The 56,410-nt window shown below is 60.0% G+C and carries 54 protein-coding genes (1 of these 54 cut by a window edge); 28 read left to right on the top strand and 26 right to left on the bottom strand.

The window, feature by feature from the left end:
• The 4 genes from mltG to gmk form a co-directional block, all read left to right on the top strand.
• On the top strand, positions 1-318 hold the 3' portion of the coding sequence (gene mltG / locus CMN55_RS12290; RefSeq protein ID WP_293950105.1) for an endolytic transglycosylase MltG. It extends 660 nt beyond the left edge of the window; the window shows 318 of its 978 coding nt (coding positions 661-978); the start codon falls outside the window, past its left edge; its stop codon occupies positions 316-318.
• Between the two features lie 86 nt (positions 319-404).
• Complete coding sequence (locus CMN55_RS12285; protein ID WP_293950104.1) at positions 405-1,802, top strand: hypothetical protein; 1,398 nt, start codon at positions 405-407, stop codon at positions 1,800-1,802.
• A gap of 88 nt (positions 1,803-1,890) precedes the next feature.
• Positions 1,891-2,781 carry a YicC/YloC family endoribonuclease gene (locus CMN55_RS12280; protein WP_293950103.1) on the top strand — a complete coding sequence of 297 codons (891 nt, stop codon included), beginning with the start codon at positions 1,891-1,893 and terminating at the stop codon, positions 2,779-2,781.
• A gap of 10 nt (positions 2,782-2,791) precedes the next feature.
• Positions 2,792-3,442 (top strand): guanylate kinase, encoded by a 651-nt coding sequence (gene gmk, locus CMN55_RS12275; protein WP_293950102.1) that lies wholly within the window; start codon positions 2,792-2,794, stop codon positions 3,440-3,442.
• Here gmk and rsmA read toward each other — a convergent pair.
• The 6 genes from rsmA to lptF form a co-directional block, all read right to left on the bottom strand.
• Positions 3,439-4,272, bottom strand: coding sequence for a 16S rRNA (adenine(1518)-N(6)/adenine(1519)-N(6))-dimethyltransferase RsmA (gene rsmA / locus CMN55_RS12270; protein ID WP_293950101.1), 834 nt, complete (start codon positions 4,270-4,272; stop codon positions 3,439-3,441). The two genes, gmk and rsmA, sit on opposite strands and share 4 nt — an antisense overlap.
• Complete coding sequence (pdxA, locus tag CMN55_RS12265; protein WP_293950100.1) at positions 4,265-5,254, bottom strand: 4-hydroxythreonine-4-phosphate dehydrogenase PdxA; 990 nt, start codon at positions 5,252-5,254, stop codon at positions 4,265-4,267. The genes rsmA and pdxA overlap by 8 nt, the downstream gene beginning before the upstream one ends.
• A gap of 21 nt (positions 5,255-5,275) precedes the next feature.
• Positions 5,276-6,544 carry a peptidylprolyl isomerase gene (locus CMN55_RS12260; protein WP_293950099.1) on the bottom strand — a complete coding sequence of 423 codons (1,269 nt, stop codon included), beginning with the start codon at positions 6,542-6,544 and terminating at the stop codon, positions 5,276-5,278.
• Between the two features lie 75 nt (positions 6,545-6,619).
• Positions 6,620-8,812: an LPS-assembly protein LptD gene (locus tag CMN55_RS12255; RefSeq protein WP_293950098.1), complete on the bottom strand. Its 2,193-nt coding sequence runs from the start codon at positions 8,810-8,812 to the stop codon at positions 6,620-6,622.
• A gap of 3 nt (positions 8,813-8,815) precedes the next feature.
• A complete protein-coding gene (gene lptG / locus CMN55_RS12250) occupies positions 8,816-9,913 on the bottom strand; it encodes an LPS export ABC transporter permease LptG (protein WP_293950097.1) in 1,098 nt (365 codons plus the stop codon).
• Positions 9,910-11,043 (bottom strand): LPS export ABC transporter permease LptF, encoded by a 1,134-nt coding sequence (gene lptF, locus CMN55_RS12245; RefSeq protein ID WP_293950096.1) that lies wholly within the window; start codon positions 11,041-11,043, stop codon positions 9,910-9,912. Before lptF ends, lptG begins: the two co-directional genes overlap by 4 nt.
• 142 nt (positions 11,044-11,185) lie before the next feature.
• Between lptF and CMN55_RS12240 the strand changes: the two genes are divergently transcribed.
• The 3 genes from CMN55_RS12240 to CMN55_RS12230 are packed head-to-tail and all read left to right on the top strand — an operon-like array spanning position 11,186 to position 14,550.
• A complete protein-coding gene (locus CMN55_RS12240) occupies positions 11,186-12,694 on the top strand; it encodes a leucyl aminopeptidase (RefSeq protein ID WP_293950095.1) in 1,509 nt (502 codons plus the stop codon).
• 11 nt (positions 12,695-12,705) lie between these two features.
• Positions 12,706-13,164 (top strand): DNA polymerase III subunit chi, encoded by a 459-nt coding sequence (locus CMN55_RS12235; RefSeq protein WP_293950094.1) that lies wholly within the window; start codon positions 12,706-12,708, stop codon positions 13,162-13,164.
• 33 nt (positions 13,165-13,197) lie between these two features.
• Positions 13,198-14,550: an AlbA family DNA-binding domain-containing protein gene (locus CMN55_RS12230; RefSeq protein WP_293950093.1), complete on the top strand. Its 1,353-nt coding sequence runs from the start codon at positions 13,198-13,200 to the stop codon at positions 14,548-14,550.
• Here the strand turns inward: CMN55_RS12230 and CMN55_RS12225 are convergent.
• Positions 14,547-16,445 carry an ABC-F family ATP-binding cassette domain-containing protein gene (locus CMN55_RS12225; RefSeq protein ID WP_293950092.1) on the bottom strand — a complete coding sequence of 633 codons (1,899 nt, stop codon included), beginning with the start codon at positions 16,443-16,445 and terminating at the stop codon, positions 14,547-14,549. The genes CMN55_RS12230 and CMN55_RS12225 overlap by 4 nt on opposite strands.
• A gap of 125 nt (positions 16,446-16,570) precedes the next feature.
• Here CMN55_RS12225 and CMN55_RS12220 point away from each other — a divergent pair, with 125 nt between their 5' ends.
• From CMN55_RS12220 to CMN55_RS12205, 4 genes are all read left to right on the top strand, one after another.
• Complete coding sequence (locus CMN55_RS12220; protein WP_293950091.1) at positions 16,571-16,897, top strand: ArsR/SmtB family transcription factor; 327 nt, start codon at positions 16,571-16,573, stop codon at positions 16,895-16,897.
• The gene (locus CMN55_RS12215; RefSeq protein ID WP_293950090.1) at positions 16,887-17,363 is read left to right on the top strand and encodes an SRPBCC family protein; all 477 of its coding nucleotides are present in this window, start codon (positions 16,887-16,889) and stop codon (positions 17,361-17,363) included. The genes CMN55_RS12220 and CMN55_RS12215 overlap by 11 nt, the downstream gene beginning before the upstream one ends.
• Before the next feature lie 27 nt (positions 17,364-17,390).
• Positions 17,391-17,810, top strand: coding sequence for a GFA family protein (locus CMN55_RS12210; protein ID WP_293950089.1), 420 nt, complete (start codon positions 17,391-17,393; stop codon positions 17,808-17,810).
• 114 nt (positions 17,811-17,924) lie between these two features.
• Positions 17,925-18,767 carry a TauD/TfdA dioxygenase family protein gene (locus tag CMN55_RS12205; protein ID WP_293950088.1) on the top strand — a complete coding sequence of 281 codons (843 nt, stop codon included), beginning with the start codon at positions 17,925-17,927 and terminating at the stop codon, positions 18,765-18,767.
• A gap of 44 nt (positions 18,768-18,811) precedes the next feature.
• On the opposite strand, the gene CMN55_RS12200 is transcribed toward CMN55_RS12205, so the two are convergent.
• The gene (locus CMN55_RS12200; protein WP_293950087.1) at positions 18,812-19,393 is read right to left on the bottom strand and encodes a YdeI/OmpD-associated family protein; all 582 of its coding nucleotides are present in this window, start codon (positions 19,391-19,393) and stop codon (positions 18,812-18,814) included.
• 185 nt (positions 19,394-19,578) lie between these two features.
• Here CMN55_RS12200 and ndk point away from each other — a divergent pair, with 185 nt between their 5' ends.
• A complete protein-coding gene (gene ndk / locus CMN55_RS12195; protein ID WP_293950086.1) occupies positions 19,579-20,001 on the top strand; it encodes a nucleoside-diphosphate kinase in 423 nt (140 codons plus the stop codon).
• A 77-nt stretch (positions 20,002-20,078) separates the two neighbouring features.
• Here ndk and CMN55_RS12190 read toward each other — a convergent pair whose 3' ends face one another.
• From CMN55_RS12190 to CMN55_RS12170, 5 genes are all read right to left on the bottom strand, one after another.
• Positions 20,079-20,525, bottom strand: a complete 447-nt coding sequence (locus CMN55_RS12190) for a bactofilin family protein (protein ID WP_293950085.1) — start codon at positions 20,523-20,525, stop codon at positions 20,079-20,081.
• A 9-nt stretch (positions 20,526-20,534) separates the two neighbouring features.
• The gene (locus tag CMN55_RS12185) at positions 20,535-21,977 is read right to left on the bottom strand and encodes a M23 family metallopeptidase (RefSeq protein ID WP_293950084.1); all 1,443 of its coding nucleotides are present in this window, start codon (positions 21,975-21,977) and stop codon (positions 20,535-20,537) included.
• Between the two features lie 99 nt (positions 21,978-22,076).
• Complete coding sequence (locus CMN55_RS12180) at positions 22,077-22,907, bottom strand: ferritin-like domain-containing protein (protein ID WP_293950083.1); 831 nt, start codon at positions 22,905-22,907, stop codon at positions 22,077-22,079.
• Positions 22,904-23,368 carry a thioredoxin-dependent thiol peroxidase gene (gene bcp / locus CMN55_RS12175; protein ID WP_293950082.1) on the bottom strand — a complete coding sequence of 155 codons (465 nt, stop codon included), beginning with the start codon at positions 23,366-23,368 and terminating at the stop codon, positions 22,904-22,906. Before bcp ends, CMN55_RS12180 begins: the two co-directional genes overlap by 4 nt.
• A gap of 27 nt (positions 23,369-23,395) precedes the next feature.
• Positions 23,396-26,374, bottom strand: coding sequence for a bifunctional [glutamine synthetase] adenylyltransferase/[glutamine synthetase]-adenylyl-L-tyrosine phosphorylase (locus tag CMN55_RS12170; RefSeq protein WP_293950081.1), 2,979 nt, complete (start codon positions 26,372-26,374; stop codon positions 23,396-23,398).
• Positions 26,375-26,474: 100 nt separating this feature from the next.
• On the opposite strand from CMN55_RS12170, the gene CMN55_RS12165 reads away from it, so the two are divergent.
• The gene (locus CMN55_RS12165; RefSeq protein WP_293950080.1) at positions 26,475-29,690 is read left to right on the top strand and encodes a YhdP family protein; all 3,216 of its coding nucleotides are present in this window, start codon (positions 26,475-26,477) and stop codon (positions 29,688-29,690) included.
• 17 nt (positions 29,691-29,707) lie between these two features.
• Here the strand turns inward: CMN55_RS12165 and tyrS are convergent, their stop codons facing one another.
• Complete coding sequence (gene tyrS, locus CMN55_RS12160) at positions 29,708-30,961, bottom strand: tyrosine--tRNA ligase (RefSeq protein WP_293950079.1); 1,254 nt, start codon at positions 30,959-30,961, stop codon at positions 29,708-29,710.
• Between the two features lie 82 nt (positions 30,962-31,043).
• Here tyrS and CMN55_RS12155 point away from each other — a divergent pair, with 82 nt between their 5' ends.
• Positions 31,044-32,183: an anhydro-N-acetylmuramic acid kinase gene (locus CMN55_RS12155; protein ID WP_293950078.1), complete on the top strand. Its 1,140-nt coding sequence runs from the start codon at positions 31,044-31,046 to the stop codon at positions 32,181-32,183.
• Here the strand turns inward: CMN55_RS12155 and CMN55_RS12150 are convergent, their stop codons facing one another.
• Positions 32,184-32,837 carry an alpha/beta hydrolase gene (locus tag CMN55_RS12150; RefSeq protein ID WP_293950077.1) on the bottom strand — a complete coding sequence of 218 codons (654 nt, stop codon included), beginning with the start codon at positions 32,835-32,837 and terminating at the stop codon, positions 32,184-32,186.
• Positions 32,838-33,049: 212 nt separating this feature from the next.
• Between CMN55_RS12150 and epsC the strand changes: the two genes are divergently transcribed.
• The 4 genes from epsC to tenA are packed head-to-tail and all read left to right on the top strand — an operon-like array spanning position 33,050 to position 36,031.
• On the top strand, positions 33,050-33,814 hold the full coding sequence (gene epsC, locus CMN55_RS12145) for a serine O-acetyltransferase EpsC (protein ID WP_293950076.1): 765 nt from the start codon (positions 33,050-33,052) through the stop codon (positions 33,812-33,814).
• Between the two features lie 32 nt (positions 33,815-33,846).
• Positions 33,847-34,989, top strand: coding sequence for a cysteine desulfurase family protein (locus CMN55_RS12140; RefSeq protein ID WP_293950075.1), 1,143 nt, complete (start codon positions 33,847-33,849; stop codon positions 34,987-34,989).
• A 38-nt stretch (positions 34,990-35,027) separates the two neighbouring features.
• The gene (locus CMN55_RS12135; RefSeq protein ID WP_293950074.1) at positions 35,028-35,357 is read left to right on the top strand and encodes a ferredoxin family 2Fe-2S iron-sulfur cluster binding protein; all 330 of its coding nucleotides are present in this window, start codon (positions 35,028-35,030) and stop codon (positions 35,355-35,357) included.
• Entirely contained in the window at positions 35,357-36,031 is a 675-nt protein-coding gene (tenA, locus tag CMN55_RS12130; protein ID WP_293950073.1) for a thiaminase II, read from the top strand. The genes CMN55_RS12135 and tenA overlap by 1 nt, the downstream gene beginning before the upstream one ends.
• 17 nt (positions 36,032-36,048) lie before the next feature.
• Here tenA and CMN55_RS12125 read toward each other — a convergent pair whose 3' ends face one another.
• Positions 36,049-36,855, bottom strand: a complete 807-nt coding sequence (locus tag CMN55_RS12125) for a phosphodiesterase (RefSeq protein ID WP_293950072.1) — start codon at positions 36,853-36,855, stop codon at positions 36,049-36,051.
• Positions 36,849-38,207, bottom strand: coding sequence for an FAD-dependent oxidoreductase (locus CMN55_RS12120; protein ID WP_293950071.1), 1,359 nt, complete (start codon positions 38,205-38,207; stop codon positions 36,849-36,851). The genes CMN55_RS12125 and CMN55_RS12120 overlap by 7 nt, the downstream gene beginning before the upstream one ends.
• A 276-nt stretch (positions 38,208-38,483) precedes the next feature.
• On the opposite strand from CMN55_RS12120, the gene CMN55_RS12115 reads away from it, so the two are divergent.
• Positions 38,484-39,185, top strand: coding sequence for a Crp/Fnr family transcriptional regulator (locus tag CMN55_RS12115; protein ID WP_293950070.1), 702 nt, complete (start codon positions 38,484-38,486; stop codon positions 39,183-39,185).
• A gap of 51 nt (positions 39,186-39,236) precedes the next feature.
• On the opposite strand, the gene modC is transcribed toward CMN55_RS12115, so the two are convergent.
• From modC to metC, 4 genes are read right to left on the bottom strand one after another with little or no spacing between them, the layout of a single operon-like run.
• Positions 39,237-40,310, bottom strand: coding sequence for a molybdenum ABC transporter ATP-binding protein (gene modC, locus CMN55_RS12110; RefSeq protein ID WP_293950069.1), 1,074 nt, complete (start codon positions 40,308-40,310; stop codon positions 39,237-39,239).
• Positions 40,310-41,002, bottom strand: coding sequence for a molybdate ABC transporter permease subunit (modB, locus tag CMN55_RS12105; RefSeq protein ID WP_293950068.1), 693 nt, complete (start codon positions 41,000-41,002; stop codon positions 40,310-40,312). Before modB ends, modC begins: the two co-directional genes overlap by 1 nt.
• 2 nt (positions 41,003-41,004) lie before the next feature.
• On the bottom strand, positions 41,005-41,400 hold the full coding sequence (gene hisI / locus CMN55_RS12100; RefSeq protein ID WP_293950067.1) for a phosphoribosyl-AMP cyclohydrolase: 396 nt from the start codon (positions 41,398-41,400) through the stop codon (positions 41,005-41,007).
• Positions 41,401-41,449: 49 nt separating this feature from the next.
• A complete protein-coding gene (gene metC / locus CMN55_RS12095) occupies positions 41,450-42,628 on the bottom strand; it encodes a cystathionine beta-lyase (protein ID WP_293950066.1) in 1,179 nt (392 codons plus the stop codon).
• A gap of 310 nt (positions 42,629-42,938) precedes the next feature.
• Here metC and CMN55_RS12090 point away from each other — a divergent pair, with 310 nt between their 5' ends.
• The 4 genes from CMN55_RS12090 to CMN55_RS12075 all read left to right on the top strand — a co-directional run bounded on the left by CMN55_RS12090 (position 42,939) and on the right by CMN55_RS12075 (position 47,144).
• A complete protein-coding gene (locus tag CMN55_RS12090; protein ID WP_293950065.1) occupies positions 42,939-43,955 on the top strand; it encodes an amino acid ABC transporter substrate-binding protein in 1,017 nt (338 codons plus the stop codon).
• 105 nt (positions 43,956-44,060) lie between these two features.
• Positions 44,061-45,251, top strand: a complete 1,191-nt coding sequence (locus tag CMN55_RS12085; protein ID WP_293950064.1) for an amino acid ABC transporter permease — start codon at positions 44,061-44,063, stop codon at positions 45,249-45,251.
• 1 nt (position 45,252) lies between these two features.
• A complete protein-coding gene (locus tag CMN55_RS12080) occupies positions 45,253-46,356 on the top strand; it encodes an amino acid ABC transporter permease (RefSeq protein WP_293950063.1) in 1,104 nt (367 codons plus the stop codon).
• A gap of 14 nt (positions 46,357-46,370) precedes the next feature.
• Positions 46,371-47,144 (top strand): amino acid ABC transporter ATP-binding protein, encoded by a 774-nt coding sequence (locus CMN55_RS12075; RefSeq protein WP_293950062.1) that lies wholly within the window; start codon positions 46,371-46,373, stop codon positions 47,142-47,144.
• A gap of 77 nt (positions 47,145-47,221) precedes the next feature.
• Here the strand turns inward: CMN55_RS12075 and CMN55_RS12070 are convergent, their stop codons facing one another.
• The 5 genes from CMN55_RS12070 to CMN55_RS12050 form a co-directional block, all read right to left on the bottom strand.
• Positions 47,222-48,034 carry a hypothetical protein gene (locus CMN55_RS12070; RefSeq protein WP_293950061.1) on the bottom strand — a complete coding sequence of 271 codons (813 nt, stop codon included), beginning with the start codon at positions 48,032-48,034 and terminating at the stop codon, positions 47,222-47,224.
• Between the two features lie 197 nt (positions 48,035-48,231).
• Complete coding sequence (locus CMN55_RS12065) at positions 48,232-48,792, bottom strand: GNAT family N-acetyltransferase (RefSeq protein ID WP_293950060.1); 561 nt, start codon at positions 48,790-48,792, stop codon at positions 48,232-48,234.
• Between the two features lie 7 nt (positions 48,793-48,799).
• The gene (gene sseA / locus CMN55_RS12060; protein WP_366932057.1) at positions 48,800-49,654 is read right to left on the bottom strand and encodes a 3-mercaptopyruvate sulfurtransferase; all 855 of its coding nucleotides are present in this window, start codon (positions 49,652-49,654) and stop codon (positions 48,800-48,802) included.
• A 42-nt stretch (positions 49,655-49,696) separates the two neighbouring features.
• Positions 49,697-50,416 (bottom strand): alanyl-tRNA editing protein, encoded by a 720-nt coding sequence (locus CMN55_RS12055; protein WP_293950058.1) that lies wholly within the window; start codon positions 50,414-50,416, stop codon positions 49,697-49,699.
• A gap of 15 nt (positions 50,417-50,431) precedes the next feature.
• On the bottom strand, positions 50,432-51,442 hold the full coding sequence (locus tag CMN55_RS12050) for a cysteine synthase A (RefSeq protein ID WP_366932056.1): 1,011 nt from the start codon (positions 51,440-51,442) through the stop codon (positions 50,432-50,434).
• Between the two features lie 438 nt (positions 51,443-51,880).
• Here CMN55_RS12050 and CMN55_RS12045 point away from each other — a divergent pair, with 438 nt between their 5' ends.
• The 5 genes from CMN55_RS12045 to CMN55_RS12025 form a co-directional block, all read left to right on the top strand.
• On the top strand, positions 51,881-52,390 hold the full coding sequence (locus CMN55_RS12045) for a hypothetical protein (RefSeq protein WP_293950056.1): 510 nt from the start codon (positions 51,881-51,883) through the stop codon (positions 52,388-52,390).
• Positions 52,391-52,676: 286 nt separating this feature from the next.
• A complete protein-coding gene (locus tag CMN55_RS12040) occupies positions 52,677-53,090 on the top strand; it encodes a terminase small subunit-like protein (protein WP_293950055.1) in 414 nt (137 codons plus the stop codon).
• Positions 53,083-54,423, top strand: a complete 1,341-nt coding sequence (gene terL / locus CMN55_RS12035; RefSeq protein WP_293950054.1) for a phage terminase large subunit — start codon at positions 53,083-53,085, stop codon at positions 54,421-54,423. Before CMN55_RS12040 ends, terL begins: the two co-directional genes overlap by 8 nt.
• A complete protein-coding gene (locus tag CMN55_RS12030) occupies positions 54,420-55,739 on the top strand; it encodes a DUF4055 domain-containing protein (RefSeq protein ID WP_293950053.1) in 1,320 nt (439 codons plus the stop codon). The genes terL and CMN55_RS12030 overlap by 4 nt, the downstream gene beginning before the upstream one ends.
• A gap of 57 nt (positions 55,740-55,796) precedes the next feature.
• The coding region (locus CMN55_RS12025; protein ID WP_293950052.1) for a hypothetical protein at positions 55,797-56,410 on the top strand (614 nt) is incomplete at its 3' end.

The raw sequence follows: 56,410 nt of genomic DNA, 5'->3' as shown, positions 1-56,410 counted from the left end.
CTTCGCATCGGCATGATGTTGCAATCGGATCCGACGGTAATTTATGGCGTGACGCAGGGGCAGGAGGATCTGGGCCGTCTGATCAGCCGCGCGGATCTGAATGCGGCCAATGACTATAACACTTATCAGAGGGCCGGATTGCCGAAAGGGCCGATTGCCAATCCTGGGCTGTTGAGCCTGCGCGCTGTTCTGCAGCCGGAGGACACAGAGTTTCTCTATTTCGTTGCGGATGGCACGGGCGGCCACGCTTTCGCCCGGACGCTGGAAGAGCATAACCGCAATGTTCGCAAATGGCGGCAGCTTAACCAGAAGAAATAATCGGGCTCCGTCGCCGTCCTGACACAAAATCCGCTTGCGGCGCGTCTCTCCCCAAACAAGGGCGATCAGAGGAGCGGGTGGCGCGCATGGTCAGTACGGATACCATTCAACTATTGCTGAAACAGCGGCAGGAGCTGCGCGAAAGCCTGATGGAGTTACGCCGCGACATCGCATCGCTGGACGCCAGCTCGCGCGCGATGGTGGAACGCAGCATCCCGAAACCTGCCTCTGGCCCGGAGGCTTCCGGCGCGACTGTTGCGCCAGCGGCGGCGTCCGCGTCCCCTCCCTCAACCACAGCGACGCCGCCGCCTTTTCCGGCAACCCAGACCGCGCCATCCGGGACGCCGATGCCGGAGAATACTGACGCGCCCTTTCCCCCGCGCCCGGAAACGTCCAAGCCGGAAGCGGCGAACGCCGGTGAGGCGGCGGAGGCATCTGTGGTGGCTACCGCGGTTGACGCAGCACCGGAAAACGCCGCCACGGAGACAGCGGGCGGAGAGGCAACATCGGCGGAGACGGCGACAGAAAGTCCCGCAGAAGCGACTTCCCCCGAAAGTGAAGGGGACACCGAGATCGCGCAGGAAAAGCCCGCCGCCGCGCCCACAACCGTAACAGCGCCCGAGGCCGACCCGCACAGCGGAACGGACGCCGCAGCAGGGCCTGAAGCCGAAGCGAAACAGAAGGATGCTCCCGCTCCGGATATGCCTTCCGCCGCGCCGGTGGTTCCTGCCACCTCCAATGAAACCTCTGACACGGCGCGAAGGGCGCTTCTCGGCAAGGCGTCCCTGCTGGCCGCCTATCTGGCTGAGCATCCGTCGCCGGTGCCGCCGGCCGAGCTGGACGCGCTCGATGCCGCCATCGCCATTTCAGAGAAGGCGACCACCGCATCCGAGCGCGCGGCCTGCCATCAGACCCTGCAGGCGACCTATCGGAAAGTGGCGGGGGTAAGCTTTGCGGCGAGTGGCGTCACCGGCACCACGTTGGAGGACAGCGCCGCGGGCGCGCCGGTTCTATGGACCATTCCCTTTGCCCTGTCAATTTTGATCCTGATCATCTTCCCCGCGCTGCTGCTGTTGCGCACCCTGTCCGCGCAGATGTTCACGGAGGAATTCGCAACGGATGTCATCTGGTCCATCGGGGCAATTGCGGGATTTCTCTGGGGTGCCGTCGGGGCCCTGACGCAGATTGCGCTGAATACCGCGCTTGCCGTCCGCCGCCGCCGTTTCGATGGTGGTATCCGTCAATCCCCCTTCCTCAGGGCGGCCCTCGGCGGGGTGACGGGGGCGCTGGTCTTTCTCGCCCTTGAGGTCTGGCTGCCAATGGAAAGCGCGGCGGCGGAATTCATGCTCGACATGGCGGCCTTTGCGGGCGGGCTTTTCTCGACTTTGTTGTTTGCCGCGCTGCAAGGCCTGATCAGCCTTCTGACGGGGCTGATGGAGCCGAGGGAGCCGAAGCCTGCCGCAGCACAGAGAGCCAAAAAATAACCGTACCCGCGCTTGTCGCGCCGGATGGATAAAGCTATACAAGGCGGTGTTTTATCCATGAACGGACAGCGGGGCTGAGGGGCGGGACGTGAGCATTAACAGCATGACGGGGTTTGCCCGGGCGAGCGGCGCCCATGATGGCGTCAATTGGCTGTGGGAAATGAAAAGCGTCAATGGCCGCGGTCTTGAAATCCGCTGCCGTTTCCCGGCCGGTTTCGACTTTCTGGAAGACCGGCTGCGCAAGCTGGTCAAGTCCCGGTTTGAGCGGGGTTCCGTCAATCTGCATCTGCAATTTGAGAACCGTAGCGCTGCCGCTGCCCATCAGGTCAATGAAGAGTTTCTGCGGGAGTTGATTGCGTTGTCCGGCAAATATGTCGCCGAAGGCACAGTCCAGGCCCCCCGCATGGATGGTTTGTTAGCGCTACGCGGGGTGATCGAGTTCAAAGACGATCCTCTCGCGGGCAAAGACATGGAGGCGCTGGAGGGGGAACTGCTGGCCTCTGCTGATCTGCTGATGACGGAGATGGCGCGTGTTCGGGCGGAGGAAGGGGGGCAGCTTCGCCCCGTGCTGTTGTCCCAGTTGGATGTGGTAGACACCCTGGTGAAGCGTGCGGCCATTCTCGCCGCCGGATGGCCGGAGCGGATCCGCGAGAAAATCCAGAGCCAGATGGCGCTGATCCTGGAGGCGGGCAGCGTGGACGAGGGGCGGCTGGAACAGGAACTCGCCCTGCTGACCACCAAAGCGGATATTGCCGAGGAGCTGGACCGGCTGACCGGTCATATCAAGGCCACCCGTGATATTCTGAATGCCACGGCGCGGGGCAGTGTCGGACGGCGGCTCGATTTCATCTGCCAGGAATTCAACCGCGAGGCCAACACGCTTTGTTCCAAGGCCAATGACAGGGAGCTGACTCAGATCGGCCTCGACCTCAAGGTTGCCATCGACAAGATGCGCGAGCAGGTCCAGAACATCGAGTAAGGGTAAGGATATGCAGATGGAAAGCGGCGGCGAGGTGTTGAAAAGGCGGGGGTTGATGCTGGTGCTGTCCTCACCCTCCGGAGCGGGCAAGACGACCATTTCCCGCGCCCTGTTGCAGGAGGATGACCAACTGGTCATGTCGGTTTCCGCCACCACACGACCCCGTCGCCCCGGTGAGGAACATGGCCGGGATTATTATTTCATCGAGCCGGTGGATTTCAACCTGATGATCAATCGGGACGAACTTCTGGAACATGCCAAGGTGTTCAATCATTATTACGGCACGCCGCGCGCGCCTGTGGAAAAGGCGCTGGAAGGCGGGCAGGATGTTCTGTTTGATATCGACTGGCAGGGCACGCAACAGCTTGCCCACAAGGCGCGCGCCGATCTGGTCAGCGTTTTTATCCTGCCGCCTTCTACTGAGGCGCTGGAGCAGCGGCTGAAGACACGCGCCCAGGACAGCGCCGAGGTGATCGCGGGCCGGATGGCGAAAGCGTCGGAGGAAATCAGTCACTGGAGCGAATATGACTATGTTGTGGTCAATGATGATTTCGACCGCTGCCTGAATGAGGTGAAGGCCATCCTCAATGCCGAACGGGTCCGCCGCACCCGCCGCATCGGGCTGATTGATTTCGTGAGCCGCCTGCGGCAGGGGTATTAGGTCGTTTTATAGGCCCTTGCCAGCGCGCAGAATTCCTCGACTGTGAGTTCCTCGGCGCGGCGGGTCGGATCTATTCCGGCTTTTTCCAGCATTTCCTCCGGTGGCCGCCCGAGCGGTTTGAGGCTCGCCCGCAGCATCTTGCGGCGCTGATTGAAGGCGGCGGCGACAACCTTCTCCAGAATGGCCGGATCAGCAGGGTAACGCGGCTCCACCCGTGGGATCAGGGTAACAACCGTGCTGGTTACCTTGGGCGGCGGGGTGAAGGCCCGCGGCGAGATGTCAAATTCCCGGCGGGTTTCGCATAACCACTGACAGAGAATGCTGAGTCGCCCATAGGCTTTCGTGCGCGGGATGGCCGTTAGGCGGTCGGCGACTTCCTTCTGGAACATCAGGGTGAGGGAGGAGAAACGCTCCCGCCGGTGCAGCCATTTGATGAGCAGCGGCGTCGCTACATTATAGGGCAGGTTGGCAATGATTTTCGCCTTGCCCTCAAAAAAGGTTGTCTCGTCTATTTCAAGGGCATCTTCGTGCAGCACTTCCAACCGGCCGGGAAAGGCGGCGGCGATATCGGCGAGGGCGGGCAGGCAGCGGGTATCCTTCTCGATGACGATAAGCCGGGCAGCGCCCGCGTTCAGGATCGCGCGGGTCAGGCCGCCGGGGCCGGGGCCAATCTCGATCACTGTCTCGCCTTCCAGCTTGCCTGCGCATCGGGCAATGCGGCCTGTCAGGTTGAGATCGAGCAGGAAATTCTGTCCGAGCGACTTGTCGGCATTGAGGCCATATTGCGCAATCACCTCACGCAGCGGCGGCAGGGGTTTCTCTTCAGCCATGATCAGGCGCCCAACTCGTCCGGGCCATCTCCCCGGCGAGGCGCAGGGCGGCAATCAGGCTGGAAGGGTTGGCGATGCCCTTTCCGGCGATATCTTCCGCCGTGCCATGATCGGGAGACGTGCGAATAATGGGCAGGCCGAGCGTGACATTCACCCCGCCGTCGAAATCAATGGTCTTGATCGGGATCAGCGCTTGGTCATGATACATGCAGATGGCCGCGTCATAGCGTTCCCGCGCCGCCGGATGGAACAGGCTGTCAGCCGGGAACGGGCCGGTAATGGCCATGCCGCGCGCCGCAAACTCCGCAATCACTGGGCGAATGATCTCTTCCTCCTCCCGTCCGATTGTCCCGCCTTCCCCGGCGTGGGGGTTGAGCCCGGCAACGGTGATGCGGGGGTTTTTGAGGCCGAAACAGCGCTGCAAATCATGATATGTGGTCTCGATCACATGGCGGAGCAGCGGCTGATTGAGCCGCTGGGGCACTTCGCTGATCGGGATATGTACGGTGGCGGGGACAACTCTCAGCTCCGGGCAGGCGAGCATCATCACCGATTTGCCGGGTCGCCCCGTGAGAGCGGCGAGATATTCGGTGTGACCCGGATGATCGAACCCGGCCTCATAGAGCCGTTTCTTATGGATCGGGTTGGTGACAAGGGCGCTGGCCTCCCCCTTTTTGCAGAGAAAGGCGCCGTGACGGATGGCTGCAACCGTGGCGGCGGCGGGGGACAGCGCCATATCCAGCGGCAGGACGGGCAGGGCGCGGGTGAAAACCTCGCGTGCCGCGGCTGGCGTGTCGATGTCGATGACCGGTACATCAGGAAGCAGGGCTTGGATTTGTGTAATGATTGTCTGCGAGTTGCCGATCAGGAAGAAAGGGTCAAGCCCGTCATCCTGCCGCCGCCGCCAGGCTTTCGCGGTAATCTCGATGCCGATGCCGCCGGGGTCTCCCTGACTGACGGCGAGGAGCGGAACTGCGGTCATGGCGCGGTTGGCTCCCCCCGGTCAGCGGGTTTCGATGGTGGCCGCATTATGGATATCCTGAAGATAGCCACGGGCCCGGTTTTCCGCCCGGCGCAGCATGATTTCACGGCGGATTTCTTCCGGGTCATTGCTGCGCGACTGCGGATCGTTCCGTCCGCAGACAACGAAAATGCGATAGAGGTCGCTGTCCTTATACGGTTCGCTGGCCTCTCCCGGCTGCAGGTCTTTCACCAGCTCGCGAATATGATCGGGCAAATCGCCAAGCCGCAATCGGCCAATCTGTCCGCTGTCGCGGCTGTTCAATTCGGTCAGCAGGGGCGGCAGGTCGCTGCATCCTTCAATGACGTTGCTGACGGTGAGGGCGAGTTTTTCCTGCGTTGCCGCATCGCCATTGCCGGAAGGGGGCGGTACGATGATCTGGGTCAGATCAAGGGCAATATCATCTGGGTTGTTGTCAAGGATGGTGCGGGTCTGCTCCACCATGATGATGAAATAGCCGGAAGCGCCCCGAATGGGGTCGGAGACTTCGCCGGGACGCAGGCGCGACAGCGCGGCGCCGATTTCCGGCTCCACCTCGCTTGCCAGGACCCAGCCGACAACACCGCCGGAGGCCGCGGTCGATCCCTGGCTGATCTGCGCGGCGACGCGCGGAAAGGGCGCGCCGGCGCGGATCTGGCCAATCAGGTTGGCGACGCCATTGCGCACCTGATCCTCATTTGCGGCGTTTTCCACCGGAATATAGATCTCGCTCATCAGATATTCCGTCTTGCCCTTGTTATTTTCCAGACGGGCCTGGACGGCGGCCACCTCCTCGTCAGAGACAATGATACGCGGCAGGATGCGGCCTTCAATCAGCCGGTTCCAGGTGAGGTTGGCCCTGATCTGTGCCATCAGCGTGGCAATATCAATGTTGTTTTCTTCAAGCATGCGGGCAATCTGACCCGGCGCCATATTGTTGTTACGCTCCAGATACTCAATCGCCTTTAGCACTTCTTCATCGCCGACGGTGACATTGAAACGCTCGGCTTCCTGTATTTTCAGCGCGTCATCGATCAGGCGGGCAATGGTCGGATTGACAAGCTGTTTACGCGTCTCCTCGGTATCGGGGAAATCGGACAGTGCAATGGTCAGGGCGATCCGTTGCCGCAGGTCGTATCCGGAAATCACCTGATCATTGACGACGGCGACAATATTTTGGACATTCTGCGCCGTAGCGATGCGCGGGGAAACGACCAGCATCAGCAGGGCAATGGTAAGCAGCGATTTCTTCAGCAGGGAACGCATCAGCATAATACAGTCTTTAACCTAGTGTCGCATTAAGATATGGCAAGAACGCAGCAGGGCAGAGAATAGCCATCTCCGCCCCTAATTGAAAGGCAGCAGTCGGATTTTGACGCTGAAGCGGGTTTCCGGCTCCACATCGCGATCACGGGTGAAGGTTCGCTTGGCCTCCAGCGCAAAGCCGAAACACTCATCGAGATATTCAATGCCGATCCGCCCTTCAATGGAATTGCCGGCATCGACCAGATCACGCCGGTAGCTGCCATAGGTGCTCCAGTATTCTGCAATCTTGACTTTGCCCGCGACATAGATTTCCTCGCGCTTGGACCCGGTCAGGCCGTTGATGTCATTTTGCAGAAAGACATATCCCAGATCGAAGAAGTTATCCATATCTCCGAGTTTCAGGGTCACCTCGTTGCGGGCCAGCTTCAGGGTGTCATGATCGAGGCGTACGCGGTTGACGAATTGCAGATTGTCGGTGGGGCGGATTTCAACCCGCGCCACATAGTCCGAGAATTTATCCTCAAGTCCGGTGCCGTTCTGAAAGCCGGTATTGTCATCCAGATGATAGGTCTGACCAAGCAGCAGCGAGGTATATCCGCCGGACGCGCCGTATAAGCCGAAATTAACGCCATAATTGATGCGGCCGCCTTCCTCCACCAGATCAATCCCGGCATAGCGGTTGGAACCGAACAGATTGGTATCGTCAAATTCGAAGCTGAGGCTATCTTCGTTCGGCGTATCCTCATCGCCATAGACATCGGACCACACCGCTTCGACGATGGGCTCCACCGTCTGGCGGATGCTCCCGGCCTGACGGACGAAAGGATAGCGCCATTTGACAGATGCAGAGGGCACCACACGCCCATAGAAATTATCCTGGTTGGTCGCGCTGGACGGATCGGCCGGATTGGAAAGAATGTCGCGGGCATAGTAAAGATCACCCCGCATGCTGCTGTTGAAGCTGATCACCTGACCATTCGAGGTGGTGTAGGGAATATAGTAGCCCCCTTGCAGCGACATGCGGTTGGTATCCTGACCGCTGGTACGGAAAATGGCGAGCGCGTCGGCGTCGACACTGAACCGGCCGCCGAAGTCATTGGGTTCGCCAACATAGGAATAATTCCACCAGGCTGGAACAATCGGAGTTTCACCGGAAACATCGGCTTCAGTCAGCCCCTGAAAGCTGTAGGCGGAGAGGCGCGACAGGTTGCGGCCACGCTGGCCCTGTAGATAGGCGAAGGAGGTCAGGGTATTTTCGCTGCTGATATCATATTTGCGTAAATAGGTATCATGGGTGGTGCGAAAGACGTTGAAGCCCCAGTCCCAGGCATCATCAATGCGAAAATTGCCTTCGGAGCGGATATGCCCCTGAAATTCCTGCCCACCGGTCGTGTCATTGTTGCGGTCAACCTTGTCCACATAGGTGAGGGAGCCATCAATTTCGAAATCGCCACTCTCGAAGGCCTGCCGGTACTCTGTAGCCATCTGGATATTCTGTTTCGTGGTGATGGTCGGAGTGATCGTCATGTCCTTGTCATCGGAAATGACATAATAATAGGGGATCTGCGCCGCGTACCCGAGTGTCGAGCTGCTGAAGGCGGTCGGCGCGAGAAAACCGCTCTGACGGTCCACGCTGGGATCGGGATGTGAGAAATACGGCGTATAGATAACCGGCACGCCGAAGAATTCCAGAAAGGCGTTGCGGTAGGTGATGGTCTTGTCCACCCGGTCATGGATCACTTTTTCCGCTTTCGCCTGCCAGATCGGCGGACGGTCCGGGTTTTCGCGGCACGCCTCGCAGCTCGTGAACACGGCCTTGGTCATGACGGTCCGGTTTTCATCTTCGCGCACCGCATCATGGGCAGCGAGACGGGAATTGTCGGTGAACAGGATCTTGAGGTCGCGAATGGCACCTGTCTTGAGCTCGTTCTTCAATTCCATATTATCAGCGAAGAGAACGTCGCCCGATGGCTCCAGCAGGACGATATTGCCAAATGCCTTTACCGTGTCGGCGGAAATGTCATAGACGACGCGATCCGCCTTCAGGATGCGTTGCCCCTGCATGATTTCCACATTGCCGCTCGCCTCCACCCGCTGCGCGGCATTGTCATAGACCACCTCGTCGGCGCTCAGCAGCGCTTCCTGATTGACATCGGCAGACGGTGCGGCGGATGCCTCGCCCGTCGTTTGCGCATGGGCGGGGAGGCTGCCAATGGCTGCTGACGCGGCGAGAAGGGCGAGCATGCTGACGCCGGAATTGAGTAACCGCCGCATCAACTAGCCATCCTCCAGATGAAACATCATGGCGAGACCGAACAATGTGATGGCCGCCGCCGGAATAAAGGCCGCCAGAAGCACCGGCAGGTTGCCGGCAAGGCCCAGGGCATAGATGATGTCAGTCATGAAATAAAATACAAAGCCTGTGACAATGCCGCCAAGCACCATCATCACCGTTCGCCCCTGCCGTAGCGAACGCAGCGAGAAAGTGGCCGCGACCAGGACCATGGCCAGCAGCAGGATTGGCCCGGCGATCAGGCTGTAGAAGTACAGCCGGTGACGATCGCCGGAAAAACCGGCCTTTTCAAGGGTGGCGATAAAGCCCGGCAGATCCCAGAAAGACAGGGTCGCCGGAGAGGCGAAGCTTTCCTGGATCTGCAACAGGGTGAGGGACGTCGGCACTTCAAGCCGTTCGCGCCGTTCGGCCGGACGGTTGGGGCCGGTAATGACGACATTCTCCAGATCCCAGTAACCGGGCCGCAGCCGCGCCTTGTCCGCATCAAGACGGCCGGTGAAGATGTCGCCCCTGTCATACTGGAAAATGATCACCTCCGTGAGGTCGATCCCCTGATTGACAACGCCGCGCGCATGGATGACGGACAGCCCGTCCTCATCCACCTGCCGTAGCCACAGATCATTGGTGGAAAGGGTCAGCAGGTTCGACTGACGTTCAAAATATTTCGCTTCCATCCGGTCATTCTCCGCCTGCATGGCCGCCGCGATCGGATTGATTACAGTCAGCACCAGGATGCCGAAGGCGAAGGCGATGGACAGGGCCGGAAACAGGAATTGCCAGATGGAGACGCCAGTTGCGCGGATGACAGCCAGTTCACTCGTTTTGGCGAGACGGAAGAATGTCAACATGGCGCCGAATAGCGCTATAAAGGGCAGCAGTTTTAGCGACAGCGTGGGCAGGCGCAGAAACACCATTTGCAGAAGAATACCGATGGTCATATCGTCACGGTCGCCGCCGCGGCGCAGGGCCTCGATAAAATCGGCGAGAAAGACAATGGTCATCAGCACGCCGAAAATGATGGCGGTATTCTTGAGAAACTGCTTCCCCAGATAGACGGAGAGCGTGTTTGGAAGCTGGATCATTCTGCCCCGCTTCCTGCCGGTGTTGCCCGCAGTAATCGGTTTTGCAGGAAGCGGAAGCCTCCACCGGATGCAATATAGCCGCCCAGGGTGCCCGCGGCGACAGGCAGCAGATATTGCAGCGGAATAATCAGCCCGGGATGATCGGTGATGCGGAACAGCGCCATACCGCCAATCAGCAGCAGCACGCTCGCCGCTGAGGCGGCGAGTGTGCGTTTTGTCCGCCCGCGCCGCGTAAACTCACCGCCCATTACCCCGGCCAGCGCGATCAGGACAAGGGCGGCGGCATACAGCGGCAGTATGATGCGCTGATGCAGTTCGGCCCGCAGCTTTGGCAATTCCTGCTGCGTTCTCTCTCCTGCTTCCGGAAACAGCAATTCGGGCAGATAGCGGTGATCGGCGGAGAGCCAGGGCGGTCCGCTCTCCTTCTGGAACTGTGTGATATCAAGGGTATACTGGTCGAAATACAGCAGGCTCAGCTTGGCGTCTTCCTTGGACACCTCCTGAAGATTGCCAAGGTGCATGACAAAGCGCGGCCCCGCATCGGTTTTCACGAACGCGCCCCGTTCGGCCATATAGGTAACGGGCTTTTCGGGGATCCGTTCGTCATGCACGAGAATGCCGAGCATCTCGCCGGAGGGGGTTTTTTCGCGGATATAGACGGTGACACCGCCCGCCAGATTGTTGAACACCCCCTCGCGCAGGACGACAGTAGCGATATTGTCTTCCCACGAGACGCGCAGCTCCTTGACGGTGCGGCCGCCGAAAGGCGCGAGCAGGAAGTTGAGAATATACAGGACCAGCATCACGATTAGCGCGAAATAAAGCACCGGTTTGGCAAGCGCCCATTTGCTGAGGCCCGCCGCCCACATGACGATCAGTTCACTATCCGTATAGAGCTTGTTGAACGCGAACAGCGTGCCGAAAAATACCCCGAGCAGCAGCGTGTAGCGAAAGATTTCCGGCAGCAGCAGCAGCGACAGATACAGAAAGGTGGTGACCGGCAGACCATTGATCAGCTGTTCGACGAATTTGAGGGATTGCGACAGCCAGATAACCCCCGTCAGGGAAAAGGTAATGAACAGGACGGGAACGGCGAGCTGCCGCATGATGTAACGGTTAACATTCGTCATGCCGGGAGTATAGCCATAGTTTTGCCAGTTGCCAGTCAGGAAAGGACACGCTATGAAAAATATATAAAACGGTTTTTTGATATTGATCAGTCAATACCCTATGTCTCCCTGATTGAGGCGGTAAACACAACAGGAATTTTCCATGAAGTTCGCATTTTCAGAAATCTCTCTCCCCAAGCGCGGCTCCCTCGCGGTGGCCGTTTATGCCGACAATGTCCTTTCCCCCACTGCAAAGGATGTGGACAAGAAGACAAAGGGGGCGCTCAGCCGGGCCATGACGACCAGCCGCTTCAAGGGAAAACCGGGTGATTTTCTTGAAATCATCGCGCCTTCGGGGCTGGAAGTTTCCCGGGTGATCCTGTTTGGTCTGGGGGAGCCGGAGAAGCTGACGCCGCTCGACATGGAAAGTCTGGGCGGATCGCTGGTGAAGAGGCTGAATGCATCGGGCGCGCGCAGCGTCACCGTCATTCTGGACGAGTTGAGCGGGGAGGAATTCAAAGCCAACGAGGCTGCCGCCTCGGTCGCGGCGGGGGCGATGCTCGGCTCCTATCGGTTCCGTAAATACAAAACCAATGTGGAGGAGGCAAGCGAGCCGACGCTGACCCGCATGACGGTTTCCTGCAAGGGCTCCGCCACGGCGAGGAAAGCCTTCGCCGATCTGGAGGCGCTTGTCGAAGGGGTGTTCCTGACCCGCGATCTGGTGAGCGAACCCGCCAATACGCTGTACCCCGAAAGCTTCGCCGCCCGCTGCATGGAGCTGACAGAGCTTGGCGTTGATGTTGAGGTGCTGGACGAAGCGAAGATGCAGCGCCTCGGCATGGGGGCGCTGCTCGGCGTCGGGCAGGGCTCGAAACGCGATAGCCGCCTCGTCATCATGCAGTGGAACGGCGCGACGGGCCGCAAGGCGGGGCGCAAGCCGCTCGCGTTTGTTGGCAAGGGCGTCTGCTTCGATACCGGTGGTATCTCGCTGAAGCCGGCCGGCGGCATGGAGGAAATGAAATGGGACATGGGCGGCGCGGGCACGGTCACCGGCCTGATGAAGGCGCTGGCGGGCCGCAAGGCCAAGATCAATGTCGTCGGCGTTATCGGCCTTGTGGAAAACATGCCCGATGGCAATGCGCAGCGTCCGGGCGATATCGTCACCTCCATGTCCGGCCAGACGATCGAGGTGCTGAATACCGACGCCGAAGGCCGCCTCGTGCTGGCGGACGCGTTGTGGTACACGCAGGACCGTTTCAAGCCGGAATTCATGATTGATCTCGCCACCCTGACGGGCGCCATCATCGTCACCCTCGGCCATGAAAACGCCGGTCTCTTCTCCAATAATGACGAGCTGTCCGATCGCCTGTTCGAGGCCGGCAAGCTGGTGGGAGAGGGGGTCTGGCGCCTGCCCATGTCGAAGGACTATGCCAAGCAGATCAAATCCCCCATCGCCGATTTGCAGAATATCGGCACCGGCGGGCGCGGCGCGGGCTCCATCGTGGCGGCGGAATTCCTCCAGAAATTCGTGAATGATGTGCCTTGGGCGCATCTTGATATCGCGGGCATGGCCTGGTCCAAGGCCGACAAGCCGACAACGCCGAAGGGCGGCACCGGCTATGGCGTGCGGCTGCTGGATCGGCTGATCCGCGATCATTACGAAGGGAAATAGGCGGCGGCGGGGTGCAGGAAGTCGGCTTCTATCACCTGTTGTCGGAACCGCTCGGGCGGGCGCTGCCGCGCCTGCTTGAAAAAATCCGCGAGCGCGGCTTCCGCGTGCTGATCCGTGGCCGAGATGAAGCGCGGTTGGAGGCGCTCGATGACGATCTCTGGAGCTATCGCGACACCTCCTTCCTCGCCCACGGACGGGCGGGCGATGGCCTCACCCTCGATCCGGCGGCGCAGCCGGTCTATCTCACCCTTGATACGGCGGGCAACCCCAACGCCGCCACCCTGCTTGTCCTGATTGACGATGCGGACGCCGCCGATCTCGATAGCTTCGAGCGCTGCGTCTATATGTTCGACGGCAATGACGAGACGGCCTTACAGGCGGCGAGAGGCCGCTGGAAAGCCTTCCGCGAACAGGACACCCCCGTCACCTACTATCAGCAGACGGACACGGGGTGGGATAAGAAGGCGTAGATAGCGTCATGTTTATGTGATACATCTAATAAGATGCCTCAGGAATTTAGTCGAGAACGCCTCGCTGATTTATTAGTCGATCCTAGAGAAGACCTAAATTTAGAGGTCAAGAACTGGTTAGGCTTACAAAACTCGAATAATGACAAAGCAACTTTCGCTAAGGCTGCGATTGCCATCTCAAACCACGGCGGTGGTTTTATAATACTTGGATTGTCGGATGAGAATATGTTGGAGGCAGATGGCCGTCCTCCAACACTTGATGGGTACAACCAAGATTTAATTAACGGCATAATCCAATACTACAGCGATCCTCCTTTTCATTGTGAGGTTCATTTTGTTTCTAATCCGGATGACGCAATTTTTCCGATTGTGGTCATTCCAGGAGGACATAAAGTTCCCATTCGGGCTCGGCGCTCTGGGCCGAACGGTAATATACTGGCGGACAACGCAATCTATATCCGCAAGCCGGGACCACGTAGTGAAATGCCGCAAAGTGCGCAAGACTGGGACGATTTACTTGGTCGTTGTCTTCGGAATCGGCGTGACGAAATGTATGATCAAATAAGAGATCTGATCACGGGTGCTGTCCCGCAGCTTCAGCAGCCGACTGAACCTGATAAACTAGAAGAATGGATTGATAAAAGTTTTGAGCGTTGGAGTGATCTTACTGAACCTCTGCCCGCCAATGTTGGAGCAAGATTCACACACGGTTTTTATCGCATTGCATATAAGATTGAGGGGCAAAACCGGCAGCTTGATACGGCTGAAATTCCTGAGGTGCTAAGGAATAGTGTCGTTCATCACACTGGCTGGCCACCTTTTTGGTATCCTCTCCGTAGGGGCATTGCCCCCTATCTGATCGACGGTGCCGTCGAATGTTGGCTCGGAAGCGATGATGAAGCGCCTATCGAGCAACGTGACGCAGCGCATTCTGATTTCTGGCGTATCCATCCCGAAGGCCTAGCTTTTCTTCTTCGAGGTTTTCAAGAAGACGGTATGGAGGATCAGAGGGCAATCCCAGTTGGTACTGCTTTTGATCTTACCCTCCCAGTTTGGAGAGTTGGTGAAACACTGCTTCATGCGAGTAGTTTAGCTGCCGGCCTCTTTGAGGGACCAACGGCAATCAGATTTGTTGTTACATATGAAGGGTTAGCGGGCAGATCGTTGATTAGTGTTGGTAACCGGCGTAACATTCGCGAGGGAAGAGTCGCGCAACAAAATTCGATTACCCTTACCACTCATATTGACGCACAGGCAATTGATACAAACCTGCCTGAAATTGTACGCCCGTTGCTATCGCCACTATATGCATTATTCGACTTCTTCGAATTACCAATGCAACTTGTCGTAGATGAACTTGCGCGAATGCGCGGAGGCGGGAGTTAAGCCGCGCCTTGCGCCTCCAGTTCCTCACTGAGCGCGAGCCATTTTTCTTCCGTGCGGGCGAGGTCCGCTTTTATCCGTCCGATCTGGTCGGTGAGTTTGGCCTGATGCGCCGGGCCCTTGTCGTAGGTGGCGGGGTCGGCGAGATCGGTTTCGAGCGCGGCCTGCCGGGCGGCGAGGTCCTGCATTTGCCGCTCCAGCCGTTTCAGCTCCTGCTGCTTCGGGGCAAGGGCAGCGCGGGCCGCGGCGCGGGCTTTGCGCGCTTCCTTGCCTGATAGTTTCGGTTGCGCAGGGGCGCTCTCGCTCTCGTTCTTGCGATTATTGTTGCCGCCGCGGGCGCCGTCCAGCACCTCGCGCTTGTAATCCTCGATATCCCCCTCGAAAGCATGGACGCCGCCGTCCTTCACCAGCCAGAGGCGATCAGCCACCAGAGAGACGAGATGCGGGTCATGGCTGATCAGCAGCACCGCGCCTTCATAGGCGTTCAGCCCCTCGATCAGCGCCTCGCGGCTGTCCACATCGAGATGGTTGGTCGGCTCGTCGAGGATGAGGAGATGCGGCTTTTCCTCCGCGATCAGGCAGAAGTTGAGCCGTGCCTTCTCGCCGCCCGAAAGCTGGCTGACGGGCGTGTCGGTCTTCTCGCGCGAAAAACCGAACTGGCCGAGGCGGGCGCGGATTTTCGATTCCTGCCCGTTCTCGACTTTCGCCGCCAGATGCTGATAGGCGGTTTCCTCCGGGTGCATCTCGTCAAGCTGATGCTGCGCGAAGAAGCCGATCTTGAGCTTGCCCGATTTCTGCATCTTCCCGGTTTCGGGTTTGAGCCGGCCGGCGATCAGCTTGGCGAAGGTCGATTTGCCGTTGCCGTTGGAGCCCAGAAGCGCGATGCGGTCATCCATATCGATACGCAAATCGAGATGGCGCAGCACCGGCTTGCCGGGCGTATAGCCGACCGTGCATCCCTCCATCGTGATGATGGGGGAGGAGAGCGGTTCGGGCGCCTGGAACCTCAGGCTCGCCGTATGTTCCTCGACAATGCCGACGACGGGCTGCATCTTCTCCAGCATCTTCACGCGGCTCTGCGCCTGGCGCGCCTTTGACGCCTTGGCGCGGAAACGATCGACGAAGCTTTGCAGATGCTTGCGATGCGCTTCCTGCTTGCGCGCCATCCCGGCGAGAAGCTCCATCTGCTCGCGCCGGGTCTTTTCGAAGAAGGCGTAGTTACCGGTGTATTTGACGAGCTTCATTTGGTCGAGATGGGCAATCTCGGTCACCACATTGTTCAGCAGGTCCTTGTCATGGCTGATGATGATGAGGGTGCGCTGATAGTTGCGGAGGAAACTTTCCAGCCACAGCGTCGCCTCCAGATCGAGATAGTTGCTCGGCTCGTCGAGCAGCAGGAGGTCCGGCTCGGCAAACAGCGTGCCCGCAAGCGCGACACGCGTCCGCCAGCCGCCCGAGAAGGAGGAGCAGGGGCGCTGCTGCGCGTCATGATCGAAACCGAGGCCGGACAGGATTTTCGCGGCCCGCGCCTCCGCCGTGTGCGCGTCGATATCGGCGAGGCGTGTGTGGATTTCGGCGATGCGCATGCCGTCCGTGGCAGTCTCCGCCTCCTGCATCAGGGCGGCCCGCTCGATATCGGCGGCAAGCACCGTCTCCAGCAGGCTTTCCGGCCCGCCCGGCGCTTCCTGCGGCAGGACGCCAAGCCGCGCGCCCTTGCGCAGCTCGATGCTGCCGCCGTCGGCATGCAACTCGCCCGTGATCAGCTTGAACAGCGTCGATTTCCCCGTGCCATTGCGCCCGATCAGGCCAAAACGATGGCCAACCGGCACATGAAGCGAGGCTCCGTCCAGCAGGGTGCGGCCCGCAATGCGGTATGTGAGATCCTTGATTTGCAGCATGGGGCACTCTCTAACAGAAAGCGCGCTTGCCCGAAAGGCGGAAAATGGCGGCTTTGATGATCCGGATATAAATTTATTGACATGCAGGTAAATACCTGCATATTATCCAGCCCAAGGAGTAGCGTATGGACGACGACAAGACATTCAAGGCGCTGGGCGATCCGACACGGCGAAAGATACTGGATCTGCTCTGCGAGAAGAACGGCCAGACCCTGGGCCAGCTATGTGCGCATATGGACATGAAACGCCAGTCCGTGACGCAACATATCGGCCTGCTGGAGGACGCCAATCTTGTCTCGACGGTGAAAAGGGGGCGGGAGAAGTTGCATTTCCTCAACCCGGTGCCGCTCCAGACGATCTACGAACGCTGGATACGAAAATTCGAGCAGCAGCGATTGAGCCTGCTGCATGAGCTGAAAACCGAACTGGAAGGAGATCAAGATGAGCAGTGAAAAGACGACATTCGTGTATGTGACCTATATCCGCGCGACGCAGCAGAAGATATTCGACGCCATCACCCGGCCCGAGATCGCCGCCCGCTACTGGGGGCATGGAAATGTCTCCGACTGGAAGGTCGGCTCCAAATGGGAGCATGTCCGCGATAATGAGGAAAAGAAGGTCAATATCGCCGGGGATGTGATCGAGATCGATCCGCCGAAGCGGCTGGTCATCAGCTGGTCGGACCCGGCGGAATATGACAACCGCGAGGCGCACAGCCGCGTCACCTTCGATCTGGTGCCGTATGAGGATATGGTGCGCCTGACCGTCACCCATGATGAGCTCGAGGCGGGCAGCGGCATGGCGAACGGTATCTCGAGGGGCTGGCCGCTCGTGCTCTCCAGCCTCAAGTCCTATCTGGAGACGGACGAGCCCATGGACGTGTTCGCCAACCCTTGCGCCACTGAAACGGCGGCCTGAGACTGTCAATCTGAAAGGATTTTTATAATGACGGAAAGACGATATTCCGGCGGCTGTGCCTGCGGCGCGGTCCGCTATGAGGCGGACAGCGAACCGGTCTTCGAAAACCATTGCCAGTGCCGGGACTGTCAGCGCCGGAGCGGGACGGGGCATAGCTCCTTTCTAACCTTTCCGGACCGGGCCGTCGTCCGTCTCACCGGCAAGGCGACGGAATGGCGGGTGCTGGGCGACAGCGGGAAGGCGAAGACCCACGGCTTCTGCGCCGCCTGCGGCGTGCCGCTCTATCTCCTGCTCGAGGTCATGCCCGATGTCATTGCTGTGCATGCCGCGAGCCTTGATGATCCGGCGCTGTTCCGCCCGGCTGTGATTACCTATGCCTCGGCGGGGCAGGCCTGGGACAGGATGGATCCGGAGCTTCAGGCATTCGAGACGATCCCGCCCGAGTAAGGCGGTGTCTCCCCTGATGTTCCCTTCATAAGAGCCTCCCCGGCGCAAGAGAATTGTTGGTCAACGGCGCATCTGGTGCTATGACTTTTAAAAACAAAAAGACGGGGAGGTCTCATGATCACGGTTTCGAAAATCGATGCGCCCTGCGGCGCGCGGGTGGAAGGGGTCGATTTGTCGGCCCCCCTCGACAGGCAGGAAGTGGCCGCCATTCGCGCCGCCTGGATGGCGCATCATGTGCTCGTGTTTCCCAACCAGAAGCTGGACAATGACGGGCTGGTCCGGGTTGCCGAATATCTCGGCCCGATCGGCGATGATCCGTTCTTCCGTCCCATCGACGGGCATGAGCGGATTGCGGCGGTGCACCGGCGTGCCGACGAGACCGGGCGGATTTTCGCCGACAACTGGCATTCGGACTGGAGCTTCATGCCGGTGCCGCCGTCCGGCACAATGCTCTATGGCCTGATCATCCCCGAGGAGGGCGGCGATACCTTCTTTTCCAACCAGCATCTCGCGTGGGAGGAAATGCCGGACGAGATGAAGGACCGGTTCAGGGAGCTGACGGCCATCCATTCGGCCAAGGGGGCCTATGCCCGCGACGGCGCCTATTCGGAGAAGAATTTCAAGGGCGCCATGCGCATCGCCGTCTCGGACGAGGCGAACAGGATCGAGCCGCATCCGGTCATCCGCACCCATCCGGAAAACGGCCGGCTCGGCATTTTCGGCGGCGGCTATCTGGTCGATCTCGACGGCATGGACCATGAGAGCGCGAAGGACTTGCTTAAAGAACTGGCCCGCTGGCAGGGGCGGGAGGAATTCATCTATCGCCATAAATGGGAGCCGGACATGCTGGTCCTCTGGGACAACCGCTCCGTCTTGCACAAGGCGACTGGCGGCTATGAGGGGCATGAGCGCCTGTTGCATCGCCTCACCATCGCCGACAATCCGGCCTATTACTGACGGGCGGCGTCGGCGGCAATGGCGCCGGTGGAGAGACGCAGGCCCTAGCGGTCGTGCAGGCCTTTTCCCGCCAGAATGCGGGGCGTGCATTTTTCAATCCGTGAGACCCTCGTTGCCGCCTGCTTCGCACCGGAAAAATGCAGATTGTAGCCGCGCTGTCGCCCGGGCGTGAGCCCTTTAAACGCCGCTCTGAACGCTGCATCGGAGGCGAGCTTTTCCTGTAATTCCGCGGCAAGGACAAGATTGTCCTTCTCCTTGAAGTCAATTGTCGCGCCCGCCTTTTCGAGGGCGATAGCTTCCCCGATATAGCTTTTCAGGGTTGGCGCGGCCGCTTCGATTTCGGCGGTGCCGGTAAATTTGGCCCAGCGCATGGCCTGCGAATTCTCCCCCGGTTTTTGAAGGATGCCCTGCGGATCGGTCATCAGCGCGCCCTTGAAAAAGCCGAGCGCGCTGGCGTCTTTCAGGGCATAGATCATAACAAGATTGCTATTATTATATGTGTAGCTGGGCTTGCCCCATTTTACTGTTTCAACGAGCGGATAGCCATTCAGGATGGCGCGCAGTTTCCGACATTCCTGTTGCCAGCGCCCGGCCGCGTTCAGCAATGCCTCAATCTCTTTATTCATATGCCTTCCCTGTCCGGTCTCTTGGACGCCTTGACAACCGTTTCGGCTCCGCGCTGCGACTGTAACCGCTTTTCGCCGGGGAGACAAATGCGGCAAAATCCATCAAACGCCTTGCCGGGAGGGCGCATCCCCGCTATAAGGCGCGCGAAATAAAATTTTGTCCCCTTCACAATGCGAGTGACACAATGGCCCTTGAACGTACCTTTTCAATCATCAAACCCGATGCAACCCGCCGCAACCTGACCGGCAAGGTTAATGCCATGCTGGAAGAGGCTGGCCTGCGCATCATCGCCCAGAAGCGCATCCGCATGACCCGCGAAAATGCCGAAACCTTCTATGCTGTGCACAAGGAACGCCCGTTCTTCGGCGAATTGGTGGATTTCATGATCTCCGGCCCGGTCGTTGTCCAGGTTCTGGAAGGTGAAAACGCCATTGCGAAGAACCGTGATGTGATGGGCGCGACTAACCCCAAGGATGCGGCCGAGGGCACCATCCGCAAAACCTTCGCCGAAAGCATCGAAGCCAACTCCGTGCATGGCTCCGACAGCCAGGCCAACGCCGCGATCGAGATTGCCTATTTCTTCGCCGGTTCCGAACTCGTCGGCTGATCGACGCAGACCCTTACGCAAAAGGCCCGCAGAAATGCGGGCCTTTTCTTGTGTGTGGCGGGCGGCTGCGCCGTCGTTCAGTGATCGCCGCGCACGGCATCAGTCTTGCCGATAAAGGTGACGGTATCGCGGCCATCGCCTGCGCCACCTTGCGCGCGCGGGGTTTCGCTATGTTTCAGATGGCCGTCAATCTTGGCGCCGGGTTCGATGCTGAGAGAAGCATGGACGATATCGCCGTGGATCACTGCCGTTGAGGTGACGGTAATCTCATCGCCGCGCATGGCGCCGTTCACCTCGCCGCGGATGACCATTTTCCCGGCGCTGATATCGCCATTGATGACGGCCTTTTCGCCAACGATGAGGCTGCCGACCTCAAGATTGCCGGTGACCTGCCCTTCGATCTGGATTTCTCCCGCGGAGACGAGATTACCTTCGATTGTCAGGCTTTCAGCCAGAATGGACGGCATGGCATTAGAGCGGGCGGGTTTCACTTTTTCTTCTTCCTTGCGGTTACCGGAAAACATGGTCGTTCCTCACTTCGCGGATGTCTCGAGTTCGGCTTTTTCGAGCTTCGGCGTCGCTTTGAACGCATATCTCCCTGCCTGGATGAATTTTGCGGGGTCCAGATGTTCACCGTCATACATGATTTCATAATGAACATGGCGGCCGGTGCTTCGACCGGTGGACCCCATTACGCCAATTTTGGTGCGATAGTCGATCTTGTCGCCCTTTTTCACGGTCGCTTTCTTCAGATGCGCATAGCGGGTCTGGAACCCATAGCCGTGATCAATGGTGACCATCACGCCATAGGCGCCATTATGCCCTGCAAAAGTGACAACTCCCGGTGCGGTGGCAATGACCGATGCATTCTTTGGTCCGGCCATGTCCAGCCCCGAATGGAAAGCGGAGCGTTTTGTCATCGGGTCGTGGCGCTTGCCGAAGCTGGAGGTGACATAACCGACATCGACCGGGCGGGCAAGGGGAAGCTGCTGGAGCAGCGTTTGCAGCGATTGCCAGCGGGCGAGGCTCGCCTCCATCTTCTCAGTCTGGGCGTAGAAATCCCGCTCAGTTACCAGCAGCCGTCCCTCGGGCCGTGGCGCCATGAACGGGCCGCCCTGACCGATATTTTCTCCGTCCGCATCCAGCAGCTTGTCCGGATCGAGCCCGGTAAGCAGGATAATCTCGCGCAGCGCCGCGACATTTTCATTGGTCCGGTCGTGGATACGGGCGAGCAGATCCTTATTGTCGCTGGACATACGTGTCATCCGCTGGCGCAGATCCGTCACCTCGGCGGTCAGCAGGCTTTCCCTTTCGATACGGTCGCCGACTTCCTGCTTCAGCGCGGTGTGCTGCCTGCGGCTATCCTCCAGCTCGCGGTAGATATCCTCACGGGTGGAGGCATAGAGATTGACAAGCTGGCGTAAGGTGACGAGTTTCTGTTCGGTCTTGGCGCTGCTGGCGCGGGCTTCGTCGCGCATGCGGGCAGTCTGGAACATCGTCTTGTTGAGCTGCATGACTTCCAGTTCAAGCTGTTCACGCCGCGCCGTTGCCTGATGCAGGCTCTCGCCCAGGGCACGGATCCGGCCTTCCAGCGTTTCTTCGCCGCTGTCGGCGGCAAAATCAAGCGCTTCTGCGGTTTCCTTGCGATTGGCGAGAATTTCTTCAAGCCGGGCATATTGCTGGTCCAACTCGCCCTGTGTCGCGGCAATTGTCGATTGCGCCAGCCTGAAATCGGCCGCCAGCGCGTCATGGCTCGCCTGTAACGACAGGATTTTGGCCTGCGCTTCTGTCATCTGCTGATATTGCAGGGCGCCGCCCACAAGAAAATAGCCGAACATGCCAATGAAACCGGCACCGACCACCAGCCCCATGGCCTGCGCCGACACGGACAGTTTCAGATAGCGCAGCTTTCCGCGCGTGCTGACAATGACCTGGCGCTCTTTAAGGATTTTGTTGATTATGGCATTCAGCCTCATCTGGCCATCCTGATCCGGTTCCGTTGCTTCATTCCAATTGCGGGGAGCGCGAATAATAGACCCGATTTTTTTTCGAACATCAACAGGGGAGAGCGGCCGTTAAAGTTTGCCGTTTTTTGGATTTGGCCCCGGAGCGGGGGCGGCAAGGGGGGCATAATATTCTTCGGGCAGCCCGGCTTCTTCCCGGGCGGCTCTGTTAAACGGGGGTTTTAAAAGGCCTTTGAAGTTTTTTTCCACAAGCTCCTGCCAGCTCATCCGCGGATCAATTGTCTCGCGGGCGCAGATATAGTGGAACCAGCGGCTGCCCGTCGCCACATGAGTAATTTCATCCATTAGGATTCTGTTAAGTATGCGGGCGCTCGTTTCATCGCCGATCTTCGCGAATCGGTCGATCATGGCAGGGGTGACATCCAGGCCCCGCGCTTCCAGCACCATCGGCACCACGGCCAGCCGGGCGGGCAGGTTGTGGCGGGTTGCGAGTGCCGCCTCCCACAGCCCGTCATGGGCCGGAAAATCGCCATAGGCATAGCCGAAATCGGCCATCCGTCCGGCCAGCAGGGTGAAATGCGTTGCTTCCTCCTCCCCGACGCGTACCCAGTCATTATAGAAGGCGCGGGGCAGATCAGCGTCGGTGAAGCGGGCCACCATGTCCCAGGCCAGGTCAATGGCGTTCAGCTCGATATGCTGCACGGCGTGCAGGAGAGCGGCGCGCGCCGCCTCTGACTGGCCGCGGCGGCGCGGCATCTCATTGGGCGGCAGAAGTTCCGGCAATGCGGGACGCGCCGGGCGATCAGGCGGAACGCTGTTGCCAATGGCCATTGCGCCGTTCGACGCCCGCCACAGCGCTGCGGCCTCCCGGCTCAAGTCGGCTTTCCCTGCGGCGTCCGGCTCCATGAGGACAGCAAGGGCAAGAGTGGCGAGGTCCGTCACGAGAGGGCCTGCACGGCCTCCAGCACCGCATCGGCATGGCCCTTGACCTTCACTTTCCGCCAGACATTGCGGATGACGCCCTTGCCGTCAATCAGGAAGGTGGATCGCTCGATCCCCATATATTTGCGGCCGTAATTCATTTTCTCGACCCAGACGCCATAGGCTTCGCACACGCTGCCGTCTTCATCCGCGCCCAGAATGACATGCAGGTCATGCTTTTCCCGGAAGTTGGCGTGTTTTTTCACGCTGTCGCGGGATACGCCGACAACTACCGTACCGGCCTTGTCGAATTCCTTGATTTTGGCAGAAAAATCAATCGCCTCCGTCGTGCAGCCGGGGGTGTTGTCCTTGGGGTAGAAATAAAGAACGACATTCTTGCCTTTAAGGGAGGCGAGGCTGATATCTCCCTCGCCGTCGGTTGGCATGGTGAAGTCCGGGGCCTTGTCTCCAATCTCTGGCATGTGTTTCTCCCTTTCCTATGAATGGCGTCAGTCAGCGCCGAGGTGTTTTTTCAGCAGGGTGTCGATATCGCCCTGCGCATCCTTTAGTTTTTTAGCAAGCGCGGCAAAATTTTCAACCTTTCCCGCGGCGGCGAGAGCATCCTGCAGGGCCGGGGGGATGGTTTCGTCAATGCGGGCGCTGCCGAGGCTGAGTTGCTGCAAACCGCTGATATTGAGGTAGAGGGCGAGAATATCACAGATGCGGTCGGCCTCCTCCGCAGGCAGGATACCTTCCTCTTTCATCACCAGCAGGCTGTCCATGGAATTGGGCAGGAGGATGGCGGGATGCGCTGGCCCGTGTTTCAGCCGCAGATACTGGCAGAGGAATTCCAGATCCATCAGGCCGCCGATGGCATGCTTGATGACGAAGGGATTGTCGGAGCCATGCTCTTTCAGCACCCGGCGGCGCATGTCCAGCGTATCGGTGCGGATTTTCTTGTCATCGCGCGGGGTCTCGTTAATCTCGCGAAGGGCGTCTGCTGTCTGCTTCATCAGCGCGGCATCCCCGGCAACGACGCGGGCGCGGGTGAGGGCAAGATGCTCCCATGTCCAGGCCTCCTCCTGATAATATCTGCGGATGCTGTCCAGCGGCAGGGCGATGGGTCCGGACTTGCCATGCGGGCGCAGGCGCATGTCCACCTCGTAAAGCTGGCCCTCCCCGGTATGCACGCTCAAGGCATTGATGACGCGCTGGCAAAGGCGGGTGAAGAACAGCCCGGCCGCGATCGGCTTCGCGCCGTCCGTGGTCATATCCGGCTCCGGCGTTGTAAAGGTAAACATCAGATCGGCATCGGAGGCCGGCGTCATCTGGCGGCTGCCGAGCTTGCCAAGGGCGATGATGGCGAACTCCGCCCCCGGCACCTTGCCATGGGTCTTTTCCAGCTCCGCCCGCACGCGCGGGAACAGGCTTTGCAGCACCACCTCCGCCACATCGGAAAAGCCGGGCCCGGCGGCGACGGTGGCGCCTTGGCTGCTGCCATGGTCGATATTGTTGAGGATATGCACCCCGAGGCGGAATTTGCGGTCATTGGCCCAGCGACGGGTGTAATCGAGGATATCCTGAAAATCCCGCGCGGTGCCGAGGATCAGGTCAAGATCCTCCCGCAATTCATCGGCGGGGGGCAGGGCGGCGAGAAAATCCGCATCCAGCACGCCATCCAGCAGCATCGGATTTTGCGCCAGCCGTTCGGCCAGGTCCGGCGCGGTGCCCATGATCTTCGCCAGCAGGGTAAGCAGGCTCGGATGCGCCTTGAACAGCGAGAAAAGCTGCACCCCGGCGGGGAGTTTCTGAAGGAACACATCGAAGCGGGTGAAGGCGCTGTCGGGATTGGCGGTGCCGCCGAGTGCCTCCAGTATCTGCGGCATCAGGGCGGTCAGGATCTGTTGCGCCCGCACGGTCCGGGTACAGCGGTAGCGTCCGTGATGCCATTCCCGCACCTTTTGCGAGACGGCCGCCGCATCCTCAAACCCGAGTTCGGTGATCGACTTCAGCGTTTCCGGATCATCCTCCGCGCCGGTGAAGACAAGGCGGCCCGCCTTGCGATCAGGGGTTCCCTCAAAGCGGAAGAGGGCATCGTAATGCCCCTGCACGCATTCCAGCCGCTGCCGCAGGCTGGCGCGAAACGCGTCCGTATCGTCATAGCCGAAAAAGATGCCAAGATGGCGGAACCCCTCCTTATCTTCGGGCAGGAGCTGGGTCTGCTCGTCATGCAGCATTTGCAGGCGATGCTCCAGCGCCCTCAGATAGACGTAGGCATCGGCCAGTTCCTTTTCGACGGTTGCTGAAATCTTGCCCGCCTCGCACAGTTCGCTGAGGGTTCCAAGGGTGGTGGGCTCACGCAAGTTTGGATTACGCCCTCCTTCGATCAACTGCTGGGTCTGGCAGAAAAATTCCACCTCCCGGATGCCGCCGCGGCCGATCTTGATATTGTGCCCCTCCAATGAGATTTTCGCGAACCCCTTGTGCGTATGGATTTGCGACTTGATTGCCTGAATATCTTCGATGGCGGCGAAATCCATGGATTTGCGCCAGATAAAGGGGGTCAGGAAAGTGGTGAAATCCTCTCCCGCAGCCATGTCTCCGGCGATGGGACGGGCCTTGATCATGGCCGCACGTTCCCAGTTCTGACCCTGGCTTTCGTAATAGACATGGGCCGCCGCCACGGAGAGTGCGATTGGGGTTGCGCCGGGATCGGGCCGGAGGCGCAAATCGGTGCGGAAGACATAGCCGTCGCGCGTGCGCTCCTGCATCATGGCGACCAGATTGCGGGCGAGACGGACGAAGAAATCCCCCATGCTGCGCCGCCCGGTATACTCGACTTTTTCCCCGTCAAACAGGATGATCAGGTCAATGTCGGAGGAATAGTTGAGTTCCTTCGCGCCGAGTTTGCCCATGCCGATAACGATGAGGCCGCTGTCGCGGGTCGGGTCTTCGGGGTGGGGCAGGGTAATCTCCCCCTTTTCGGCGGCGGTGTGCAGCAGATGGCGGCAGCAAATCTCCACCGCCGTTCCGGCAAAATCCGACAGCACGGCGGTAATCTGCATCAACGGCCAGTGCTGCCCCATATCGCAAAGTGCGGTCAGCAACGCAATGCGCCGCTTGGCGATGCGGAGCGCCGCCATGACAGCCTCTTTCTCCGCCGGGAGCGGCGTCGCGTCGTCCAGCTCCCGATAGATCCAGCGCAGCGCCGCACCGGCCCCCTCTTCCAGCAGATGACGGAGGAGGTGCGGTTCCGCATTCAGGCAGAGGGAAAGATAGGGGCTGTTGCCGAAAACCCCGGCGAGAGGGCGGAGCCCTACATCGGATGCCTCAAGACGATCAGCGAAAGCCTTGAGCGCGGGGTCCCCCTCTGTCGCTTCCCGCCATCCTTCAAGACCGATGTCGAGCAGGTCCGGATCAGCGGCGGATGGGAAGGCGGCGGCAAAATCGGAGAGGGAATTAATTTTATCGTCGGTAATATCCTGCATTCCTTATCCGGGTTGCATGGTTTACATTGAAATCCCAATTATCGGGACACAGTTACTTAATACAAGACTTAGTTAAAAGCGAATATTTCAATTGGTTAGAGTGATCAGAGCAACCTCCGGGCTTGTCTTCCGCATTCTTATGGGGGCCGTTGTCCTGTTGTTTCTTGCGGGGCTTGTGTTGGCGGCGGCGCTGGCGCGCGGGCCGGTTTCGCTATCCTTTCTGGAACCCTATGTGGTTCAGCTCGTCAACAGCCAGTATCCCGATCTGAATGTCGATTTTCGCAATCTGGAACTGGAATGGAACGGCCGCGACAAGAATCTGATGGTCGCCATTGATGATCTCGATATCCGGGAAAACAACAATCGCGTCGCCTCGATCCCCGATGTTAATCTGGTGTTCAGCGGAGCGGCGATGCTGCGCGGGCGGATCGCCCCGGCGGAGCTTGAATTTACAGGTCTGCGCCTCCGCCTGACCCGCGCCGCTGACGGTCATGTGGAGTTGGGGTATGAAAACCGGCTGTTGCCCGCCGGTGCCGCGCCAGAGGGGGCGGAAGATGCAGGGGAGGCGGCGGAAAATGCGGATGCGGAAGCGGTGCGCGACGGATATCTCGCCATCCTGGCCGAGCTTAGTCACGCGCCGGAGCCGGACAGTATCACCGGTTATCTGACCCGACTGGAAATCTACGATTCCGCGCTGTTTATCGAGGATGAAATCCTCGGCAGCTTCTGGCGCATGACGGGTGCGGATCTGTTTCTTTGGCGAAAAGACAATGGCCTTGGCGGGCAGGCCAGCGGAACGCTGAAAGTCGGGCAGGAGAATGTCAGCCTTGTTCTGTTCGGCGATTATGACCGTGACCGCAAGGCTACCTCATTGAACGGACAGTTCGCCGATCTCCCCCTGCCGCTGGTAGGGGAGCAGGCCCCGGAATTGGAACGCCTCAAGGGTCTCGGCCTTACCGTTTCGGGCCATGTGACGACGGAACTAGATGCGGAGTTTAAACTTGATCGCCTTGGCTTCGATGTTTCGACAGGGGCGGGCCTCGCCGACTGGCCGGATCTTTATCGCGAGCCGCTGCCCATCGACAGCCTGACGGCGACGGGGGAGGTGACCGGCGATTTCAGTGCCGTGACGCTGCATCGCGTCGTGGCTGAGGCGCTGGGCGCGACAGTGGAAATGGCCGGGCGCATCGATCTGGCGGAAGAGGGACCCGGCCTAGCGCTGAACGGCCATCTGAAGGACCTTGCCGTCAATGATCTCGGCCGCTTCTGGCCCTATTCCATGGCCAGTAACGGCTATGACTGGGTGACGGAAAATATCCGTGGCGGCACGGTACCGACCGGGGAATTCACCATCAACCTGCCGCCCGGCGCATTGGGAAGTGACGAGATTCCCGTCGGCGCTGTCGATCTCGGTTTTGAATTGCGCGGGACAAGCGCCGATTATTACGCGCCGCTGCCGAAGGTAACGGACATCGACGGGCGCGCGGTGCTGACCGAGCGGGGCATCACCATCACCGGTCTTACGGGCAAGCTTGGCGATCTCGATGTCACCTCCGAGAAGGTGGTGATCTCCGATTTCGACAAATATGATCAGCTGGCCGATATCCGCATCCGCGTAAAGGGGTCGAGCCGGGATATCTTCACCTTTCTTGATCTGGAACCTCTCGGCCTTGCCTCCCCCTATGGCATTCAACCTGCCGCCATGACCGGGACGGGCACGGTGGAGGCGGGATTCAAATTCCCCCTGCGTTTTGATCTGACGCTGGAAAAAGTCATCTATGACGCGGAGGGAGACTTCACGAATGCCACCATTCCGGCCGTTGCGGAAGATATTGACCTGACGGGCGGCGATATGCGGGTCACTGTGGATCCGAAAGGTGTGCAGGTGGCCGGAACGGGCCTGCTCAATGGCGTTCCGGCGGATATCAGGGCGGAAAGCTGGTTCAGCGGGGCGAAGGAAGGGCACCGCCACTATGAGCTGCATTCCCGGATCGGTGATGCGGCGCGGGCGGCGCTCGGTATGGACAGCCCCTATCTGACGGGCAATATGACGGCGGATGTGGTGCTGGAAACCGTGCCTGACGGCAGCGCCAGCGGTCGCGTCGCTCTCGATTTGACCGAGACGGCGATGCAGGTGGCGGATCTGCACTGGCAAAAGGACGCGGGCGAGGCGGGGCGGATGACGGCGGATATCCGCGAAACCGCCGATGCGGTGACTACGCTGTCGAATATCTCCGTTCAGGCGGGGGATCTTTCGGCGGTCGGAACGGCGACGCTGAAAGACGGCTTGCTGTCACGCCTCACGGTGCCGGAGCTGCGCTATGGCCGTAATGATATGAGCGTTGATTTCACCCAGGTGAAGAAGGATGACATCATCCTTGTCCTGCGCGGGGAGCAGTTTGATCTGACCCCCTTCATCAAGGCGAACCATAATCTGCAGCCGGATGGCACTGATGACAGCGCGGCGACCGAGGCAACCAGCCCGAAACCGGCGGTCGATCTGGATATCGAAGTCGCGCGGGCGCTGATGGATGAGGGGGTGACGCTTGAAAATGTCACCGCCCGCATGGATATGGAAGGGATGCTGATCCGGGATGGAACGGCCAAGGCGCAGTTCGCGGGGCAGAAATCCTTCAATTTTTCCATTAAACCCGGCGGGAAAGGACGGCGGCTCAGCTTTGTCTCCGACGATGCGGGATCGCTGTTTCGCGGGCTCGATCTTTATGATGACCTGCGCGACGGGGCGCTCACTGTTACCGCCGATATCGATGATACACAAGAGAGCCGCCCGGCCAGGGGAACCATCAATATTGACAATGTGCGGCTGGTCAATGCGCCAACGCTCGGTAAAATTCTCACGCTCGGCTCCCTCACCGGGATCGTTGAGCTGCTGCAGGGGGACGGCATCACTTTTGCCAAGGTGGAAGGGCCGTTCACTTATGAAAATGGCGTCTTCACGACCAAGGATTTCCGCGCCGTCGGTTCCATCGGGATCACCTTTACCGGCAGCGTCGATCAGCCGGCTGACAAGATTGACGCCTTCGGCACCGTTATTCCGTCCTATACGCTGAATTCAATTCTTGGGAATATACCTATCCTCGGCACGCTGCTCGTCGGCCGTCAGGGGGAGGGGATCTTCGGCTTCTCCTACAAGGTGACGGGCGGGCTGGAAGATCCGCAGAGCAGCGTCAATGCCGTCTCGGCGCTGGCGCCGGGCATTCTGCGGCGGATGTTTTTTGAGCCCTGGGACGCAGATGCGGATATCCAGCCGCCGTCAACAGCGCGGCCGGGCGGCGGGCCAAACCCGCAGCCGTAATGGCCGGGCCGGAACCCTTAGACCGGCTGGATCAGATAGTGCCGTTTCTTGCCCGCCGACAGCTTGATGCGTCCGTCATCGGCCAGATCATTGAGGCTGAGAACGGCTTTTTCATCGTCGATTTTCGTATCATTGAGCTTCGCGCCACCGCCTTTGATCAGCTTGCGCGCTTCGGAGTTTGAGGCGGCAAGTCCGGCGCGCTGGAACAGCGTGGCGGCGGGAATGCCGGCTTCAAGTTCGGCTTTCGGAATTTCCAGCGTCGGCAGCCCTTCCGCCGTCTGGCCCATCTCGAAGGTCTGGCGGGCGGTTTCGGCGGCGGCCGCGGCGGCAGCCTTGCCGTGGGCCATCTCGGTGCAGGCATCGGCGAGGATCTTCTTCGCCTCGTTCAGCTCCGCCCCGTCGAGTTTTTCAAGCCGGGCAATCTCGTCCATCGGAATTTCGGTAAACAGCCGCAGGAACTTGCCGACATCCGCATCCTCGGTATTGCGCCAGAACTGCCAGTAGTCATAGGCCGACAGCATATCCTCATTGAGCCAGACCGCGCCGCCCGCCGTCTTGCCCATTTTCGCGCCCGACGCGGTGGTGAGCAGCGGGGAAGTCAGGCCGAACAGCGAGAAACCGTTCGTCCGGCGGCCGAGCTCCACCCCGTTGACAATATTGCCCCACTGATCGGACCCGCCGAGTTGCAATGTGCAGTTATACTTCTTCTTCAGTTCCACAAAATCATAGGCTTGCAGGATCATGTAGTTAAACTCGAGGAAGGTCATGGATTCCTCGCGCTCCAGCCGGAGCTTCACGCTGTCGAAGGAGAGCATCCGGTTGATCGAGAAATGCGGGCCGTAGTCGCGCAGGAACTGGATGTATTTGATGTCATCCAGCCAGTCGGCGTTATTGACCATGATCGCGTCCGTCGGGCCGTCGCCGAAGGTGAGGAATTTTTCGAACACCTTCTTGATGCCGTCCATATTTTCCTGGATGACCGCATCGGTGATCAGCGGGCGGCTCTCGTCGCGCCCCGTAGGATCGCCGACTTTCGTCGTCCCGCCGCCCATCAGCACGATCGGCTTGTGCCCCGCCTGTTGCAGGCGGCGCAGGATCATGATCTGCATAAGACTGCCCGCATGCAGGCTTTTCGCCGTGCAGTCGAAGCCGATATAGGCGGTCACGATCCCCTCAGCAAAAGCTTTATCCAGCGCGTCTATATCTGTACATTGGTGCAGGTAGCCGCGTTCGGTGAAGACTTGCAGGAAATCGGATTTAAGATCGGTCATGGGACGTATTCTGTTCTAAATGAGGTTAGGAGCGCCATCGTTTAGCACATTTGGCCAGCAGATTAAAAGTGCGGGATAGCATATGACGTCAATTAAGCAAAAAGCCGGAGAAAATAAACCGCTCCGTGCCCTCGGGCTGATGAGCGGCACGTCGCTCGACGGGATCGACGCGGCGATCATCGAAACCGATGGGAAGCGTATTTTGGCCCATGGGCCCGTGCGCTCCGCCCCCTATGATCCCGCATTTCGGGAGCGGTTGCGGGCCGTCCTTGGCAGACGGGAGGCACCCGCCGCGCTTATTGCCGATTTCACCAAGGTGCAGGCCGGCTTCGTGAATGATTTTCTGGCGGAAAATGGGGTTGCTGCCGCCGATATCGATATCATCGGTTTTCATGGTCAGACGATTTTCCACGATCCCGCCAATCGCCTGACGGTGCAGATTGGCGATGGTGCGCTGATGGCGGAACTCACTGGTATTGATACGGTCGCAGAATTCCGCCAGAGGGATGTCGCGGCAGGGGGGGAAGGGGCGCCCTTCGCCCCGCTTTATCACCGGGCGCTGGCGAAATCGCTTGATGGGCCGCTGGCCGTGCTCAATCTCGGCGGGGTTGGCAATGTCACCTATATTCAGGGGGAGACGGTGCTGGCTTTCGATACCGGCCCGGCGAACGCGCTCATGGATGACTGGGTCCTGCGTCATACCGGCGCGCCCTTCGATGACGGGGGGCGGATCGCGGCGCGCGGTGCCGTCAATGCGGCGGCGCTCGCCAAGCTGCTCGATCACCCCTATTTCGACCTTGCGCCACCCAAGAGCCTTGATCGGGACCAGTTCCCGGTAAAAGCGGTGATTGAGGGCCTTGGCCTGGAGGACGGGGCGGCAACGCTGCTGGCCTTCACGGTGGCCAGTATTCGCCGCGCACTTCCTCATCTGCCCGCCGCGCCGGTCCGCTGGCTGGTGACCGGGGGCGGGCGGAAAAATGCCTTTCTGATGCAGGAGATTGCGGCGGCAACAGGCGTCCCCGTCGCCCCGGTGGAGGCGGTCGGCTGGCGCGGCGATGATCTGGAGGCGGAGGCCTTCGCTTTTCTTGCCGTGCGCTCCTTTTTCGGGTTGCCTCTCAGCCTGCCGACGACGACAGGCGTGCCGGAGCCGATGCCGGGCGGCGTGCTGTATTCCGCCAGGACCGACGCCCCGCGGCGCAGCGGGACAGGCGGGCAGGGCTAATCAGACGTCCATCTCTTCACTGAGCCGCTTGTCGAGATAGGCATCGACGGAGCTCATCAGCAGATCGTGGCTGTTTTCAAAGAAATGGTCGGCATTTTCGATTTCATCATAATCGATAGTGATGCCCTTCTGGGCTTTCAGCTTCTCGACCAGCTTCTTGATATCCTTGCGCGGGACCAAAACATCATGATCACCATGAATGATGATGCCGGATGAAGGGCAGGGCGCAAGGAAGGAAAAATCATACATGTTGGCAGGGGGCGCAACGGAAATGAAGCCGGCGATCTCCGGCCGCCGCATCAGAAGCTGCATGGCGATCCAGGCGCCGAAGGAAAAGCCGCCGACCCAGACGGAGGGGGCGTTGGGGTTATGGGTCTGCATCCAGTCGAGCGCCGCGGCGGCATCCGACAGCTCGCCGATGCCCTGGTCATAGTCGCCCTGGCTGCGGCCAACGCCGCGGAAGTTGAAGCGCAGCACCGAAAAGCCGCGTTTCTTGAAGGTGGTAAAAAGGTTATAGACCACCTTGTTGTTCATCGTGCCGCCATATTGCGGATGCGGGTGCAGGATCAGGGCAAGCGAGGCATTGGGGTCGTCGGAATGGTGATATCGTCCTTCAAGACGTCCTTCGGGTCCGTTAAAAATGATGTCAGGCATTTGTTTTCTTGTTCCTAAGCTGCGTCGGTCGGGTGGGGAAATTCATCAAAATCAGGCTCATTTTGGCATCGGCAAAAGGCAGAGGGCGGCGGCATACCGCGCTTCGGCTTCTTGACGGTGCCCCGGATAAACATATATCAGTGTCCAATGGGCGCTTTGAACCTCGGGTGAATTCCGCTACAAGAGCGGCACAATACAGAAAGTAAGGGTAAATGTTCAAGCATATTAGCGAAGAAATTACCTGCGTGATGGAGCGGGACCCCGCCGCACGAAGCCGACTTGAAGTCGCTCTCCTCTATCAGGGCTTCCATGCCGTCATTCTGCACCGCGCGGCCCACTGGCTGTGGCAGCGCAAATGGCGTCTGCTGGCGCGGCTTCTCTCACAGCTTGGCCGCTTCCTCACCGGCATCGAAATTCATCCCGGCGCGGTAATCGGTCGCAAGTTCTTCATTGACCATGGCATGGGTGTCGTCATAGGGGAAACCGCCGAAATCGGGGATAATGTGACGCTCTATCATGATGTGACGCTGGGCGGGGTTGCGCCGTCCATCGATTCGGACAAGCAGCGCGGCGTGAAGCGGCATCCCACGCTGCAGGATAATGTGATCATCGCCTCCGGCGCGCAGATCATCGGCCCCATCACCGTTGGCAAATGCGCCCGTGTCGGCGCCAATTCCGTCGTGCTGAAGGATGTGCCGGAGGGAACCACCGTGGTGGGTATTCCGGCGCGCGCGGTGAATGGCAGCCGCCCGGCAACGCCGGATGCGAGATTCGCCGCCTATGGCGTTGGCAATCACGATCTGCCCGACCCGGTCTTCAAGGTGATGGACGGATTGCTTGACAAGGTGCAGTCGCTGTCCATGCGGGTGGAGGAGCTGGAGAATGAGCGCCGCGTCGCCACGGACAGCCCGATCAGGCTGCCGTCATCGAAAAAACCAGCCGCTCCGCACTCGGACAAGACGAAGCCGGAGCAATAAGTCCGCACGATAAAAGAGGTTCCAGGGCCCGCATGACAGATCCTGTCTATCTTGATTTCAATGCGACAGCGCCGGTCCGGCCCGAGGTGATCGACGCCATGACGGCTATGATGGCGGCAGGCGGCAATCCGTCCTCCGTCCATCGGGCGGGCCGCAACGCCCGCGCCCGGGTGGAGGAGGCGAGAGCCCGGATTGCGGCCCTTGCCGGTTGCAAGGCGGCGGAAATCATTTTCACCTCCGGCGGGACTGAGGCGAATAATTTCGCCCTTGCCGCCTTTCAGGGCCGGCCACTTCTTATTTCTACAATCGAACATGATTCCGTTCTTGGTCCCGCCGCGGACAGGGGAATGCGGCTGCCCGTCACCGCTGACGGCCTGCTTGATCTTGGCGCGCTGCAATCGGCGCTGGATGACCTTGAAACGCCGCCATTGGTCTCTGTCATGCTCGCCAATAACGAAACCGGGGTGATCCAGCCGATTGCCGATATTGCCGCGATCATTCATGAAAAAGGCGGCATTCTGCATGTGGACGCCATTCAGGCGGCGGGCAAGATCGCCGTTGATTTCCGAGCGCTCGGCGCGGATATGATGTCTCTTTCCGCCCATAAGTTTGGCGGGCCGCAAGGGGTGGGGGCACTGGTCGTTCGCGACGGGCTGCCCATTCCGCCGCTTCTCAAGGGCGGCGGGCAGGAGCTGGGCCGCCGCGCGGGCACGGAAAATGTCGCGGGGATCGTCGGTATGGGCGTCGCGGCCATGCGCGCCCTTCAGGAGCTTGATGGTTATCAGCGGGTGGCGGCGATGCGCGATGCGATGGAGATGCGCTTGCGGGCGATTTCTCCCACCAGCCGGATTTATGGCAGCAGCGCGCCGCGCCTTCCCAACACCTGCTGTATCGATATGCCGGGCGTGGCGTCGGAGTTGCAGGTGATGAGCCTCGATCTGGATGGGATCGCCGTGAGTGCGGGCTCCGCCTGTTCATCGGGCAAGGTGAAGGCGAGCCATGTGCTGACCGCCATGGGTGTGCCGCTGGATCTGGCGGGCGCGGCCCTGCGTATCAGCCTTGGCTGGAGCACGACAGAGACGGATATAGAGCGCTGCCTCAAAAGCTGGGAGGCGCTTTTCCGTCGCAAATCATCCGCATCTGCCATCTGGACAGGGGCGTCCGAAAAGGTTTAACTGAAGCAGAGTATTTTTGATCAGGAGCGCACTATTTCATGCCGAAAATGACCTTTATCAAACCCGATGGCAGCCGACAGCAGGTCGAGGCGCCGCTTGGCATGACAATCCTGGAAATTGCGCATCAGAATAACATTGATCTGGAAGGCGCCTGCGAAGGGTCTCTCGCCTGTTCCACCTGCCATATCATCGTTTCGGAGGAGGATTTCGAACGCCTGCCCGAAGCGACGGAGGATGAGGAGGATATGCTCGATCTCGCCTGGGGGCTGACGCGCACCTCGCGTCTTGGCTGCCAGATTGAAATGACGGAGGAACTGGACGATCTCGTCGTCTCCCTGCCGGCCGGATCGAACAATATGATGGTATAATGCCAGTGTCGCTGTTCGACAGGCTGAAGGCGGATAATGCGGATATATGGGACGCCTACACCCGCCATGACTTTCTTGTCGGCCTGCAAAAGGGAACCCTGCCTGAAGCCGCTTTTCAGTTTTACCTGAAACAGGATTATCTCTTCCTCATCCAGTTCGCGCGGGCCTATGCGCTGGCCATTTACAAGGCGGGCAACCTCGCCGAAATGCGCTCCGCACTCGCCGGGGTGAAGGCCATCCTCGATATGGAGATGGATTTGCACATAGCTTATTGCGCGGACTGGGGGATAGCTGCGCGGGAGCTGGAGACGCTCGAAGAAGCGCCGGAGACCGTCGCCTATACCCGCTTTGTGCTGGAGCGCGGCATGGCGGGGGACCTGCTGGATCTGATGGTCGCGCTCAGCCCTTGTGCTATTGGGTATGGAGAGATTGGCGCGCGCCTTGCCGCCGATCGCGAGACGAAGACCACCGGTAACCCCTACCAAAGCTGGATCGGGATGTATGCAGGGAATGAGTATCAGCAGCTTGTCGTTGATATGACCGCGGATATCGATCGCATCGCCGCCAAACGGCTGACGGAGGCGCGCTTTCCTGATCTTTCCCGCACCTTCGCCACCGCCACCCGGCTGGAGGCCGATTTCTGGCAGATGGGGCTGAATGCCGCGAAGGGGTAGGGCGGCGTCGCCCGCCGCTATTTCACCCCGTCCTTCAATGTCCAGGCGATATCATAGTCCTTCACATAGTCGGTATGGGTGAGGAAACCCGCCTCCTCCGTCCAGTAATGCAGCAGATATTCCGGTGGCTCGAACACGGTGCCGAGCTCGCCCTTTTCGCCCAGATGCAGCATGATCTGGTGCGAGGTGGAAGGGCAGGTCTGCACCAGCGTACCGCCCGCCAGTTTCTGGATGGCGCGGTGCACATGGCCGCACAGCACCCGCTCCACATTGTCATGGCGGGCGATAATGTCGTTGAAGGCCTCCCGGTCGAGGAGGCCCATGCCATCCATCTTGGCGAGGCCGGTGAGGAAGGGCGGGTGATGCATGAAAATGACGGCGCGCCGCGTCGGCTCGCTGGCGAGTTGCTGGTCTAGCCAGTCAAGCTGCGCCTCCCCGAGGAAACCTTCCGGCTTGCCATGCAGATTGGTGTCGAGACAGATGATCTTGAGCGGCCAGCCGTCCACCACATAATTGAGATCGCCGGACGGCGGCAGATAGTCGTGGTCGGGAAACACCTCGCGCAGCAGGGCGCAGTTATCATGATTGCCCGGCAGCAGATAGACCGGCATCTCGAACCCGGCGATAAGATCGCGGAGGATATCATACTCCTCCCGCTTGCCCGAATTGATGAGATCGCCGGTCAGGAACACAAGGTCGGGCCGGTTCAGGCTCGTGTTCACATGGCGGATTGCCTCACGCAGCCGATCAGCCGGTTGATAGAGCTTGGTGAAGTCTTCCTCCGGCGTTGCTATGTGGCAATCGCTGAGCTGCGCAATCAGCATGTTTTTTCCTGTTTCTGTACTTTATCTTTTACCAGCGACAGCATGTCCCGGGTGCGGACGAATTTCCGCCGCGGAGATTTTTCCCCGGCCCGCGCCACCTCGGCCGCATCGATCTTCTTCCAGTCGTCAAAGGACACCACGTCGATCCCATGCGCCCGGCACCAGGAGTCAAGCCCTTCGGGGCCTGGTTTGGCCGCATCGCCGCCGGTTGCAAAATCACTCAGGAGACGGTCCACCACCTCCTGGCTGTCGAGACGGTTGGTGCCGATGGTGCCGCTCGGTCCGCGCTTGGCCCAGCCGACCACATAAAGCCCTTCGGCGACGCGCCCTTCATCATTTTTCACAATGCCCTTTTCCACCGGCAGCCCTTCAAGGATGCCCATTTCGTAGCCGATGCAGGAGACAAGAAGCTGGCAGGGGATTTCATAGGTCTCCCCCGTGCCGACGGCTTTGCCGCCTTCCATACGGTTGCGTTCAAAGCGCACGCCGCTGATATGTCCATCGCCCAGAATTTCCACCGGGCTCGCCAGAAAATCGAGATGGATGGAGCGACCGTCAATGCCGGGGCGGATATGTTCGAAGCTGCGCAGAAGATCGAGGTTGGTATTGACGACACGCTCCTGCTTCTTGTCCTCCGAGACATATTCATCGGGCAGGATACTTTTGTCCGTATAGGGGGTGGCGGTGACAAGTTCGGCGAATTCGCTGAGCTCCTTGGAGGAGAATTGCGCATTTTCCGGCGCGCGTCGGCCGACCACATGCACGCATTTCAGCGGGCTTTTAAAGATTTCCTGCGCCGCATGATCGGCAAGGTCGGAGGTCAGCATTTCCCCCTCCGTCCGCATCAGGATGCGCGCCACATCAAGGGCGACATTGCCATTGCCGATGACCACCGCCGTGTCGATATCAAGATCGGGCACGGCGTCGCGAAATTCCGGATGGCCGTTATACCAGTAGACGAAGGTCTGGGCGCCGAAGACGCCGCTTTTATCTTCGCCGGGGATGTTCAGGCTGCGATCCTTCGGTGTGCCGGTAGCGATGATCACCACATCATAAAGGCGGCGCAGCTCGGTCAGCGGGATATCACTGCCGAGGCTGATATTACCGACGAAGCGCACATTGGCGTTTTCCATCACCTTGTCATAGGCGCGGGTGACATTCTTTGTGGTCTGGTGATCGGGCGCGACCCCGGCGCGGACGAGGCCATAAGGCGTCGCCAGCTTGTCGATGATATCTATCCGGCTGTCCGGACTTTTCTTGACGATATCGCCCGCCGCATACATTCCCGCCGGGCCGGAGCCGACGATACAGATTTTCAACCCTGCTGACATATTCCCCAAGCCCTCGTCCATTGTTGATCTTGCACTGTGGCCTGCCTCCGCCTGTCATCATGCACGGTGCCGCGCGGAAATTGAAACATTTTTTTGCTATATATCCCGTGGAGACGAGATCTGTTCCGATGGCGGCGTTTCGCCGCACTTATGCGGATGCATGAGCGGCAAAAGCGGGCAAACGCCGTATCCCTGTCGCCGACGGACGGGGTTTCTGTTATGAGGGCTTGCGTTATGGTGTATTCTTAACAATGATTTGCAAAGGTGTATTTGGTGAGGGGCGGCATTCGGGGGAATATGCAAAATCTCGATAACATAGAGCTGTTGCAGGATTTGTCGACGGAGGAACGAACGGCGCTGGCCGCGCAATGCGTGTGGCGCAGCTTTGCGTCTGGAGAGCAGATCCTGGAACGCTCCAGCGATAGCCGCGACATGTATTTCGTGGTTGAGGGCAGCGTGAACATCGTCAATTACGGGGTTTCCGGCCGCGAGGTGACCTACGCCACCATCGCCGCCGGGCAGTATTTCGGCGAACTGTCGGCGATTGACGGGCGGGCGCGGTCGGCCAATGTGGTGGCCAGTTCCCGCTGTCGGCTGGCGGCGCTCGACCCGGCCAGCTTCGAGGCGCTGCTGATGCGTCATCCGGAGATGATGATGTCGGTGCTGAAACGGCTGGTGCGGATCATCCGCGTCAATGATGATCGCATCCTTGATCTGTCAACCCTCGGCGCGGTGCAGCGGGTCTGCCAGGAACTGCTGCGCATGGCGGAGCCGGACCCGGTCACGCCGAAAAGCTGGCTGATCTACCCCATGCCGACGCAGAGCGTGATCGCGAGCCGCGTCTCGACAACACGCGAGACAGTGGCCCGCGTGCTTGGCCAGTTGGCGCAGGAAGGTATGGTCACGAAAAAGGGCAAGACACTCTATTTGCGCAATCGCGCCGCGATCGAGGATTATATTCGCACGCTGGCCATGGCGTCCGGTTCCGGCGGGCGCTGAGAGTTCCGTCAGGCGGCGTTCGGTTGCGTCGTCCGTTACAGGCCAGATGCCTCAATGGCGGCTCAGCGTTACCGATTTGACCAGCGCCCAGACCGGGCTGCCCTTTTTCAAACCCATCGTCTCGAAGGAGCGGCGGGTGATGCGCGCGGTCAGCGGAAAGCCGACATCGAGCAGCAATTCCTCCATCCCCTGTTCCCCGGCGCAGTGGTCTTCGATGCGCCCTTCGAAATGGTTGAGGATGGAAAGAGATGTGGGCGGCGTCGTGGCAATGGCGACGTCACGCGCCCGGATGCGCAGACGAAGGCGTGCGCCTGCGGGCTTTTCCGACCCTGTGAGATAGAGGTGGTTACCCTGTTCCGTCGCAACCGTCAGCAGGCTGTGGGCGCGGTCATACTGCACGACAGATGTCTCCAGCAGCGTGCCCGCGTCATCGCCGCCGGTGTAGGGCAGCAGGTCCAGCCGGTTCAGCAACTCGCTGGCCGGGCCGACGGCCTTTACCGCGCCTTTTTCCAGCAGCACCAGCGTATCGGCGAGGCGGGTGATTTCCTCGATGGCATGGGAGATATAGAGGGTCGCGAGGCCGAACTCGTCTTTCAGCGTCTCGATCAGCGGCAGGATTTCCGCCTTGCGTCCGTCATCAAGGCTGGACAGCGGTTCATCCATCACCAGCAGTTCGGGAGTGCTGAGCAGCGCCCGGCCGATGGCGACGCGCTGGCGCTCCCCGCCGGAGAGGGCGAGGGGCTTGCGATCCAGCAGATGCCCGATGCCGAGGATATCGACTACCCGGTCGAAGGGGATTTTACCGCTCGCGCCGCCCTTCCGCCCCGCGCCATAGGTGAGGTTGCCGCGCACGCTGTAATGGGGAAACAGGCGGTGCTCCTGAAAGACGAAGCCGATGCGGCGGCGCTGGACACCAATATTAATCCGCTTCTCGGAATCGAACAGCACCCGGTCATTCAGCCGGATATGCCCGTTATCCGGCGTCATAAGCCCGGCAACCATCTTGGCGATCATCGTCTTGCCCGCGCCGGACGGGCCGAAAATGGCGGTCAGGCCCGCGTCTGCAGCAAATGCGGCGTCGAGGGCGAAGTCCTCCAGCTTTTTATGCAGGCGGACATCCAACATCAGGCCGACCCCAGCCGCCGGACGGAGCGGCGGGCCAGCCATTCCGAAAGGGCGATGGCGGCAAAGGCGAGCAGAACGGAGATCACGACGAGGCGCAGCACCGCCGCCTCGCTGCCCGGCACCTGGAGTAGCGAATAGATGGCGACGGGCAGGGTGCGGGTTTCGCCCGGAATATTGGCGACAAAGGTGATGGTGGCGCCGAACTCACCCAGCGCCCGCGCAAAGCCGAGGGTTAGCCCGGCCAGAATGCCGGGCAGGATCAGCGGCAGGGTAATGGTGAGAAACACCATGGGACGCGAACGGCCGAGGGTGAGGGCCGCCGTCTCCAGATTTCTGTCCACCGCCTCAAACGCCTGACGGATGGCGCGCATGATGAAGGGGAAGGCCATGACCGACGTGGCGGCGACAACGCCCTTCCAGTTGAAGATGAGGGAGACGCCGAACTGTTCCAGCAGCCAGCCGCCGATCACGCCGCGATTGCCAAGCATCACCAGCAGGAAATAGCCGACCACCACCGGCGGCAGCACAATGGGCAGATGGGCGATGACATTGAGCAGCGTCTTGCCGTAGAACTCCCGCCGGGCCAGCAGCCAGGCCACCAGCAGGGCAGGCAGAAAGGAAAGGGCAATGCAGAAAACCGCGACTTTCAGCGACAGGAGAATGACATCAACTTCCTGCGGCGAAAGGCTCATGATCAGCCCTTCCCTCCGTATATCTCCTCGGGATCGATCTCAACCTCGCTGATGATCTCGGTTTCGCCATTCTCCCGCACGCTGGTGAAGAAACAGTTATGGCGGCCGGTATGGCAGGCGACGCCCGTCTGATCGACCAGCAGCAGCAGCGTGTCGCCGTCGCAGTCGATGCGGAAATCCACGAGCTTCTGCACATGACCGGAGCTTTCCCCCTTGCGCCACAGCCGCCCGCGGGAGCGGGACCAGTAGCAGACCTGGCGCGCCGCCAGTGTCTCCTGCACCGCGTCGGCATTCATCCAGGCCATCATCAGCACCTCCCCCGTGTCATGCTGCTGGGCAATGGCGGGGACGAGGCCGTTCGCATCGAAGGATATTTTCTCAAGAATGCTGCGTGTCATCGCAAGGGTCCTGCATCTGGAGGCGAATCTGTAACCGATTCGTCAAATTTTAGCGATTTGCCGCGGTCATCCGCGCGAAACCGGCGGCCAGATCATCGGTCAAATCCGTGACCGCTTCAAGCCCGACGTGAATGCGGATCAGCGGATTTGCATCGTCCCATTTCGTCGCCGTGCGGTAATGGCTGGGATCGGACGGCAGGATCAGACTTTCATATCCACCCCAGGAAGATCCCATGCCGAACAGCTCCAGATCATCGAGAAAGGCGGCAATGGCCTTTTTCGGCACGGATTTGAGGCGGAAGGAGAACAGCCCCGATGCGCCGAGAAAATCCCGCTTCCACAGGGCATGACCCGGATCATCGGGCAGGCCGGGGTGCAGCACGGAATGCACTTCCGGGCGGCCTTTCAGCCATTCGGCGATATGCAGGGCATTCTCCATATGCTGTTTCAGCCGGACCGCGAGCGTGCGGATACCGCGCTGCGCCAGATAGACATCATCGGGACCGGCCGTCTGGCCGAGCATGTTGGCGTCGCGGACAAATTCGCCCCAGCATTCCTCGGTTGTGGTGACCAGGCCGATCATCACATCGCTATGGCCGACAATATACTTTGTCCCCGCCTGAACCGACACATCGACGCCATGTTCGAATGGTTTAAAGAAGAGGGGGGAGGCCCAGGTGTTGTCCATGATCACCTTTGCGCCCTTGCCATGCGCGGCCTCGGCAATGGCCGGGATATCCTGCATTTCGAAGGTGAGGGAGCCCGGCGCCTCGACATAGACAACGCGGGTTTCCGGTCGGATCAGTTCTTTGATCCCGGCGCCGATCAGCGGATCATAATAGGTGACGGTCACCCCGAAGCGTTTCAGGAATTTATCGCAGAAGCCGCGCACCGGGCCATAAACGCTGTCGGTCATCAGCACATGATCACCCGCCTTCACGAAGGCGAGGATGGCGCCCGCACAGGCCGCCATGCCGGAGGGGTAAACCTGCGACCGGTAGCCGCCTTCGAGCTGCGCCACCGCATCTTCCAGTGACCAGGTGGTCGGCGTGCCGAGACGGCCGTAGGACACCAGCCGTTCCCCGCCCGCGCGCGCCGCATGGGCCGCTTCGCGGGATTCCACGGTCGGAAAAAGAACGGTGGAGGCATGATAGACCGGCACATTCACGATGCCGAAATTGGCCTCCGGATCCCGCCCGGCGACAACAAGCTTTGTTTCATCTTTCATGACCGCACAATCCCGAATTGACTGATATTTCACACCCTTGTTGCATATAGGAAGCGGCGGCAAGTTAAAAGATCAAATTTCTGCGCAGCCATGACGCGAAAAAGCCGTTTTTCGCAGGTGCAGCAAATTTTTGCGTTGACGCGGAGTATAAAACTACTATCGTCAAGTAATTAGGAGATCATGATAATTCAGATTATGATTTCCAAATGTAGCTCACGAAAACCTTCAGAAACAGGATTAAATCCTTAAAAGAAAGATGTGAATTACAGGAAGATATTAAATAGTGGATATCGGACAGGAAGGTGAATTCATGAAAAAAGCGAGTGTTATTGCCATTGCGGCAACCGCGACTTTTATGGCTGGCGCTGCGAGCGCGGCCACGCTGGATGATGTGAAAGCCAAGGGCTTCATCCAATGCGGCGTAACAACGGGACTGGCGGGCTTCGCCGCCCCGAACAATGAGGGCAAGTGGGAAGGCTTTGACGTTGATTTCTGCCGCGCCATGGCGGCCGCCATCTTCGGCGATCCGGAAAAGGTGAAATACACGCCGACCACCGCTAAAGAGCGCTTCACGGCGCTGCAATCGGGGGAGATCGACGTACTGGCCCGGAACACCACCTGGACCTTCAGCCGTGACGTGAACCTCGGGTTCGAATTCGTCGGTGTCAACTATTATGACGGGCAGGGCTTCATGGTGAAGAAGTCCCTTGGCGTGAAGGACGGCCTTGAGCTGGACGGCGCCCGGGTCTGCGTGCAGTCCGGAACGACGACGGAGCTTAACCTCGCCGACTATTTCAATGCCAACAACATGAAATTCGATTCGGTTGTTTTCGATACCGCCGACGAGGTGCGTGAAGCCTATCTGAAAGACACCTGCGACGTTTACACGACGGACGCTTCCGGCCTTTATGCCCAGCGCGCCGTGATCGCCAACCCGGATGAGCATATCATCCTGCCGAACATCATCTCGAAAGAGCCGCTCGGCCCGCTCGTCCGTCATGGCGACAATCAGTGGGGCGACATTGCCCGCTGGACGCTGAACGCGATGATCGAATCGGAAGAGCTGAATATCAACTCCGCCAATGTCGATCAGCTCAAGGCGGAAAGCCAGAACCCGAGCATCCAGCGTATTCTCGGCGTTTCCGGTGATCTGGGTCAGGCCCTTGGCCTCTCCAATGACTGGGCCTACAACATCGTCAAGATGGTGGGCAACTATGGTGAAGTCTTTGCCCGCAATCTCGGGGAAGGGACGCCGCTCAACATCGCCCGCGGTCTGAACGCACAGTGGACCAAGGGAGGCATCCTCTACGCACCGCCGCTGCGTTAAGACAGGAACCTCTGATGAACTAGCAGATAAAGAGCACATATTCCGGGAAGGGAGTATGTGCTCTTTTCGTTTCAGTTATAGCTGCGCCTGGGGAGGTAACAGTGTATGACCACAGATGTTCAAGCGACGGCATCCAGTGTTAATATGTTCAGGGACCCGCGGGTCCGGGCCGTCTTTTTCCAGTTTCTCGTTATCGCGCTTGTTGTCTTTTTTGCCTGGTATATTGCGCATAACACGGCGATCAATCTGGCAAACCGCGGTATTGCATCGGGGTTCGGCTTTCTGAGCCAGCCCGCCGGTTTCGACATCGGCATCGTTCTCTTCAAAAGTTACAGCAGCCAGACCTCGACGCATTTGGATGTGCTGATTATCGGCATCATCAACACGCTTGTCGTCTCGTTCGCGGGCATTGTGCTGGCGACCATCATCGGGTTCATTTTCGGCGTTCTCAGGCTGTCGAAGAACTGGATCGTCAACAAGATCGCCTATGTCTATATCGAGGTGGTGCGCAACATTCCGCTGCTGGTGCAGCTCATGTTCTGGTATTTCGCCGTGCTGTCGGTGTTGCCGGTGGTGCGCGACAGTATCCGCATCGGCGAGAATTTCTATATCAACAACCGCGGCGCCAATTTCCCGGCGATTATTCCCGAGGCGGGCTTCTGGGTGATCCCGGTCGCGCTGCTGATCGGCATTGTCGCCACCGTTTTCATGCGCAAATGGGCGCATAAGCGGCAGGATGAAACGGGGCAGCCGTTCCCTGTCTTCTGGGCCAGTGTCGCCCTGATCCTGCTGCTGCCGGTGCTGACGGCGATTGTGGCGGGCCTGCCCTTTACGATCGATTATCCGACGGCGGGCCGTTTCGGCATCAATGACGGCTGGTCTTTAAAGCCGGAATTCCTCGCCCTGCTGCTTGGGCTGTCCATCTATACCGGCGCTTTTATTGCCGAGATTGTCCGCTCGGGCATCAACGCGGTCAGCCATGGCCAGACGGAGGCGGCGCATTCGCTCGGCATCAGGCCCGGCCTGACGACGCGGCTGGTGGTTTTGCCGCAGGCGCTGCGCGTCATTGTCCCGCCGCTGACCAGCCAGTATCTGAACCTGACGAAGAACTCGTCGCTCGCAACCGCCATCGGCTATCCGGAGCTGACCTCGATCTTTGCCGGGACCTCGCTCAACCAGACGGGGCAGGCAATCGAAGTGATCCTGATCGCCATGCTGTTCTATCTCGGGATCAGCCTGCTGATTTCGATGTTCATGAACTGGTACAACCAACACATTGCCCTGGTGGAGAGATAAGATGGCTATAGTCAAGACGGAACGTCATCCCGACCTGCCGCCGCCGACCAGCCAGACCGGCGTGATCGGCTGGATGCGGGAGAATCTGTTCTCCAGCCCGCTGAATATCGTGCTGACCCTGGTCGCGGGCTATGTGAGCTGGGTGGCGCTGAGTTCGCTCATCAGCTACGCCTTTATTGATGCCAATTTCGCGGGCACCACGCGGGAGGATTGCACCGGCAGTGGCGCCTGCTGGGTGTTTATCAAGATGCGCTTCGGGCAGATCATGTATGGGTTCTACCCGGAGGAGGAGCGCTGGCGCGTTGATGTCGGCTATGTGCTGGTGGCGATTGGCCTGTTTTTTGTCCTGTCCGATGTGGTGAAGGACAAGAAATGGCCCGCAATCTATCTGTTCGGCTTTGTGCCGGTTGCCTGCTACATCCTGTTCTCGGGCGGTTATTTCGGCCTTGAACATGTGGAAACGGCGCAGTGGGGCGGGTTGTTCCTGACGCTTGTCCTCGCCTCGGTGTCGATTTTCGTCTCCCTGCCGCTCGGCATCGTGCTGGCGCTCGGGCGGCGATCTTCCATGCCGGTTGTACGCATGATCTGCGTCGGTTTTATCGAGTTCGTGCGCGGCGTGCCGCTCATCACCGTGCTGTTCATGGCGTCGGTGATGCTGCCGCTGTTCCTGCCCGAAGGCGTGAATTTCGACAAGCTGGTGCGCGCGCTCGTCGGCATGTCGCTGTTCGCCTCCGCCTATATGGCCGAGGTGGTGCGCGGCGGCCTGCAGGCCATTCCGAAAGGGCAGATGGAGGCGGCGAAAAGCCTCGGTCTCGGCTATTGGCAGGCGATGGGCTTCATCATCCTGCCGCAGGCGCTGAAAATTTCGATCCCGTCCATCGTCAACACCTTCATCGGCCTGTTCAAGGATACGACGCTGGTGCTGATCATCGGGCTGCTCGATCTGCTCAGCATCGTGAAAAGCGGCACGACGGACAAGGAATGGATCGGCATGGCGCAGGAGGGATATATCTTCGTGGCGGCCGTGTTCTTTGTCTTCTGCTTCGGCATGTCACGTTACAGTATCTGGTTGGAGAACAAGCTCCATACCGGTCATAAGAGATAGAAGGAGGGTGGATTATGAGTGATGCTGCCATGACGAAACAGGCGGGTATGGATGTCGCCATCCAGATTATCGGGATGCATAAATGGTATGGTGATTTTCATGTTCTCAAGGACATCAACCTGACCGTGGAGCGGGGGGAGCGGATCGTCGTCTGCGGCCCGTCCGGGTCCGGTAAATCGACCATGATCCGCTGCATCAACCGGCTGGAGGAACATCAGCAGGGGCAGATCATCGTTGACGGGATAGAGCTCACCAACGACGTCAAGAAGATTGACGAAATCCGCCGCGAGGTTGGGATGGTGTTCCAGCATTTTAACCTGTTTCCGCATCTGACGGTGCTGAAAAACTGCACGCTGGCGCCGATCTGGGTGCGCAAGACCCCGAAGAAGGAGGCCGAGGCGACGGCCATGAAGTTCCTGGAGCGGGTGAAAATTCCCGAACAGGCGATGAAATACCCCGGCCAGCTTTCCGGCGGGCAGCAGCAGCGCGTCGCCATTGCCCGCTCGCTCTGCATGAACCCGCGTATCATGCTGTTTGACGAGCCGACCTCGGCGCTCGATCCGGAAATGATTTCCGAGGTGCTGGACACCATGATCAGCCTCGCCGAAGAGGGCATGACGATGATCTGCGTGACCCATGAAATGGGCTTCGCCAAGACCGTCGCCGACCGGGTGATCTTCATGGATGCGGGGGAGATTATCGAACAGGCGCCGCCGGCGGAGTTTTTCGAAAACCCGCAGAGCGACCGCACCAAGCTGTTCCTCAGCCAGATCCTCCACAACGCCTGATAAGCTGTTGCCACAACACGAAAAACCCGGCCACCGCGCCGGGTTTTTTCTGCTCTGACGAGCCGTTGTTGCTGTCCTCAACTCCCCGATTTGGCGGCGGCCCAGTATTGGGTGTTGAGCTTGCCGATCAGCCGGTCGTGCCAGCTGGCGAGGCAGCCGCGGAAGCTGAGGCTGCCGGCGATGGTTTCCGTATAGCAGGCCTCCAGCTTCTGGCGGGCGTTCGCCTTTGCGGAGGCGGAGATGGCGGCGTTCGTCAGGATTTCCGGGTAGCTCGCGCGCGCGGCGGCGCGTTCCGTATCGCTCGCCCGGCCCCGTTCCGGCAGGCGGTTGATCACCTGGTTGAGCAGTTCGGCCTCAACGCGCCGGTCGCCATTCTGATCGACGAGGCTGCTCGCCAGTGCCCGTTGCGGCCCGGTGGCGAGGGCGATTTCCACCTCCGTCATCGGATTGACATCATCCCGGATCGGCAGCGGGATGAGCGAGAGGTTGTCGGGTACCTTGAGGCTCACCTCCATCGGTCCGTATTTGGTGAGTTCCCGCTGGCGGAAGGCGACGCGCACGGCGTTATGGCCGCGCGCGGCGGTGATGGTGATGGGCAGATGGGCGAGGGAGATGTCCTGCCCCGTCTCTGTTCGGCCCGTCAGATCGAAGAACCGCTCCCCATGCACATAATATCCCGCGCCGGGATTGGGGGAGGCGCGATGCTCCTGCAAACAGATGGTGGTCAGCTCCACATGGCATTCCCCGGCCTCGCAGGTCAGCGGTAGGGGCATATCCGTCGCCGCCACGGCGAGAATCTGCGGCGCGGCCAGGGCAGTGGCGGGCGCAAGCACACTGAGGCAGGCCAGCGGATACAGCAGCCGCCACCGGAGGGCATTCGCGCGCGTCATGGCACTCTCCCCATGTAGGAAATATTGCAGATAAGATTAGTCTAATATTGCGAAAAAGTCAAGGATCCGCCGCGCCCAGACGATGGGTTGCGCGGCCGGGAAGCGGGGTGACGCAGCGCAAAAAGGGGGGCCGCGGGGGCGGTGGCTGAATGGATGCGGTTGGGCCGCCGTGACAGCGTGGCGGTCGGGGCAGCGGCTCAGTCCTCCGCGATGGGGTCGATCTCGATTTCCCGCTGATAGATCGGCTCAAACCCGGCGCGCTGATACATGGGCAGGGCCTTCGGATGATCCAGCGTACAGGTATTGACGGTCAGCCGTTCCGGCCCTTTCATCCAGGCAAGATCAATGGCCCAGTGCAGGAACCAGGGCCCAAGCCGCATACCGATAAATTCCGGCATGATCCCGAAATAGCCGACATCCACCGTGTCGGGCTGATCGGCGGCGTTGAGCTCGACAAAGCCAGCGGGGACGCCGCGGATATAGAGCACGTAAATCTCGGTCGTCTCGGCGCTGATGATCTGCTCAAGCTCGGTATCGGAGATCCGCTTGCGGTCAATCCAGCCCCAGTCGCGCCCGACCGTATTATACAGATAGCGATAGAAGGAGACGGTTGGCTGTTCCGCCCGGATGATGGCGTGGGGCAGGGCCGGGGGCGGCAGAACGGCGCGCGCCGCCGCCTTTTCCCGCATCTCCAGAAAGGTGATGGTGACCGGCCATTTGCCCGTTGCGGTCGGCGGCGGGGGGCGCTTGATCGGCATGGGTCCGTTATTTCCCCGTGGCGACCGGCAGGTTTTTGTCCGATCCCCATTCGGTCCAGGAACCGTCATAGACGGCGACCCGCTGATGGCCCAGCAGATGCAGCCCGAAGGCAAGCACACAGGCGGAAATGCCGGAGCCGCAGGTGGTGATGACCGGCTTCTTGAAATCCATGCCCGCCGTCTCAAAAGCGGCTTTCAGGGCGTCCGCCTCCAGCAGCGTGCCGTCGGGATTAAATAGCCCGCCGTGGGGCAGGTTTTTTGAACCCGGAATATGGCCCGAGGCGAGCCCCTCCCGCGGTTCTGCTTCGGTTCCCTCAAACCGGCCGGCGGAGCGGGCGTCGAACACCTGCTCGCGCGCCGTTTCCACATTGCGGGCGAGCTGATCCTTCTCGCGCAGCAGGAAGCTGTTGACACGGGCGGTGAAATGCCGCTCCGTCGGCAGTACGGGCGCATCATCGACGGGCCGTCCCTCCGCCTTCCATTTCGGCAGGCCGCCGTCCAGCACGGCGACATCCTGATGCCCGAAGAAACGCAGCATCCACCAGGCGCGCGTCGCGCTCAAGACCCCGTTGCTGTCATAAACAACGATGCGGTTGCCATCGCCAAGGCCAAGCTTGCGCATGCGGCTTGCGAATTTTTCCGGGCTCGGCACCATATGGGGCAGGGGGTTGCCCAAGTCGGCAATCTCGTCAATATCGAAGAACACGGCGCCGGGGATATGCTCGGCCTCATATTCCTTGCGCGGATTGCGGTTTGCGGCGGGCATATGCCAGGAGGCATCGACAATCCGCACATCGGGGGCAGAAGCATATTCCGCCAGCCAGTCCGTGGAAACAAGAGAGGTCGGGTTCACATAAGACATGTTCTTCATTCACCTTGCATAATAGAAATGACCCGGAGGCCGTTAGTTTTCTTCAACAAATTCGAGGGAGACGCGGCGATTCTGCCGCCCCTTCTTTTCAATCTTGCGCACCCGCACCGCTCCGATCTCAGCGGTGTTGCGCACATGGGTGCCGCCGCAGGGTTGCAGATCCACCTCTGCGACGCGGATCAGCCGCACATGCCCCGCGCCGCGCGGCGGCTGCACCGACATGGTTTTCACCAGCTCTGGCTGGGCGTCGAGCTCGGCATCCGTGATCCAGTCGCTGGAGACTTCATGGTTGCCCGCAATGATCCGGTTTAGCGCCGCCGTGATCTCGTCTTTATCCAGCACCGCCTCGGGGATATCGAAATCGAGCCGCCCCTTGCCATCGGAAACCTGCCCGCCGGTGACCGGATAGGGCAGCACCGCCGACAGCAGATGCAGGCAGCTATGCATGCGCATGAGGCGGTGACGGACCTCCCAGTCAATCTCCGCCGTGACGCGGCTGCCGACATCGGGCATGACGTCGGGGCTGGCCGGAACGTGAATGATATCGTCGGGGGCATCGCCCTTGACGGTGGTGGCAATGGGAATGACGCGGCCGTCATCCAGGATCAGTCGGCCGCTGTCGCCCGGCTGGCCGCCGCCGGTGGGGTAGAAAATCGTCTGGTCCAGCAGGATGCCGCCGCGCTCATTGACGCCCGTCACCACCGCCGCCGTCCGGGTGAGATAGGCGTCGTCGCGAAACAGGGCTGCGGTCATGATAAACTCCGGTGGTTATGATGCGCCGGTGAGCCAGGGGGCAACCGGCAGCTTCTTTTCCCGAAGCATATCAATGTCCATCAGTTTGCTAAAGTATTTTTGCGCGGTATCGCAGAGAACCGTCACGATGGTATGGCCGGGGCCCATTTCTTTCGCCATGCGGATGGCGCCCGCCACATTGATTCCCGTCGACAGGCCAAGTTGCAGCCCCTCATGGATATTGAGATCATAGAGGACATTGAGCGCCTCCACATCGTCGATCTGATAGGGGAAGTCGATGTCCAGCCCTTCCAGATTGGCGGTGATGCGGCCCTGGCCGATCCCTTCGGTGATGGAGCTGCCCTCGGATTTCAGCTCGCCGGTTTTATAATAGCTGTAGAGCGCCGCGCCGAGCGGGTCGGCGAGGCCGATCTTCACATTTGCGTTACGCGCCTTCAGCGCCGTGGCGACGCCCGCCAGCGTGCCGCCGCTGCCGACCGCGCAGATGAAGCCGTCCACCTTGCCGTCGGTCTGGTCCCAGATTTCCGGGCCCGTGGTGTCGATATGGCCCTGCCGGTTGGCGACATTGTCGAACTGGTTGGCCCAGATCGCCCCGCCCGGATGGGTTTTTGCCAATTCTTCTGCCAGTCGGCCGGAATATTTGATATAATTATCCGGGTCCTTGTAGGGTTTCGCCGGGACAAGGCGCAAATCCGCTCCGCAATAGCGCAGCAGGGCCTTTTTCTCATCGGTCTGGGTTTCGGGCATGACGATCACGGTTTTATAGCCGCGCGCATTGGCAACCAGCGCGAGGCCGATGCCCGTATTGCCCGCCGTGCCCTCAACAATCAGCCCGCCGGGTTTGAGCAGACCCTTCGCCTCCGCATCCTTGACGATGGCGAGCGCCGCGCGGTCCTTGACCGAGCCGCCGGGATTGAGGAATTCGGCCTTGCCGTAGATGTCGCAGCCCGTCGCCTCCGACGCGGCGGTGAGGCGGATAAGCGGCGTGTTGCCGATGCTGTCGATGAAATTTTTGCGGATTTCCATGGCGAGGTGTAGTTCTTTCAAATTACCATTCAATTTCTGTTAATCTGGCAATTTGCCTTGGCCACGTCAAGCTCTGAGGTGGAAATATTATGTCCGGCGGCCGCAACCGGCGGGCGGTGCGATCAGGTTTCGGTTGAAAATTCCCGATTTTCGCACCCGTTATATTGACGAAATAACATCATTCATTTATAATATAAGTGATTTTTATATTTCATAATAAATTAATCAACATTATTGATGGTCAGTATCGGTCTTTCCTCCCCCGTCTTGAATGTTAGAAAAATCAATCCTTCCCCGGTCAGGAATCTGCCGGGGACGGGGGGCGACCGGCCGCGCCTGCGGCCTCTGGTCCGTAACGTTCCACGGCATAGAAAAACATCAACAAGCGCGTGGCTGACAATTCCCTGATAACCCGCCTACCATTCAAGTGGAGGAAATATGACATCCAATAACACAGATGCCCGCCCGAAGCGGGGGGAAGTCCCGACAGGTAAAGGGGCGCAAGGCCGTCCGGTGGTGCCGGGGCGCGTCCCGGCCCGCGGGGGCCTGGCGCGGCCCGCGCCGGATCACAGGCCATTGCGGGCGCCGCATCGCGCGCGGCATCAATCATCCGGTGCGCGTCTTGAGCTCAGCGAGGGGCAGCTTCGCGCCGCCGAGTTGATCCTGCGCGGCTTTCATCTCAGAACCGACGGGCTGGGCATGCGGACGCAATCCTGGGGCGGGCCGCCGCGCGGGCGGGGCGCCAGTGAAGACTGGCAGCAGGCGCTGATGCGGCGGTTCCTGCATTGGGCGGTCGCGGCGCAGGGGGAGGGGCTGTCGGTGGCGGCGGCGCTGGATTTCATCGTCTTCGGCAAGAGCTGCCGCGCCATCGACCGGGAGCGGCGGCGGCGCTCCGGCTATGCCCGGCGCAATCTGCTCGACAGTCTCGAGCTTTACCAGCGGGTTTAAAAAAGCACGATATAATAGAAATGTCTTGACATGACGGGATCATTAGTCTAACATTATATACATGATCGAGAATTGGGTCCGCAGGAAATGGCGTTTTCTGCGGGCCTTTTTATTTTCTGTAATTTATACATAAAATAAATAAAATACACGCTATTTTTAATCAAATTTATCAATTTTTCCACTCCATGAAATCCGGAAAGAGGAATCCGGATGAATCAGGCGTTTTGCCTGACAACACACTTATAAGATGAATTTAATAAAATTTTATATGAGAGAAAGGAGTCGCATGACGCCAGTTGAACTGATCAAATCCGCGCTTTATAACAAAATCTGGAGGCGCAGCGCGGCGCTGCCCCTGCTGGAAGAGATCAAGCGGGCCGGGCGCATCAAGGATATCGTCACGCTGCTGGGCTCCGTCTTCCTGAAGAAGGAGGAGGAGACCGTCCGCCGCTTTATCGCCGATGTGTTCGCGGGCGAAATTCTGGAGATTGCCGATAACAAAATTACGGATGAGGACGCGGAAGGCGAGGCAGCGCGCGAGGATGTCGCCCGCTCCAAACTGCGCATTGATACCCGCAAATGGCTGATGGCGCATTTCGCACCGGCGCAGTATGGCGACGGGGCGGGCAGTGACAAGGCGGCGCGTCGCGGCCTGCTGACACCGCCGCAGCTTTATATTCCGGAGAATGGCCGTGATTAGACCGCAGCCCGGCCCGCAGGAGATGTTCCTCGGCACCGCGGCGGATATCGCCATTTATGGCGGCGCGGCGGGCGGGGGCAAAAGCTTCGCCCTGCTGATGGAGCCGCTGCGTCATATGACCCGGGCGGATTTCAAGGCGGTGATTTTCCGCCGCACGTCGAAACAGGTGAAGAATGAGGGCGGGCTGTGGGATGCGTCCATGGCGCTTTATGGCGCCCTCGGCGGCACCGCGAAGGAGAGTGAACTCGCCTGGAAATTCGACGGCGGCGCGTCCATCAGCTTCGGCCATCTGGAGCATGAGAAAAACAAGCTCGACTGGCAGGGCACGGAACTCGCCTTCATCGGCTTTGACGAGCTGACGCATTTCACGGAATCGCAGTTCTTCTACCTCTTGAGCCGTAACCGGTCCACCGGCGGGACAAAGCCCTATGTGCGCGCCACCTGCAATCCCGATGCGGATAGCTGGGTCGCCGATCTGATCCGCTGGTGGATTGATCCGGAGACGGGCTATGCGATCCCGGAACGCTCCGGCAAACTGCGCTGGTTTGTGCGCGATGAGGATAGTCTGATCTGGGGCGATGACCGCGACATATTGGAGGCCGCGCATCCGGGGCGGATTGCCAAGTCGCTGACTTTCATCGCTGCCTCTATTGACGATAACCGCATATTGATGGAACGCGATCCGGGCTATCGCGCCAATCTCGCGGCGCTGCCGACGGTGGATCGGGAGCGGCTGCTCAATGGCAACTGGAAAATTCGCCCGGCGGCGGGGGCCTATTTCCGGCGCGGCTGGTTCCCCGTTGTCATGGCCGCCCCGGCGGAGGCGCGGCGCGTCCGTGGCTGGGATCTGGCGGCGGGCGCGCATGAGGCGGGTGCCACGCCCGACTGGACGGCGGGCGTAAAAATCGCGCGCGATCCGCAGGGCGTTTTCTATGTGGAACATGTGGAACGGCTTCAGGGCACGCCCAATGAGGTGGACCGCGCCATTCATAATCTGGCGGGCAGCGACGGGCGGGACACCACCATCGCCCTGCCGCAGGACCCGGGGCAGGCCGGCAAGGCGCAGGCTCAGGCGCTCGCCCGGCTGCTGGCCGGGTTCCGGGTCAAAAGCCAGCCGGTGACGGGCAGCAAGGTGGTGCGGGCCATGCCGTTCTCCTCGCAATGCGAGGCGGGCAATGTGCGGCTCGTGGCGGGGCCGTGGAATGCGGATTTCCTGAACGAGTTGGAGAATTTCCCGACCGGCCGCCATGATGATCAGGTCGATGCGGCCTGCGAGGCATTTCATATGCTCACCCAGAACCCACTGAAATTACAACAGGATATGTATTCATGACTGATCCGTCGATCCCCTCCCGGCTGTATGACACGATGGCGGCGCGCTGGGCGCTGCCGCAGGCTCTGATGGGCGGCACGCTGGCCATGCGGGCGGCGGGTACGCGCTATCTGCCGCGCCACCCGGCGGAACATGCCGCCGTCTATGCCGAGCGGGCAAACCGCGCGACCTTGCGCAATTATTTTCGCCGCACGGTCAGCAAACTGGTGGGCCGGGTGTTTGCCGAACCGCTCGGTTTTTCAGAGGATATGCCCGATGAAATGCGCACTCTCCTGCGCAATGCGGATTTGATGGGCCGGGGGATCAATGTTATCGCCCGTGACTGGTTCGAGGATGCGCTGGTCAGTGGCCTGTCGCATATGCTGGTGGATTTCCCGGCGGAGAATGACGGCGCGTCATTGGCCGAAGAACGCGCATCCGGCGCGCGGCCCTATCTGGTGCATGTCCGCGCCGATCAACTCATCGCCGCGCAATGGGATGGCCAGGGCGGGGAGCGGATGCTGACGCAAATCCGCCTGCGCGAGACGGGGCTTGTCTGGCAGGGCTTCGAGGAGCGGGAGGAAGAGCGCATCCGCGTGATCGAGCCCGATCACTGGCGGCTCTATCGCGCGGATGAAAAGGGCAAATGGCAGGAAATGGCGGCGGGGGAAAACAGCCTTGGCCGCATTCCGCTGGTCACGCTCTATACGGCGCGGAAAGGGTTTTTGCAGGCCGAGCCGCCGCTGGAGGATCTCGCCTTCCTCAATCTGGAGCATTACCAGATCCGCTCCGATCAGCGGAATGCGCTGAATGTCGCGTCTTTCCCGATCCTGGCGGCGAGCGGATATAACCCCGAGATTGACGGCCCCATCGAGGTCGGCCCCAACAAGGTGCTGACGACGAGCGAGAGCGAGGGGCGTTATTATTATGTGGAAAGCTCCGGCGCGGCGCTGGCGGCGGGGGCGAAGGAGCTGGAGGCGCTGGAACAGGCGATGCAGCTTTTCGGGCTGCAGTTTGAAACCCCGACGCAGAGGGAGACAGCGACCGGCCGGGCGCTTGATGCGGCGGATGCTCTCTCGCCGCTCAGCGGCATGGCGATGGGGCTGGAAGATAGTCTCAATGCGCTGTTGCGGCTGCTCGGCGACTGGCTCGATATCCCGGCGACGGGCAGCCTCTCGGTCAGCACCAAGGCGGGCGCGGCAAGGGGCGCGGCGCAGGACCTCGATTTCCTGCTGCAGGCGCGCAAACTCGGCGATATCGAGCCGGAGGAGCTGATCCGCGAGGCGAAAGCGCGCGGCCTGCTCACCGACAGTTTGCAGGCCAACGCCGCCGAATGAGCATCATCATGTACTGACAACAGGGCCCCATGCGGGGCTTTTTTTATGAGGTCTTCAATGTTTGAATTTCCCCTGAAGGTGACAGATCTGGAAACGGTTCCCGAACAGTATCACAGCCTTTACCAGCCGGAGACGGACGCGGCGGAGGGCTTCGCCCTTGATCCGTTGCTTGCCGGAAAGCTCGATGTATCGGGCCTGACTTCGGCGCTGGAGAAGGAACGCGGCGCGGCGCAAGGCTTCGAGAAGGAGCTGAAAGCCTGGCGCGCCCTTGGCCCTGATCCGGAAACCGCCTGGACAGCGCGGGAGACGGCGCTGCGGGCGGAGATGACCGCCGGGTTCGACGCCGCGCTCGCCCAGAAGGACGCCGCGATTGCCGAGCTTGAGCAGCGCAACGGCGCCTTCCTGATCGAGACACGGGCGACGGAGGCGCTGCTGAAAGCGGGCGGCAGTGTGGAGTTGCTGATGCCGCATATCCGCGCCGCCGTCACGCTGCACCATGACGCGGAGAAACCGCTGCCGACGCTGCATATTCTGGACCGGGACGGCACCGTCCGCCGCGATGCGGAAGGCGCGCCGATAAGCCTGGAGGCGCTGGTTGGTGAGATGCGCAACTCCCCGATATTCGCCCGTGCCTTTGCGCCCACGAAAATGCGCGGCAGCGGCATGGACCC

It is taken from the genome of Sneathiella sp. (assembly GCF_002694385.1).
Classification (GTDB): domain Bacteria; phylum Pseudomonadota; class Alphaproteobacteria; order Sneathiellales; family Sneathiellaceae; genus Sneathiella.
The sequence above is the reverse complement of the archived record's forward strand: the minus strand, read 5'-3'. Positions and strand labels throughout refer to the sequence as shown.

What these genes read in the sequence shown, in the direction of transcription:
- CMN55_RS12135 (WP_293950074.1), top strand. Translation starts at nt 35,028, where the DNA reads ATGCCGAAAATGACCTTTATCAAACCCGATGGCAGCCGACAGCAGGTC.
- hisI (WP_293950067.1), bottom strand. Translation starts at nt 41,400, where the DNA reads ATGACACGCAGCATTCTTGAGAAAATATCCTTCGATGCGAACGGCCTC.
- CMN55_RS12040 (WP_293950055.1), top strand. Translation starts at nt 52,677, where the DNA reads ATGACGCCAGTTGAACTGATCAAATCCGCGCTTTATAACAAAATCTGG.
- CMN55_RS12030 (WP_293950053.1), top strand. Translation starts at nt 54,420, where the DNA reads ATGACTGATCCGTCGATCCCCTCCCGGCTGTATGACACGATGGCGGCG.
- epsC (WP_293950076.1), top strand. Translation starts at nt 33,050, where the DNA reads ATGTTCAAGCATATTAGCGAAGAAATTACCTGCGTGATGGAGCGGGAC.
- CMN55_RS12200 (WP_293950087.1), bottom strand. Translation starts at nt 19,393, where the DNA reads ATGAATAAAGAGATTGAGGCATTGCTGAACGCGGCCGGGCGCTGGCAA.
- CMN55_RS12230 (WP_293950093.1), top strand. Translation starts at nt 13,198, where the DNA reads ATGCCTCAGGAATTTAGTCGAGAACGCCTCGCTGATTTATTAGTCGAT.
- CMN55_RS12090 (WP_293950065.1), top strand. Translation starts at nt 42,939, where the DNA reads ATGAAAAAAGCGAGTGTTATTGCCATTGCGGCAACCGCGACTTTTATG.
- CMN55_RS12080 (WP_293950063.1), top strand. Translation starts at nt 45,253, where the DNA reads ATGGCTATAGTCAAGACGGAACGTCATCCCGACCTGCCGCCGCCGACC.
- CMN55_RS12185 (WP_293950084.1), bottom strand. Translation starts at nt 21,977, where the DNA reads ATGAGGCTGAATGCCATAATCAACAAAATCCTTAAAGAGCGCCAGGTC.
- CMN55_RS12085 (WP_293950064.1), top strand. Translation starts at nt 44,061, where the DNA reads ATGACCACAGATGTTCAAGCGACGGCATCCAGTGTTAATATGTTCAGG.
- CMN55_RS12065 (WP_293950060.1), bottom strand. Translation starts at nt 48,792, where the DNA reads ATGCCGATCAAGCGCCCCCCGCCGCCGACCGCAACGGGCAAATGGCCG.
- CMN55_RS12125 (WP_293950072.1), bottom strand. Translation starts at nt 36,855, where the DNA reads ATGCTGATTGCGCAGCTCAGCGATTGCCACATAGCAACGCCGGAGGAA.
- lptF (WP_293950096.1), bottom strand. Translation starts at nt 11,043, where the DNA reads ATGACGAATGTTAACCGTTACATCATGCGGCAGCTCGCCGTTCCCGTC.
- pdxA (WP_293950100.1), bottom strand. Translation starts at nt 5,254, where the DNA reads ATGACCGCAGTTCCGCTCCTCGCCGTCAGTCAGGGAGACCCCGGCGGC.
- CMN55_RS12070 (WP_293950061.1), bottom strand. Translation starts at nt 48,034, where the DNA reads ATGACGCGCGCGAATGCCCTCCGGTGGCGGCTGCTGTATCCGCTGGCC.
- tyrS (WP_293950079.1), bottom strand. Translation starts at nt 30,961, where the DNA reads ATGACCGATCTTAAATCCGATTTCCTGCAAGTCTTCACCGAACGCGGC.
- sseA (WP_366932057.1), bottom strand. Translation starts at nt 49,654, where the DNA reads ATGTCTTATGTGAACCCGACCTCTCTTGTTTCCACGGACTGGCTGGCG.
- CMN55_RS12050 (WP_366932056.1), bottom strand. Translation starts at nt 51,442, where the DNA reads ATGGAAATCCGCAAAAATTTCATCGACAGCATCGGCAACACGCCGCTT.
- ndk (WP_293950086.1), top strand. Translation starts at nt 19,579, where the DNA reads ATGGCCCTTGAACGTACCTTTTCAATCATCAAACCCGATGCAACCCGC.
- modB (WP_293950068.1), bottom strand. Translation starts at nt 41,002, where the DNA reads ATGAGCCTTTCGCCGCAGGAAGTTGATGTCATTCTCCTGTCGCTGAAA.
- CMN55_RS12190 (WP_293950085.1), bottom strand. Translation starts at nt 20,525, where the DNA reads ATGTTTTCCGGTAACCGCAAGGAAGAAGAAAAAGTGAAACCCGCCCGC.
- CMN55_RS12255 (WP_293950098.1), bottom strand. Translation starts at nt 8,812, where the DNA reads ATGCGGCGGTTACTCAATTCCGGCGTCAGCATGCTCGCCCTTCTCGCC.
- CMN55_RS12055 (WP_293950058.1), bottom strand. Translation starts at nt 50,416, where the DNA reads ATGACCGCAGCCCTGTTTCGCGACGACGCCTATCTCACCCGGACGGCG.
- CMN55_RS12120 (WP_293950071.1), bottom strand. Translation starts at nt 38,207, where the DNA reads ATGGACGAGGGCTTGGGGAATATGTCAGCAGGGTTGAAAATCTGTATC.
- rsmA (WP_293950101.1), bottom strand. Translation starts at nt 4,272, where the DNA reads ATGGCTGAAGAGAAACCCCTGCCGCCGCTGCGTGAGGTGATTGCGCAA.
- lptG (WP_293950097.1), bottom strand. Translation starts at nt 9,913, where the DNA reads ATGATCCAGCTTCCAAACACGCTCTCCGTCTATCTGGGGAAGCAGTTT.
- CMN55_RS12140 (WP_293950075.1), top strand. Translation starts at nt 33,847, where the DNA reads ATGACAGATCCTGTCTATCTTGATTTCAATGCGACAGCGCCGGTCCGG.
- CMN55_RS12170 (WP_293950081.1), bottom strand. Translation starts at nt 26,374, where the DNA reads ATGCAGGATATTACCGACGATAAAATTAATTCCCTCTCCGATTTTGCC.
- CMN55_RS12220 (WP_293950091.1), top strand. Translation starts at nt 16,571, where the DNA reads ATGGACGACGACAAGACATTCAAGGCGCTGGGCGATCCGACACGGCGA.
- CMN55_RS12115 (WP_293950070.1), top strand. Translation starts at nt 38,484, where the DNA reads ATGCAAAATCTCGATAACATAGAGCTGTTGCAGGATTTGTCGACGGAG.
- bcp (WP_293950082.1), bottom strand. Translation starts at nt 23,368, where the DNA reads ATGCCAGAGATTGGAGACAAGGCCCCGGACTTCACCATGCCAACCGAC.
- CMN55_RS12150 (WP_293950077.1), bottom strand. Translation starts at nt 32,837, where the DNA reads ATGCCTGACATCATTTTTAACGGACCCGAAGGACGTCTTGAAGGACGA.
- CMN55_RS12225 (WP_293950092.1), bottom strand. Translation starts at nt 16,445, where the DNA reads ATGCTGCAAATCAAGGATCTCACATACCGCATTGCGGGCCGCACCCTG.
- modC (WP_293950069.1), bottom strand. Translation starts at nt 40,310, where the DNA reads ATGTTGGATGTCCGCCTGCATAAAAAGCTGGAGGACTTCGCCCTCGAC.
- CMN55_RS12260 (WP_293950099.1), bottom strand. Translation starts at nt 6,544, where the DNA reads ATGCTGATGCGTTCCCTGCTGAAGAAATCGCTGCTTACCATTGCCCTG.
- CMN55_RS12075 (WP_293950062.1), top strand. Translation starts at nt 46,371, where the DNA reads ATGAGTGATGCTGCCATGACGAAACAGGCGGGTATGGATGTCGCCATC.
- gmk (WP_293950102.1), top strand. Translation starts at nt 2,792, where the DNA reads ATGCAGATGGAAAGCGGCGGCGAGGTGTTGAAAAGGCGGGGGTTGATG.
- CMN55_RS12285 (WP_293950104.1), top strand. Translation starts at nt 405, where the DNA reads ATGGTCAGTACGGATACCATTCAACTATTGCTGAAACAGCGGCAGGAG.
- CMN55_RS12045 (WP_293950056.1), top strand. Translation starts at nt 51,881, where the DNA reads ATGACATCCAATAACACAGATGCCCGCCCGAAGCGGGGGGAAGTCCCG.
- CMN55_RS12215 (WP_293950090.1), top strand. Translation starts at nt 16,887, where the DNA reads ATGAGCAGTGAAAAGACGACATTCGTGTATGTGACCTATATCCGCGCG.
- CMN55_RS12205 (WP_293950088.1), top strand. Translation starts at nt 17,925, where the DNA reads ATGATCACGGTTTCGAAAATCGATGCGCCCTGCGGCGCGCGGGTGGAA.
- metC (WP_293950066.1), bottom strand. Translation starts at nt 42,628, where the DNA reads ATGAAAGATGAAACAAAGCTTGTTGTCGCCGGGCGGGATCCGGAGGCC.
- CMN55_RS12210 (WP_293950089.1), top strand. Translation starts at nt 17,391, where the DNA reads ATGACGGAAAGACGATATTCCGGCGGCTGTGCCTGCGGCGCGGTCCGC.
- CMN55_RS12240 (WP_293950095.1), top strand. Translation starts at nt 11,186, where the DNA reads ATGAAGTTCGCATTTTCAGAAATCTCTCTCCCCAAGCGCGGCTCCCTC.
- tenA (WP_293950073.1), top strand. Translation starts at nt 35,357, where the DNA reads ATGCCAGTGTCGCTGTTCGACAGGCTGAAGGCGGATAATGCGGATATA.
- CMN55_RS12155 (WP_293950078.1), top strand. Translation starts at nt 31,044, where the DNA reads ATGACGTCAATTAAGCAAAAAGCCGGAGAAAATAAACCGCTCCGTGCC.